A 47737-nucleotide genomic window follows, 5' to 3' on the forward strand; every position below is an offset into this window, starting at 1 on the left:
TTGAAAAACTATACACACGAATATAATAGGTAGCTCCAACAGTTAAACCTGTAAGTACAGTTGCTTCATTTAAACTTCCCGTTGTAGTATTTACACAAGCAATGGAAGTAAGCCCAAGACACGTACCACTATACACTTGAAAAACAGCGTTGGCTAAAGTACCAGGCGTTACGGTAACCGTGTGTGAAGTTTCATAAGCTTCAAAAGTATACCATACATCATCATCGGCATTACCCACACACCCTGCGAGTGAACTAGTCGCTGCAACGGTTGTCCCACTTGTAGAAGCTGTACAAAAGGTGGTGGGATTGGTATTTAAGGCTACAGCAGAAGCACAACTGTCATTTATAGGTGGGCCAGGAGTAGTCACACAAATACCAAAAGTCCCCGGATTACTATTTCCGTAATCCCAAACGCGAATAAATAATGTAGCGCCCGGAGTTAATCCTGTCAAATTGATACTAGACATTAATCCATTAGCACTGGAATCGTCATCACAAGCAATTAAGCTCAACGATCCGCACGTTCCTTGGTACACCGCCATTCCACTATCGGTCATGACTCCAGTTTGGCTGTCAATAGTAATAGCCCCTGAGGTAGGAACGATTACTCTAAACCAAACATCTCCTCCAAGGTAATTTGCGCATCCCGGAGCTGGTGGTCCAACCGAATTGGTGGCGCCAAGATTGGTATATGTCGTATATGAGCAATTCAGACTAGGGGTTAATGTTATCGCACCACTACAATTGTCATTGGCAGGAGGTGAGGCGCATGTTCTAGAGATGGTAAACCCACCCGTAGCTGTACTTGTAGAGTCCCAATGCGCTATGTAGACAAAATAAGTCGTTCCTGAAACGGTAGTAAATGAAAAGGTTTCAGTACCTCCTGAAGACCCAACATCTTGACAGGCAATATTGGTTAAACTTCCACACGAACCACTAAGGATAGCCATTTCATGATCATAACCAGTATTTGCCGTTGAGGTAATGGTAGTGGCTTGACCATCACCAACAAAGGTATACCAAACGCCGTTGTTGCTTACAGTACATCCTGTGCCGTTTGGGTTTAAATTTGTTGTTAAAGCTGTAGTTCCAGATAAATTTGTGGTGCCACAAGGTAAAGTTGTAGCACTTGTACACAAACTATTCGCAGGAGAAGCGTTTACACACAAACTCGTTAGGGTCATGGAATTATTGTTCCCTACATTCAAGATACGAATGTAATATGTCCCGTTATTTAAAGCAGTAGGATGAATCAAGGTCTCTGTTTGTGTACCATTGGTATTCGTTGCATTGGCACATCGCAGTTGAGATAAACTTCCACAAGCCCCTGAAAGTAGTTGGATAGCAATATTTCTATTGTTTCCTTGAGCCACAATACTAACAATTTGTGGGCCTGATGTGATAGTAAATTGATACCATCCCTCTCTAACAATTGTTCCTCCACAGTTGTATCCTAGTGCTCCACTTTCAATTGTTGAGTCTGTAATATTGTGTCCGGTAATGCATGTGCCATTGACATTTACATTCGCTGCAGTGGCACAAGTGGCACCTTGAGCATTCATTTTACACGAACTCAGAAAAAGTATTGTGTAAAAAAAGTAATTGTAAATTTGTTTCATACCTTGTTGTTTTTGTGCTTTTTCGACTACAAAATTTCTACAAAAAAATGGGATTAATATATAAAGTCGATTAACTGTTAGATTTTCTGTTGAAATGCAAAAAATACGTATTTTCTCACAAAAAAATCGACGAATAACCATTTCTGTTTTGCTAAATTGTTGAAAAACAATGAATAACTTTTTCGGTTGTTTTTGATTTCTATTTTGTAAAATCATTATTCAGTGTACTTTCTTTCTCATTTACGTAAAAATAGTTACCAATAGTTTTTTACCATTTTCTTCCCTTTTTCCATTTCGTCCCTCATTTTTTGAAAAAGAGCATAGAATTATGGATAAAACCTTCATTTTCAATCCTTATTTTGTTAAATTTGAAATCGAAGTTACGTAAGGAAAGTTGAAAAACCCAAGTTTTTTGTTAAAAAACGTGCATTTCATCGATTTTTTTGGTAATTACGTCGATTATAAGAAGTAAATTCCTACATTTACAACATAAACTTTTTGATTATGAAAAAAATAGTACTATTATTTGTTTGTTTAGTGTCGTCTGCGACCTATGTTAGCGCACAATTGTATGTGTCTAATAATAGCTATGTTTTCAACAAAGGTGCTTTGTTGTTTGCACGTGGAAATTTGGAGCTCAATGGAGCCAATAGTTTTTTATATCTTCGGAATGAGGCACAGTTCCTTCAAGGGTCTACCGGATCATCAACTAATAGAGGCCTGGGTCGACTGTCAGTTTTTCAAGAGGGAACCAGTAACGCTTTTGCTTACAATTATTGGTGCTCACCCGTAGGGAATGCCTCGGCAGGTTCTGGAAATGAAAATTTTGGCGTGAGTATGTTGGGTACTCCAACCTCAATCACAGCAACTACTCCTGCAACTTTATCGGCAGCAACCTATAACGGTTCAGCAGCTGCAGGTTCTTTGACTATTGCTACCTATTGGATTTGGCGCTTTTTATCGTCAAACAATTATTCACAATGGGTTCAATCCGCGGCCACAACCAATATCGCCCCGGGTGAAGGTTTTACTATGAAAGGGGTTTCAGGAACCGATGCGACCAACCCCGGGGAGTCTGTTGCAAATAATCCAGGAAATCGTCAGCGCTATGATTTCCGTGGGAAACCCAATGATGGAACTATTGTAATTAATGTTGCCAATGGAGCGTCAACACTCACAGGAAACCCTTATCCTTCAGCAATTGATTTGAATTTATTCTTAAATGATCCTGCCAATTCTTCAATAGACGGAACTGCTTTGTTTTGGGAACACGACAAAACGGTTAATTCGCATAATATAGTAGATTATCGTGGAGGGTATGGGGTGTATAACGGCACTACCAGTGTCTATACTCCCGCTACATTTTACACCTATGATTTAGGCGGTAACCAAGGCTCTGTTTTTAGTTCCCCCAACAATGTATACCAACGTCGATTTTCACCCATAGGACAAGGGTTTATGGTGCGCGGAGTTTCCAATGGCTCAGCGATTATGCGCAATACTCACCGTGTTTTTGTAAAAGAAGGCGCTGCCAATTTCTCGCAGTTTGAACGACTTAGCAATGAAGCAAATTCAGCAGGTGTTGCAGGGTTTGGCAATATTCCTAATGTGGCGGGAATTGATTATACTCAGTTGAGCGCCGAACCTACTCCTCACTTTACTGTGAATACCTCTTTGGGCGGAAATGCTGTTCGACAAGTAGCTTTATGCTTTTTACCCAATGCCCTTGACGGTGTCGATCGCGCCGATTCAAAATCACCCGATGCTACGACTAACTTGCCTATGGACATGTATCTCGTGCTGGAAAATGAGCCTTATGTTCATGCAACCACGGCATTTGATATCAGCAAACGAATCGATGTAGGATTCAAATGCAATGCTGCTACCACCTTCACCATGATGGTTAAAGATATCGTGAACTTTGATATGGCAGAAGATATTTTCCTATACGATGCCGAAACAGGATTGTATCATGACATCAAAAATCAACCGTATGCATTTACCTTGCAACCAGGAGTGATCAACAACCGTTATCAAATCACGTTTACGGATCAAGCTCTTTCCAATGGCGAGTTTAATGGAGGGCGATTGGACATACTACAAAACAATCAAGAACAGCTTTTAGTAATCAGTAATCCCACGCAATACGAGCTTTCAGAAGTGAGTCTTTATGATATGCTTGGAAAAAATGTATTTACCAAAAAAGGCTTGGGGAGTCAAAATCAATATGAGTTTGCTACGGGTTCCCTTGCAGAAGGAATTTACATCGCACGCATAAAAACCATAGAAGGACATTCGCTTAGTAAAAAAGTCGTTATCGAGCGTGTTCGCTAATACCAAAGGGGCCTTAAGGCTCCTTTTTTTATGTACTTTTGTCCCATGCAAGCGATTTCGCAAAAACTTGAGTTACATGACACCATTGCTGTGACCCTCCGTCGGGAAGACCTCCTCTTTCCAGAGATTTCGGGAAATAAGTGGCGAAAACTCAAATACAATATCCAACACATTCTCCAAGAGGGTTATGAAGGGGTGCTAACATTTGGTGGCGCTCATTCCAATCATATCGCTGCTACCGCCTATGCGGCCAAAGCGTCCGGATTTAAAGCGATAGGTGTAATCCGAGGGGATGAACTTCAACAAACCACTTCGTGGAGTCCTACACTCCAATCGGCTCAGCAATGGGGCATGACGTTCAAATTTTTATCGCGAACGTCTTTTCGTGATTTAAAATCTGATGAAAGGTATTGGAGGGATCGTTATCCCAATTATTTTATCTTACCCGAAGGAGGAACCAGCGCTTTAGCGGTTAAGGGATGCGCCGAAATGCTTATGCCCGAAGACCAAATTTTCACGCATGTCGTATGTGCTGTGGGTACAGGAGGTACGCTTGCGGGATTGAGTGAAGGGGCTTTTTCACATCAAAAAATTTTAGGATTTCCTGCATTAATTGGGGATTTTTTAAGAGAAGATATTCGTAATTTTGCAAAAAAGGGAAATTGGGAGTTGATTCAAGGCTATACCTTTGGAGGGTATGCCAAAACAAGTCCCGAATTAATTCGTTTTATCAATCAATTTTATCAAAACCATCAGGTGCCGTTGGATCCGATTTACACGGGTAAAATGATGTATGGTTTGGTTGATTTATTGGCAAACGATTTTTTTCCTAAATCAGCAAACATACTGGCCATTCACACTGGAGGGTTACAAGGTATTCCCGCGATGAATGAAAGGCTCAAGAAAAAAAATCAAGTTACGCTTCAAATTCATGTATAAATTCATCTGTATTTTGGTTGTGTTGTTGGTCTTTACGGCCTGTGGTTCTTCACGTCCTGTCGTTCGAACGACCAAACCCATTGCGCAATCCACAAAAACTGATCCGCGCAAAACGAAGCGCCCTGTTGCGACTACCACACCCACAACCCCTTCATCTACAAAACCGGTTCAAACCGCTCCAACACCTGTGGCTACCCCGCAAACAGATCAATCCAAAACCGAAGTGTTGGAAGCTACTACTGCCGTAAAAGTTACCACTGCGATGGTGCTCGAATACATTGAAAAGTACAAAGATATCGCCAAAAAAGAAATGGTCGATTACGGTATTCCTGCAAGCATTACTTTGGGGCAAGGGATTTTAGAATCGGGGGCAGGAACGGGACCGCTCAGCGTTCAAGCCAACAACCATTTTGGAATCAAATGCCACAAAGAATGGAAAGGTCCCAGTGTAAGTTATGACGATGATGCAGTAGGCGAATGCTTCCGCAAATACAGCGATCCTTTTGAATCGTTTAAAGATCATTCGATTTTTCTCGTGACACGTGAACGCTATGCCAATTTATTTCGCTTGGATATTGCCGACTACAAAGGCTGGGCTAAAGGACTCAAAGCGGCAGGCTATGCTACCGATCCAGCCTATCCTACCAAACTAATCGGATTGATAGAGCGCTACCAATTGCAACGATTTGATGCCGAAGTATTAGGCACAAGTGCAACCCCAACTACCGTCAGTTCAAATCCATCGCTCTCCAACAAAGGTGAAGCTACTAACGCAAAACAACATGTGGTTGTTAAAGGAGATACCCTTTATTCCATTTCCAAGAAATATAGCATTCCTGTTGAGGTGTTACAATCAAAAAATAATCTAAAAGATACCGCATTAGCTATCGGTCAAATTTTACGCATAGAATAAAAATGATATACCAAAGAAGTAGTGCGCTGTTTGCAGCCGCTGAAAAAGTAATCCCGGGAGGAGTAAATTCCCCAGTACGCGCTTTCAAAGGAGTAGGAGGCACACCGATTTTTGTTAAATCCGCCAAAGGTGCTTATTTGTATGATGAAGACGGCCATCGTTTGATTGATTTTATCAATTCGTGGGGGCCGATGATTTTAGGACATGCTTATGAACCTGTGATCACTGCCATTAAAGAACGTGCTGAAAAAGGAACCTCTTTTGGAATGCCGACCGAATTGGAAACTCAAATAGCGTCCTTAGCCATTGCTATGGTGCCCAATATTGATAAAATTCGTTTTGTAAATTCAGGAACAGAAGCCTGTATGAGTGCCATTCGTTTAGCGCGTGGGTTTACAAAACGCGATAAGATTATCAAATTCGCAGGTTGTTATCATGGCCATTCGGATTCATTTTTAATTCAAGCCGGTAGTGGTGCGAGTACATTTGGATCCCCCAACAGCCCCGGTGTTACGCAAGGAACCGCCAAAGATACCTTGTTGGCGCCTTACAACAACTTAGCCGCGGTTGCCGATTTATTTGCGGCCAATCCGCAACAAATTGCTGCCATTATTGTGGAACCCGTTGCAGGAAATATGGGGTGTGTACCTCCTTTACCAGGATTTTTAGAAGGACTCCGTGAACTATGTTCGCAGCAGGGAGCGCTGTTAATTTTTGATGAAGTCATGACCGGCTTTCGACTTGCAGCTGGGGGTGTACAAGAGCGCTTATCCATTGCCGCCGATATCGTTTGTTTTGGCAAAGTAATCGGTGGTGGACTTCCTGTGGGGGCTTTTGCAGCCAGAGAAGAGATTATGAATTACTTAGCTCCAGTTGGTCCCGTGTATCAAGCAGGAACCTTAAGCGGTAATCCATTAGCTATGGCTGCGGGTCTAGCGATGTTGACCGCTTTACACGAAGACAGTGATGTTTTTAATCGAATCGATCAAAAAACAGCCTATTTGCATGAGGGGATGGCAACCGTTTTACAAAAAACAGGATTACCACACACCATTAATCGATTAGGGTCTATGATTTCAGTTCATTTTGACGAAACTCCAGTAATCGATTTTGAAACGGCAAAAAAAGGGGATAACGAACGGTTTAAAGCGTTTTTCCATGGAATGTTGCAAGAAGGTATCTACATTGCTCCATCTGCCTATGAAACATGGTTTATAACCGATGCACTCACTTATGAAGATTTAGACAAAACCGTGGAAGCTGTTGCCAAAGTAACTAAAGTACTGAAATAAAAAAAGCTCCGAAAGGAGCTTTATTTTTTTACTTTATTTTCTTACCAATGAGTCGGTTTAAAAGTTCGGGATTGGCTTCTAATTGCGCCATTTGTTGTGGAGATAAGGTGCCTCGAATTTTCGCTTCAATCACACGGCTCATCTCTAACTTTCGTTCAGCAGATAACTCCTTGTTATCCATGACTTCATATTTCATTTCGAAAAGTCTGAAAAAGTCTTCCCGTTGATTTTCAGGTAAATTTACCACCTGGGCCAACGCAACCATATCGTTTTTTGCTTTTGCTTGTAACGATAATTCCTTGTCTTGAGCCGACATGCTTAAGGTGGCCATCATACAAAAAGCAAAAGAGAGAAGTAATTTTTTCATAACTATAAAATCTTAATTGATAACCAAAGGTAAACTATTTTGCTATAAATCCAAAAAAAATCAAAAGTTTGAATACTTAGTTCTTAATTTCAAGAGAATTTTCGGATTCTGGTGTTCGTTTACGCTTTAATCCTGCCTCAAATTTTTGGTATTGAGCTTCCGTAAGAATCTTTTTCATCTCGGCTTTAAAAGCATCCTCCTCGGCTTGTCTTTTCTCGCGACGCTCTTGTAATTGTTCTTTGGTCATCAAACGGCCATCGTCTTTTTTGCCTTTTAATTCAGCAATTCGGGCCTCACGGTCACGAACAATTTTTTCAACATGGGGTCTAATTTTTTCTGCTTGTCCCGGTTCCAAAACAACGTCTTTGGTTAAACGGTTGAAGAGGACTGTAACTTTTTCTTCAAAAGTTAATTTTTGAGGAGTTCCAGTTTTTTGGAGCTGAGCAAAAGAAAAGTTTCCAAAGCAGAGTGAAACAATTACAACAATTAAAAAAGATGACTTTTTAAAATTCATATTGTAAAAGAAAAAAGTATGGTTTCTAAATTTATCCTTTATAAAATATTAATTTCTGATATAATTCTGTGTTGGCTTTCAGCGCCTGACGTTGCTCTTCGTTTAATCCTGAAAGTAATTTAGAACCATAGCGCTCATAAATGGCTTTTTTGGTCGATTCATCTGGAGCATTTTGCACTTGTTCTGCGCGCATGATGAACAGTTCGGTAAAACTCGTCTTTAAGTTGTCGTCTAACTTTACCACTTTTAATAAAGCCTCCATTTCGGTAGCGGCTATTTCTTTAGGTTGTAAAGCAACCGTGTTTTGTTTATCTTGTGCCATGCTCAACTGAACTGCCAAGAAAGCGAATAATGCAAAGACAATTTTTTTCATAATGTTAGAATTTAAAAAGCGAATATAACAATATATTTCGTACTATCCATCGGATTCAGGCAATTATGTCAAATGTACGGTTTTTGATTCACCCTCAACAATGACTTTGACCATGCCTAATTTACTCAATCCTTTCATGGCAGCATCCCATTTTTTTCCACTCAACTGCGACTGTTCTTTCAATTGGGCCAAGGGTTGACCGTCTTCTGATTTGAGAAGCTGAAGAATTACTTTTTCTTCCTCGGTAAGCTCAAGGGCTTTCTTTTCGGGACGCATTTGTGGAAAAAACAATACTTCTTGAATCGAGGCATTGTTGGTGAGGAACATGATTAAGCGGTCCATTCCGATACCCAATCCAGAGGTGGGAGGCATTCCAAATTCAAGCGCACGCAAAAAGTCCTGATCAATAAACATGGCTTCATCATCTCCTTTTTCAGCCAATTTCATTTGCGCTTCAAAACGTTCCCGCTGGTCGATTGGGTCATTTAATTCAGAATACGCATTGGCGATTTCTTTGCCGCACACCATCAACTCAAAACGTTCGGTCAATTCAGGATTGTCGCGATGCGATTTACACAAGGGCGACATTTCTTTGGGGTAATCGGTGATAAAAGTAGGTTGGATGAAGTTGCCTTCGCATTTGGCCCCAAAAATTTCATCGATGAGCTTTCCTTTCCCCATGGTCTCATTGACTTCGATACCCATCGATTGGGCAGCTTCACGCAATTCTTCCTCGGTTTTTCCAGTAATATCAAAGCCTGTAAACTTTTGAATGGCTTCGGTCATGGATACACGTGCATACGGCGCTTTGAAATCGACCGTATGTTCTCCAAAAGTGGCTTGTGTTGTTCCGTTGACTTGCAACGCACAATACTCGAGCAATTTTTCGGTGAATTCCATCATCCAATGGTAATCTTTGTAAGCAACATAAATTTCCATGGCTGTAAATTCAGGATTGTGGGTGCGATCCATCCCTTCATTACGGAAATTTTTGGAAAATTCGTAAACGCCATCAAAACCGCCAACAATCAAACGTTTTAAATACAATTCATTGGCAATACGCATATACAAAGGAATGTCCAATGAGTTGTGGTGTGTGATAAAAGGGCGCGCGGCAGCCCCTCCGGGAATCGATTGTAAAATTGGGGTTTCCACTTCCAAATAACCTGCCTCGTTAAAAAACGTTCGCATGGCTTGAAATAACTTGGTGCGTTTGATGAAAACATCTTTCACCTGCGGATTCACGACCAAATCCACATAACGCATGCGGTAGCGAAGTTCAGGGTCGGTAAAGGCATCGTAGGTTTTTCCTTGATCATCCGTTTTGGGCATGGGTAAGGGGCGAAGTGTTTTACTTAAAAAAGTAAATTGCTGGACGAGGATTGATTTTTCTCCTACTTTAGTGTAAAATAATTCCCCTTCCACTCCGACAAAATCACCTAAGTCAGTGAGTTTTCGAAAAACGGTGGTATACAAGGTTTTGTCTTCCCCAGGGCAAAGAGTGTCCCGGTTGAAGTACAGCTGAATGCGTCCTTCACTGTCTTGTAGTTCAGCAAATGCCGCTTTCCCTTGGTCGCGAACACTCATTAATCGCCCTGCCACAACCACTTTTTTGCCTTCTACAAAGGATTCCTTAACCTGTTTCGACGTGTGGTCAACAGGAAAAAGTTGGGCTGGGTAGGGATTAATGCCTAAGTGGCGTAATTGATTGAGTTTTTCTCTTCGAATTTGCTCTTGTTCGGACAGTTGCATAAATGGGAAATTAAGGGGGCAAAGATAATTTATTGTTCAAAAACTACCAACTGCCCTTTTGATTTAATAAACCTGTTTGAAATTCATACGCATTGCTATGCTCTTTTGTATCTTTGTGGGATTAAAACGACCTTTTTCGAAATGAATAAAGAAGTATATTTTCAAAACTTAGGCATACGCGACTATAAAGATACATGGGATTATCAGGAAAAACTATTTGCGGACATTGTGGCCGATAAAATGAAAAAAAGAATCAACCCTGACCAGCGTACTGAAAATTATTTTTTAACGGTATCGCATCCGCATGTATATACTTTAGGTAAAAGCGGTGATTTGTCTAATTTATTACTCAATGAAAAGCAACTCGAATCAAAAGGAGCGACCTTTTATAAAATTAACCGAGGGGGCGATATTACCTATCACGGGCCGGGACAATTGGTTGGGTACCCGATTTTGGATTTAGAAAATTTTTTTACCGATATACATAAGTATTTACGACTACTAGAAGAAACCATTATCCTCGTTTTGGCAGAATATGGTTTGAAAGGCGAACGAAGCCCCGGCGAAACGGGAGTTTGGCTCGATGTAGGAACCCCTTTTGCGCGAAAAATTTGTGCCATGGGCGTGCGGGCAAGTCGCTGGGTGACCATGCATGGGTTTGCTTTAAATGTAAATACCGACTTGGGTTATTTTGATCACATTATTCCGTGTGGGATACGAGGCAAAGGTGTAACGTCATTGCATGTTGAATTACAACGCTCGGTTGATGAGCGCGAGGTGGAGCGCCATGTGCTACGCTATTTCTCGCAATTATTTGAAGCTACTATCGTGGGTTAGAAATCAAAATCCAACGTTAACTGGTCAGGTAACAGCCGAAAACTCTTACGATGATAAGGTGTTATCCCGAATTCACGGATGGCATCGCGATGATCTTGGGTAGGATACCCTTTGTTTTTATTCCATTGATACATGGGGTACTCTTCATGGATACGATCCATATAGGTATCTCTGTAGGTTTTTGCCAAAATAGAAGCCGCTGCAATGCTTAAATATTTTCCATCTCCTTTTATTATCGTTTGAAAAGGGATGTTAGCAACAGGTTTAAATCGGTTCCCGTCTACAATAATAAACTCGGGTTGCGGCTTAAGTTGAAGAATGCTCTCTTGCATGGCTTTAATCGATGCATTCAAAATGTTTATTTCGTCAATGATTTTGGGTTCTAAATGAACTACGTGAAAACTGATGGCTTCTTTTTCGATGATGGGTGCTAAGGCAGTGCGCTGTTTTTCGGTAAGTTTTTTCGAATCATTCAGTAATGCGTTCTCAAAATCATGAGGTAAAATCACAGCGGCTGCGGTAACGGGTCCTGCCAAGCAACCCCTTCCTGCTTCATCGGTGCCGCATTCCAAAACATAATTCGAAAATTGTTTGGCTAACATCGTGTTAAATTAAAATTAATTTAAAGTTAACGCAACTTTTTGACAAAGGACGCATCTATCAATTGGGTTGCAACCACAAAGTTATGCCAAAGCCGTTGAACTTTAACAAACGTAAACGCTAATATTCCGAAGTATTATTTGTTTATTTAAGAAATTATTAAGAAGTTTGCGGAATAACTAACTCAAATAAATTTAATATGAGATCGAAGTTCAAATGGATTTTTACGCTTTTACTAGCGTTTACAATGCAGTTTTCATTTGCACAGGAGAAAACTGTTACTGGTACAGTTACCGATGGTAAGGTGTCATTGCCTATGGCCAACGTAACTATTAAAGGTACCAAAAACGGGGTGCAAACCGACATGGATGGTAAATTCTCCATCAAAGCCAAACAAGGAGACGTTCTTGTGGTGTCGTACCAAGGGTATGATTCTAAAGAGGTCAAAGTAGGTGCTGCCAACAACTACGGCGTTGTGTTGAAGGAAGAGGCAAAAATCTTGGATGAAGTAGTCATCACCCAAGGGTACCGTTTGGTTACTAAAAAGACAGCAGTTGCTGCTACAGCATCTGTGACCAACAAGACTATTGAAAACCGTCCTAATGCTAACGTGATGAACACGCTTCAAGGGCAGTTGGCTGGGGTTAACATTACAGCAAGTACAGGGCAGCCTGGTGCGAAGTCAACGGTAATTATCCGTGGACAAGGTACGATTTCAGGAAACACTGACCCTTTGTATGTGATTGATGGTTTCCCAACCAATGCGGATAACTTCCGATCAATCAACCCTAATGATATAGCTTCTGTAGAGGTGTTGAAAGATGCTTCTGCAATTACAGAGTATGGTTCTCGTGGATCTAATGGGGTAATTGTAATTAAAACCAAGAAAGGGTCTTTCGGAGATGCAAAAACAAGTTTCCGTTATACTTCAGCTGTAGGTTTTACCGAATTACAAACACCTCGTTATGACTATGCAGATTCTCGTCAGTTGTTGACCATCGAGAAAGCTGCAGGTGCAGGTTTGGGAGCTACGCTTACTGATGCTGAAATTGCAGCTTTCAATGTAAACACAAACTGGGTAAATGAGTTCTTTGGAAAAGGTACTTTTACTTCCCACAACTTTAACATTGAGAATAGCTCTAAAAACTTGAATTCATTTACCTCTATCGGTTATTTTGACCAAGAAGGGGTGTTAAAAACCACTGGTTTAAAGCGTTTCACTGTACGTAATAACGTTAACGGTAAATCGGATAATGAGAAATTCAAGTATATGGTGAACTCTTTTGTTGGTTTCTCTAAAAACAATGAAGCGACTAACTTAGGGGGTGGAGCAGTAAACCGTAACTATGTGTTAGGGGCTTATATTTCTGCACCTTATGTTTCGCCATCAACTTACGAAAACTCTCAACAGTTATTTGATTTGTATCAAGCAGACGGCACCTTGTTGTACACGCCTTTGTTCTTGATTGACAAATTAAAAACATACACTAACTTAACAGACGAGATTCGTGCGAGTGTGAATACGGAGTATTCTTATAAATTATTAAAAGATTTAACTGTTCGCGGAAGAACTTCTGGGGAATTATTGCAGACTCGTTTTACGCAATCTGAGCACCCGATTTCTTTCAATGCTTTCTTGTTCTTAGGAGCTGGACAGCAGTTCGGTGGATTTGAAGATGTAAACGCACGTCGTGAATTCCGTTTCAACCAATTATGGCAAGCGGATTATTCTAAAACGTTCGGAAAACATACTGTAGATTTAGCAGGTAGTTTGGAGTACAACCATGCTCGTGTACAAGTGAACAACTTCCGTCAACGTGGTTTGAATCCGCAAACTTTTGTGCCTGGTACTGGGGCAGGTTATTTAGTTGATACCTCAGCAAATGACTTTTATGTACCACAGGTTTCTGCTTCTAATTTGCGTTTGAACCGTATTTCGTATTTTGGATCGTTGAACTACGATTACAACAAAAAATATGGGGTGGCATTGTCATTACGTAGCGACCAAACTAGTCGTTTCTTGAACGCTTCCAAAGCATTTTACTCTATCGGTGGACGTTGGAATATCGATGAAGAAGCTTTCATGAAAAAGTTAGAATTCGTTAAAACATTTAAAATCCGTGGTTCTTACGGTACCGTAGGTAACGAGCGTATCATTGCAGGTACAGAGTTTGCTGGTTTAGTACCTCCTGGGTTCTTTGACGTGTATTCTGCAGCGAACAACGTTTACAACAACGGTTTAGGTTTCGGAATTAACTTTGGTTATCCTGATTTACGCTGGGAAACCACTACAATTTCAAACATCGGTTTTGACTTTGAATTATTCAAAGGAAAACGCTTCCGTGGAACATTTGATTACTATACAAAGAAATCATCTGATCAGTATTTATCACAGCCAGTTTCTCCTTATGTAGGAACTACTAGTATTGTACGTAATACTTCTGCTTTTGTTAAAAACTCGGGTATTGAAGTAAACTTGGCGTATGATTTAATCAACAACCAAGAGAAGGGTATGGTACTAACATTACGCGGAAATGGAAGTATTAATGAGCAAGAAGTAGGTGGTTTAGCTGCGCCAATTTTTGATGGTTCTGCTCCTGCTTACATAACTCAAAATGGAGGAATGTTAGATGAGCCTTTCGTTTATCAATATGCGGGTGTAAACCCTGATAACGGTAATATGTTGTTTGTGGCAGCCGATGGAACGTTGACTGAATCGCCAACAGATGCTGACCGTAGAGCTACAGGAAAAAACAGATTACCCCAAATCCAAGGTGGTTTCGGTTTTGACTTTGACTACAAAGGTTTCTTTACCTCTGCTACATTTACCTATGCTTTCAAAGTATGGCGTTATGACTACGATTTGAACAATTTGTATGATCCATCTAACTTAGGCCAGTTCACTGTAGGTGCTGATTTATTGAATGCTTGGACTCCAACAAATACCAATACCGATGTTCCTTCATTAACAGCAACGAACTACGGTTTTGTGGATCAGTCTGACCGTTTCTTGTGGGATGCCTCTTATGTGCGTTTACGTAACTTACAAGTAGGGTACCGCGTTCCTAAGAAATTCTTAGAGAAAACATTTATTCGTGACGCTTCGATTACTCTTCAAGGAGAGAACTTATTCAACATTACCCGTTGGAGAGGATTTGATCCAGAAAGTGATCGTGATGCGGATGTATACCAGTATCCAACACCAAGAATTTATACGTTAACGTTAGATGTTAGATTCTAAAAAAAAATTGAAGATGAAAAAAGTATTTTTATTATTATCCGCTTGTGCAGGTACACTTTTTGTATCCTGTGATGATAGTTTGATCGAGCCTTTTGCGCCTGGTGCGTTAACTGAAACTGTGGCGATCCAAACATCAAACGACTTGCAAGGGTTGATGAACTCGACCTATGCTAACTTGTACAACCGTGAAGACGCTGTGTTTACCTCAGTATTCACAGACGAAGCCGGTATCGGTTTTGCTAATGGTGGTCAAGGTATCACTGAAGAATATGTATTCTTTTTAAATTCAACCTCTGCAGCTCCAAATGCTGTATGGAATAGTATGTATTTTGCATTATCTCGTGCAAACCGTGTAATTACCTTCGCTGATCGTATTACTCCGGTTGATGCTGCTGATACGGAAAGAATCCAACGTATTAAAGCTGAGGCTTTGGTGGTTCGTGCTTTCTGTCATTTAAAATTGATGTCTTATTTTTCAACAGATTTGAAAAATGATGGTGCTTTAGCTGCTATTTTAGCAGATAGAATCATTCCTTCTACGGAGACTAATTTGCAGCGTACTACTAATGGTGTTTTCTACCAGTCGATTCACAGCGATTTAGATGCTGCTTTGACGATTTTTAACACGTTGACCACTAATCCTTACACAGGAATTGTAAGAACGTATTATGCGAGTGATGTATTGGCAAAGGCCTTAAAAGCTCGTGCTTATGCTTACAAAGGCGATTACACCAATGCTGAAACTTGGGCTGACAATGTAATTTCTACTTCTGGAATTACCTTAGCTAATACTACCCAGTATACACAAATCTTCTGGACTGATAACGAGCCTGCAAACGTGGAGGTTATTTGGAGATTAAAAAGAACTCCTGCACAAAATGGTCAGGGGGTTAACATGCACAACGGATGGTGCTCAGTTCGTCCTAACGCAGCAGGTTCTCCTTTCTATGAAGTGGGTCGTTCTTTGTTCAACATTATGAACCCAACAAACATTCCATCGGCAACGTCACCTGCTAATGGAGGTTGGCCATTGACAGGTGCTATTAAAGATGTACGTTTCCGTACTTTAGTAGCTCCATCTTCAGTAGTAGCTTCAGATTGGAATACAAACGCTGATTATATCAATGCTGACAAATTAATCATCCACAAGTATGGTGGGGTAGGTACTGGTACAAGTACATTTGCTTCAACGGCTGCTAATGGTAACAGTAATGATTACAAACTTGTTCGTTTATCTGAAATGTATTTCATCAAAGCAGAAGCGCGTGCTAATGCAAATGACCTTACAGGTGCTGCAACTGCATTAGAAGCTGTTTTGGATGCACGTAATGCAGTTAATATGCCAGCTCCTGTCTTTGCTAACGCAACACAGGCTTGGGCTGAAATCTTAAACCAACGTCGTTTAGAGTTCTGTTTTGAAGGATACCGTTATATCGACTTAAAGCGTTTGGCTTCCTTAGCTAATTTTACAGCTTTAGATCGTCATCCTGTAGATTATTCTTCAAGTACAACAAACTATCCTGGGGCTAATCCTTCTAACTTACCAATGAACAGTTATAAGTTTACGTTCCCGATTCCAATTTCAGAAACCAATGCGAATACCGCGATTACTCAAAATCCTGGGTACTAATCGTTTCTGTTAATTCAAATACTAAAGACCGAAAGTTTTCTTTCGGTCTTTTTTGTTTTTATTAACGTAGGATACACTTCAATTTTTTTATATTTGAAAAAAAATAGTTTTATGAAAAGATTGTTACCTTTTTTGCTTGTAGTTGGCTCTGTCTGTGCTCAGTCTATAAATGAACGCGAAAAGATCTTGCAGAAAACAAATGCTACTGCACGCGAAACACTTACACAACAAATAGCCGAAACTCAAAACGCTAATAAGGCAGCCGTTCAAGCGTATTTGCAACAACATCCTGAAACACCCAATCCGCAAAATATTCAGTTTATATTAGACGGAAAACCAATCTATTACGGGGTTGATTTTAATGCTGATTCGGTCGCCTCCTTGCGCGCAAATACCATGTATCCCGGGGGCACATTAGGTTTAAACGTTACGGGCAATGGGATTACTATAGGTATTTGGGACTCAGAGAAAGTTCGCACAACGCACGTGGAACTTGCAGGAAGAGTTGTAAGTTCTGATGCAGCTACGGTTTCCAATACGCATGCCACTCATGTCGCGGGGACTATTTTAGCGAGTGGTGTAAGCGCAACACGCAGAGGATTTGCCTATCAAGCCAATGGACGTACCTACGATTTTGGAAGTGATATCGGTGAAATGAATGGGTTTGCAGGGGAAGGCTTTTTAGTTTCTAACCATTCTTATGGTTTAGTCGCTTCCAATTTAACGAATGCTTTTTTTGGCCAATATACCTCTCAATCGCAAGCCGTTGATGAAGTGATGTACAATTACCCCTATTATCAAGTCGTTAAATCGGCTGGGAATGATCGTGCCACCACCTCTTTATCTCAGGTTCAAAACAAAGCAGGATATGATTTATTAACCGGGATGTCTTGTTCCAAAAATGTTTTAACAATTGCTGCGGTTAATCAAGTTACCTCCTATAGTGGTCCAGAAAGTGTTGTTTATTCAACGTTTACCAACTTTGGTCCTACTGATGATGGGCGTGTAAAACCCGATTTGTCGGCTGTTGGGGTACAAGTGAACTCATCAATAGCTACAACGGATCAAGCTTATGGCCCTTTAAGCGGTACTTCAATGTCGGCTCCGGCTATTACGGGATTAATTGCCTTGTTGCAAAAACATTACAATAATTTATACCCTGAAACCTATATGCTTTCCTCTACCGTACGGGCCTTATTGTGTCAATCAGTTCGTGAAGCTGGAGGGAATCCTGGTCCTGACTATGAATTTGGTTGGGGGCTAGCCGATGGATTTAATGCAGCTCGTGTAATTTCAGGACGAAATAGCTCGTCAATTTTAGATGAATTGACCTTAAATAACGGACAAACTTTCACACGTACGTTTACTATCACACAAACACAAGATTTAAATGTTGTCGTAGGGTGGACAGATCCTGCAGGAGCGATTAATTCTACAACGGTGGCAGATAATCGTTCGCCTCGTTTGGTTAATAATCTTGATTTAAAAGTGATCAAAGATGGTGTAACCTACTATCCGTGGAAACTCAATCCCGATGATGTCTATGCTGGCGCCACCAATGATTCAGACAATAACGTAGATAATCTTGAAAAGGTTGAGATTTTCAACGCAACACCCGGAGTATATACCATTCAAGTAACCCACAAAGGGTCTTTACAAGGGGGCTCACAAGATTTTTCATTGGTGGCCTCTGGGACTTCAGGTTTGAGTTTGTCTAATGCGAATTTCGATAACGACAATACCTTCTTTGTGTATCCAAATCCAGCACAAAATGAAATTCATTTTAATAACCCTAAAGGACTAAATTTGGATGAAGTGTCCATTTATGACATCACGGGTAAATTGGTGCTAAGTTCACAAGGAGTTGTCAACAACACCATGGATGTGTCTCGTTTACAAAGTGGAGTGTATATGGTGAAAATCGCATCTCAAGGAGCAACTTTTGTGCGTAAGTTCACTAAAAATTAATCCTACGAAATAAATTAGAAAAGAACGCCTTCCTCTGAGGGCGTTTTTTTATCGTTTTTCATGTATACGTGCAAACATTCTTTATTTTTGTGGCCTCTTTGAATCCCTTGATTATGCGACTATTATTTTTGGCTGTTTTTATATGTATCACTACGGGTGCTTTTTCCCAACAAATTGGGGATAAGCCTCCTAAGAGTATGATTAAAACCGCCGAAGATAAAGCCAAAGAAGCGGCACGGAAAGCGCCTATTGCATGGTACAAAATTTACTCGGTTGAAAAAGATACCGTAATCGCCGATACTTCGTTGACCTTACAACGTTATTATCAATACAACTACCTGCGCAAAGATCGTTTTGGACATTTGCAGTACCCCAATGAAGGTCAGGTGTTTAATTTGTTGGATTACACTCAGGCAAAATCTTCGGTATTTCCGGCTATGGGGTATCAAGCCAAGCATTATGCTTTTTTAGAAGCCGAAGATATTCGGTATTACCACGTACCCACCCCATATTCTGATATTTATTTTAAGACGGTTATGGAACAAGGTCAAAATGTTGACGCCTTAGTAGCATTGAATACCTCCAAAAATTTCAATATTTCAATTGCATTCAAAGGGTTACGGTCACTCGGACGCTACACCAATCAACTGGCAAGTACGGGTAATTTTAGGTTGACGTCATCCTATAAAACGACCTCAGGCCGTTATGCGATTAATTTTCATTACACGGGTCAAGATTTTTTGAATGGTGAAAACGGAGGTTTAGCTAATCCAGCCGAGTTTGAAAGCGGTGAAGCAATCTTTAACAATCGGGCGCGATTGCAAGTGATGCTTACCGATGCTCAGTCGGTTTTGAAAAGCAAACGTTTCTTTTTTGATCACGCTTTTCGAGTCAATCCCAACGACAGCCAAAATAATTTATCGGTATTTCATCGATTCAATTACGAGCATAAGTTTTATGAGTTTAACCAAAAAACATTGGCCACTACTGTAGAAGGAGTAACCTTTAACCGTTTTGGCGATGCCGTTGTCAATGCCAATATCAATGATCACACGAATTACGACAAATTCTATAATCGCGCGGGAATCGCTTATGAAAATAAATCCCTAGGAACAGTTCGCTTTTATATCGAACATTTCTTCAACCGTTTTGGTTTTCAATCAGAACGTACCGTAAATACGTTAGTTATTCCCCGTAAGCGGGATGTAAATGTAGCTACCCTAGGTGGGGTTTACGAATACCGCAAAGGCAATTGGCGTGGAACGGCTACTTTAGCCAATGCGCTTGGAACAGAAACTGTGCGCTACGCCGAAGCGAAAGCAGCGTACACTTTTAATGCGCGTACGCATGTTAACTTTCAATACACCAATCAAAGTAAATTGCCCAACAATAACTTCTTATTGCATCAAAGTAGTTACGAGGCGTATAATTGGGTGAATAATTTTAGAAATGAAAAGTACAATGCTTTCCAATTTGAAGCGCAAACTCCTTGGCTCAATGCATCGGTGCAATGGTCTAATAGTACCGACAAATTATTTTTTACCGATGTTCAAAATGTTGCCAATCAACAGTTGGTTACCCCACAACAATTTTCGGGGAGTATCAATTATCTTGCAGTAAAAGTGGCGCGTGAGTTTCGTTACAAACGTTTCGGTCTCGACGCTACCGTTTTGTATCAAAATGTAACCCAAAGCCAAGCTATCCTTAACCTTCCTGAATTCACTGCTCGCGGAAGCCTCTATTACCAAGACCATTGGTTCAAAAAAGCGATGTTTATCCAAACCGGAGCTACCGTCAATTATTTTACTTCGTACTTTGCCGACGATTACAATCCTGTACTCGGAGAGTTTTTTGTGCAAACGCAAAAGAAAATAGGAGATTTTCCCGTTGTCGATGTTTTTTTTAATGCTCGAGTCCGTCAAACGCGTATTTTCTTGATTGCTGAACATGTTAACGGTCTTCTCCGAAACAATGATTTTTACGCCTCGCCCAGCATGCCTTATCGCGATTTTATCATTCGATTTGGGTTGGTTTGGAACTTTTTCCAGTAGCCATAGCTTTTGCCGTTCGTTTGCTCAAGTCCAATCCTTTATTGTTGACAAAAAAGATAGTGGCCCAAAGAATCATAATGGCAATTTAATGCCGTATTTGGGGTAAAAAAAGTATCTTTGTGCCCTAAATTTTCCATAATAATGAATTATTCTGAAAATATATTGGGAACCATTGGAAATACACCATTGGTTAAATTGAATAAAGTGGTTGAGGGCATTGATGCCTTGGTGTTGGCCAAAGTGGAAACATTCAATCCCGGAAATTCTGTCAAAGACCGTATGGCACTCAAAATGGTTGAAGATGCAGAAGCCGATGGACGATTGAAACCCGGCGGGACCATTATTGAAGGAACTTCGGGGAACACAGGTATGGGTCTTGCTTTGGCAGCCATTGTCAAAGGATATAAACTTATTTGTGTGATCACGGATAAACAATCAAAAGAAAAAATGGATATACTTCGCGCAGTGGGTGCCAAAGTAGTTGTTTGTCCTACCGATGTTGAACCCGATGATCCTCGTTCCTATTACTCGGTTTCCCGTCGATTGGCGGAAGAAACGCCCAATGCGTGGTATGTAAATCAATATGATAATCCAAGCAATGCCCAAGCTCATTATGAGCAAACGGGTCCCGAAATTTGGGCGCAAACCGAAGGGAAAGTAACCCATTTTGTGGTTGGTGTTGGTACTGGGGGAACCATCTCAGGGGTAGCGAAGTATTTGAAAGAACAAAATCCCAACGTTAAGGTTTGGGGTATTGACACTTATGGTTCTGTTTTTAAAAAATACCATGAGACAGGAATTTTTGATGAAAACGAGATTTATCCCTACATCACAGAAGGGATCGGGGAAGATATTTTACCCAAGAACGTTGATTTTAGTTTGATTGACGGATTTACCAAAGTAACCGACAAAGATGCGGCCGTTTATACTCGAAAAATTGCTTTGGAAGAGGGAATCTTTGTGGGGAATTCTGCTGGTTCTTGCATCAAAGGATTGCACCAATTGAAAGAACATTTCAAACCCGAAGATGTTGTGGTCGTGTTATTTCACGATTCAGGCAGTCGGTATGTCGGAAAAATGTTCAACGACGATTGGATGCGAGAGCGCGGTTTCTTGGAAGAAGAAGTAACCAAAGCTGAAGACGTCATTAAGGATCATTTGGATAAACCATTGGTTACCGTGCGCACCGAAGAATTGGTGTCACACGCTATTGATCGCATGCGCAAATACAAAATCTCACAAATTCCTGTTGTAGATATACACGGTTTTGTGGGCTCGGTTGATGAAACCGATTTGTTCCGAAGCTATGTGGCCGATAAAGAGGTAGCGCAAAAACCGGTTCGTGAAGTGATGGGGCAACCTTATCCTATTGTAAAAGCGACGACTCCTATTGAAGAGGTGTCAAAATTGTTTACCAAAGATAACCAAGCTGTTTTGGTTGATCTTGGGAATCAAAAACATCATATTATTACCAAGTACGATATTATTGGTTCGATCAAATAAACCAAAGGGCTGTCGATTAAGACAGCCCTTTTTTAATGACCTAATAGCACTCCCGAAACATTCCATGCGCTAAAACTGCTTCCTTCAGGAGCGCCCTGTGGGATTTTCACCTGAAGCGTATGAGTGCCCGCTTTCAAATCGCCCAAGTCAACATAATAGGGGTAGGTAACCATACCAGGACACCAATTGGATCGACTATAGTCGGAGGAAGATAATCCATTTGGGAAGTTGCCTGAGGCAGGATTAAACAAACGGTACGACCCGCAATCCTCACGCCAGGGGACGATACTAAATATTTCTTTTCCGTCCAATAGAAGAGTGTTTTTCTTGGGGACAAATTCGTCGCCGTTTTCCCACCCGCCATGACCTGTCGTAAGGTAACGTAAACGCGCGCCACGGACGTCTTGTGTCAAAGTAAAGGTAACTTCAAGTCCTTTTTCATGGTTAAACATCGTCCCATATTCTTGCCCAGCCATTTCCATCACATTCACCGTGTTAAAAAGGGGCATGACCAATGGCGATGCTGCACTACTTTGCTCTTCGGGATGAAGGGTAATGTTCATCGAAATGCGATGTCCGCCTTTGTCATAATTTCCTATAAATACGCCGAGGTAGACTTCTTTTCCTGAAAAGGCCGCGGCAAGTTCACTAATATCTTGTCGATAGGGTACTTGCGTATACCATGTCTTGTCCTTGAGGCTGATGTGATTGAAATGGGAAATACCAAAGGGGGTAAAAAAGCGCATTAACTCTACCAAAGGGCTGTAGGAATTGGTAGCCACAACACCCTGGTATTTCTTTCCGTTGCCATTTTCGTAAAGGGGTAATGCATTGGCTCCTTGGGTGAGGCCGTTCCAGAAAGTGTTGGCCTTATCGGTTGGAATTAAAAAGACAGAGCCAGTGCGGTCATAAGCATCCCCATTGGATTGCTCGATTAGATCAATAAAAACTTTACTGCCCGGTGTAATCACGGGGAAGGTTATTTTTCGAACGGCGATCGTACCATTTGCAAATCGAAGGATACTGTCGTTGGATTTGGCTTGGTCGGAGAAATTAATGATTTCTTTCTCAAAAACGGGAAGGGTAATAAAGCGACTTTTCCAAACCAAATCGCGATAGGAAAGTAAATCGACGCCATTTTTAGTGTCGGGAAGCACAACAGCAGTTTTTTGTTTTTCTTTTTCAACGGATAGCGCAGTAGTTACAAAATTTCCGTTGCGCACAATTTCAAGCACCATCCCGAGGTTTTGCCCCAAGACCGTCGGTGAGCCTTTAACCCCCAACGCATCGGTATACCAAAGTTCTAAGGTATTTGAGTTGATACTTGTCACGGCCTTTTTACATACATAGCCAAGAATGGTTTTGGTTTCCGAGGTGAATTCAAATTGTTGTTTCTCAAGACTCACACTGTCAACACTAACGACAAATCGTTGCGCATTCAATTGTGCTTTTTGAACCAACGCATTTCGTTTTCGGTCGACAAAAGTTTCCTCTCTCGGGAAACTGGCTTTTTGTTGTAACATTTGCACCGAACTGATTAAGGTCAAATGTGGTGTTGCCAACACGACCACAGGATCTTGATTGGGGATAATGGTTCCGTTGGATGATTTTTGATATGTGATTCGAAACGATTGAGCGGAAAGACATTGCAACGAAAGCAGTCCGATTAGCATCCATTTTTTCATACCTCTGATTTTTACAAAGATAAAAATTAGTCTTCGAATTGAATTTTTTTTATCTTCGTAGTATCTCCACCAAACCGAATTGTATAGGCCTTATGAAAGAAGATTTTCTACACTATGTGTGGCGTTTTACTTGTTTTGACGTTACCCAATTACAAACTACGACCGGCGAACCCATTATTCTCCATCGCACTGGTGATTACCTCCAAACGGAAGGACCTGATTTTTTTAATGCACAGCTGCAAATTGGTGCCCAAAAGTGGGTCGGGAATGTAGAGATTCATCTCCGTTCCTCCGATTGGTATGCCCATCATCACGAACGCGATTCCCGCTACGATAATGTTATTTTACATGTTGTGTGGGAACATGATGCGCCTGTGTTTCGAAAAGACAATAGCGAACTCCCAGTTTTGGAGTTAAAAAGTCGTGTTGCTCCTGATTTGATCCACGATTACGAGAAACTGATGCTGAGAAAAGAAGGATTGTATTGTTCGCATTCGGTAGGCCAACTTCCGCAGCAACTGATTGTCCTTTGGCTTGAGAAATTATACATCGCGCGACTTCAACAAAAAGCAACGGGCATCTTGGATTTACTCCAAGTCTATCAAAACGATTGGGAAGCAGTTTTATTTGTTGTATTGGCCAAAAACTTTGGTCTCAATTCCAATGGAGAAGCCTTTGCAATGCTAGCACAATCGATTTCATTTTCCATTTTCCGAAAGGAAATATTGGAAGTACATTTGGTAGAAGCCCTTTTGTTGGGACAAGCGGGATTGATTCCAGCGCACCCTTTGGATACCTATACTGTCGAGTTGCAATCCTGGTATGATTATTTAAAAGTGAAATACCACTTAGAACCACCCGAAGTTTCCCTTCGTTTTTTCAAATTACGACCGGATAATTTTCCAACGATACGACTAGCCCAACTAGCCATGCTGTACCACCAACGCAAACAGCTTTTTCAATCGGTATGGGAGACCCGATCGATTCATGAGTTTTATGCTTTGTTTGGGGTTTCCACGAGTCCGTATTGGGAAACGCATTATCAATTGGATAAATCTTCGAGAAAACGCAGTAAACGGGTATCGGAGGCGTTTATTCAGCTTTTAATTATCAATGCGCTCGTTCCCATTCGGTTTGCTTATGCCCAACATTTGGGGCGCCTCGATGCAGATGCGCAAATGGGTTTGCTCCACTTGATTCCTCCCGAGCAAAATGCCATTGTTCAAAAGTTTAAGCATTGGGGGATTTCCGCACACGATGCCCTTCAATCGCAAGCCATATTGCAATTGAAGCAACAGTATTGCGACCGAAAACAATGTTTGAATTGCGCCATTGGCGTGGAGTTGTTAAAAAGAAAATCGTAACTTTAAAACCTGAAAATTGAGGAGTATGATCACCGAATTACGTCATTTTTTTGAACGACACGGATTTTATGTTTGCTCGCGTTTGGCCGATAAGTTGGGGATGCGTGCCACGAATGTTCGTTTGTTTTTCATATACATATCGTTTGTCACAGCAGGCTTGGGATTTGGGTTGTACCTAACCATGGCTTTTGTCATTCGGTTAAAAGACTTGATTCGGGGAAAACGATCCTCTGTTTTCGATCTCTGAAACAATCATGAAATTAGTATATATACGCCCATTCATTCATTTTACAAAAAGTCAACGCCTCGGATTATTTTCACTCATCAGCTTTATCTTAGTCTTGCAGGCTATTCTTTGGTATCAACCGTTATGGTATACTCCTGAACCCCTGCCCAAGGAGGCGCAAATTTGGTTGCAAGATACCTCAAGCGAGTCGCTTGTGCCACCCTATAAATCCTATCCGATTAAGCCCTTCAATCCCAATTTCATCACCGAATACAAAGCCTTTCGGTGGGGAATGAGTGCTGCGTCGTACCAACGTTTGCAAGCCTTTCGGACTCAAGGAAAGTTTGTTAACACGGTACGGGAATTTCAAGAAATCACGAAGGTTCCTGATTCTGTTCTGGAAAAAATGGCGCCTTATTTTAAGTTTCCGGCTTGGGTTAGTACTTATAAGAAGGGGAATTCGAAGCCTTTTCCATTTGCGCAAGAGCCCCCCAAAAAGATTGTGAAAAAAGACATTAATTCGGCAACAGCCGACGATTTGATTCTCGTTCGCGGTATTGGACCTGTCTTGTCAGAACGTATTTTAAAGTATCGCGCGGCATTGGGTGCCTTTGTAGCGATGTCGCAATTGCAGGAAGTTTATGGTTTAAAAGAGGAAGTTTTTGATACATTGCTAGAGCATTTTGCGGTCGTTCAGCCTCCTGTTTTGGAGAAAATTAAAATTAACGAGGCGACAATCAAGGAGTTAGGGGTATTTCCCTATTTTCGGTATCCCGTTTCGCGCCATATTGTTGCCTATCGCAGTATGAACGGTCCGATTCGTTTTGAGGATTTAACAAATGTAAAGGGGATAAGTGTCGAAAAAATAAAAATTATTGCCTTATATTTGGAATTCTAAAAAAAAGACTAAAAAAAGACCTCTATGAGTTCAATCTACTTTACGGAAGAGCACGAATTGTTTCGTGCGAGTTTTAAGGATTTTTTGCACAAAGAAGTAGTGCCACATATTGAGAAATGGGAAAAGACGGGAACCATTGAACGGTTTATCTGGAAGAAGTTCGGCGAAATGGGTTTTTTCGGATTGTCTTATCCTGAGGCGTATGGAGGGATGAATTTGGATTTGTTCTACACGGTGGTTTTTTTGGAAGAATTGCAAAAGATACATTCTTCAGGATTTGCGGCGGCCATGTGGGCCCATGCATATTTGGCGATGACCCATTTGAATGCAGAGGGAAGTGAGCGCATTAAACAAGACTATTTGGCCCCGAGTATAGCGGGTGAAAAAATTGGAGCGTTGTGTATTACCGAGCCTTTTGGAGGAAGTGATGTAGCAGGTATGAAAACCACAGCCGTTAAACAAGGCGATACCTATGTCATTAACGGTTCAAAAACCTTTATTACCAATGGGGTGTATGCCGACTATTATGTAGTAGCGGCCAAAACGAGTCCCGAGAAAGGGAATAAAGGGATCAGTATTTTCTTGATGGATACGAATACTCCCGGCGTTTCGGCAACCAAATTGGATAAATTGGGCTGGCGCGCCTCCGATACGGCTGAAATTGCTTTTGACAATGTAGTGATACCTGCAACGAATTTGATGGGAGAGGAAGGCAAAGGTTTTCCGTATATCATGCAGCATTTTGCATTGGAGCGCTTGATTATGGCGATTAACGCTCATGCGCGTGCCGAATATGCCTTGGATTACACCATTGATTATATGTCGAAGCGAGAAGCTTTTGGCACCACGATAAATAAATTCCAAGCCCTACGTCATACCTTGGTCAATCATGCGACCGATGTTGAGCATTGTAAGATTTTTAATTATGCTGCTACAGCGCGTTTGAATCAAGGCGAATATGTGGTTAAAGAAGCTACCATGGCCAAATTGAAATCGACTAAAGTGGCTGACGAAACGATCTACAGTTGTCTGCAAATGTTGGGAGGGTATGGTTATATGGAAGAATATCCGTTGGCTCGTTTGTTGCGGGACAGCCGTTTGGGTCCGATTGGTGGAGGAACATCTGAAATTTTACGTGAGATTTTATCCAAGATGATTATCGATCAAAAAGACTATCAACCGGCGGTAAAATAATACTCATAGCAGCAGGAATCGCGTGAGGGGTGGAAGTGGAAAGCCCGGCTGCGGAGCAACGGACTTGAAGCGGACGACCCGACCCCGACGTGGGTGAGATAGGAGCAGTGCTTTTGTTTCGGGGGCACGCCAAAAAAATATTTTAAAATTTATAATTTTTAATTCAAAATTAATTTTACCTTTGCGCCCACTAAATGAAGGGAGGTGTCCTGCTTATGTTAATTATACCTATTAAAGACGGAGAAAACATTGATAGAGCTTTAAAGCGCTACAAGAGAAAATTTGATAAAACTGGAACGGTTCGTCAGTTACGCGCACGTCAAGCGTTTACGAAGCCTTCTGTAGTGCGTCGTGCACAAATCCAGAAAGCTCAGTATATCCAAGGATTGCGTGATGCGATGGAAGGATAGGACTTAGTTTCATCTCAAAATACAACTGCTGTAAGGAAGTTTTCATAACTTTGTTACAGCAGTTTTTTTATGGCCTATTTGCAAGCATTTCAGGAGTATTTGGCGTTGGAGAAAAAGTATTCTCCACATACGGTTTTGGCGTACCACAAGGATTTGCTTTTTTTTCAGGAGTTTTTAATCTCGGTGTATGAAGTGGAGGCTTTGGAGGCGGCGCATTATCCGATGATTCGGAGTTGGATTGTTTCGATGGTCGATGCGGGGATGAGTACGACTTCGGTAAACCGTAAAGTATCTTCTCTAAAAGCGTTTTATAAATTTTTAATGAAAATGGGGGTGTTGCCAAGTAGTCCGTTGGCCCAACATAAGGCGCTCAAAACACCCAAGAAAGTGCAGGTGCCTTTTTCGGAAGTGGAGTTGGACAACGTATTGAATACCCTTGAATATCCCGAAGGTTTTGAGGGGGTTCGTGACAAGTTGATAATTGATTTGTTTTATACTACGGGAATTCGTCGGGCGGAGTTGATTGGGTTGCGTATGCATCAAGTAGATCTTGCGGGAGGAATGCTTAAGGTGTTGGGGAAACGCAACAAAGAGCGGATTGTGCCCTTATTGCCTGTAGTGGTGAAACAAATGGAGTTGTATGTAAAGGAACGCGCTGGAATTGAAAACCCTATCGATGCGGACTACTTTTTTTTGATGTTAAAAGGCGTTAAATTAAACGAATCGTTTGTGTATCGGTTGATAAATTCGTACTTTAGTAATGTTTCCGAGAAGGTAAAAAAGAGTCCTCACGTGCTTCGGCATACGTTTGCGACGCATTTACTGAATCAGGGAGCAGACATAAATTCAGTAAAAGAGCTGTTAGGGCATTCCAGTTTGGCGTCGACTCAAGTGTATACGCACAGCAGTTTGGCAGAGTTACAGCACGTTCATCGAGCGGCGCATCCACGGAATCGAAAATAGCGCAACGTTTAATTTAAAATTTTGAAGTATGAAGGTAAATGTTAATGCTGTGAATTTTTCAGTAGACCGAAAGTTAGTTGATTTCATTCAGGTTCGTTTGGATAAATTGGAAAAGTATTTTGATAAAATTGTGAGTTCGGATGTTTTTTTGAAGGTTGATAATACCAGTGAAAAGGAGAACAAGATTGTGGAGGTAAAAATTCACGTTCCCGGAGATGATTTTTTGGTCAAAAAACAATGCAAAACATTTGAGGAAGCGGTAGAGTTGGCAGCCGAATCTTTGGAGCGTTTGTTGGTAAAACGCAAGGAGAAAATTCGTTCCCATATTTGATTAAATTTTTTTCAAAAAAATATTTTGATAGAAAAATAAATTGCCTACATTTGCAGTCCGTTAGAAATAGCGGACTTTTTTATTGCATATTGCCGGTGTAGCTCAGCTGGCTAGAGCAGCTGATTTGTAATCAGCAGGTCGTGGGTTCGAGTCCCTCCATCGGCTCTTTGAAATATTGAATGTATTGTTTTGGTAGTACCGAAACATGGCTAGGGGAGATACTCAAGCGGCCAACGAGGGCAGACTGTAAATCTGCTGGTTTTCACCTTCGCAGGTTCGAATCCTGCTCTCCCCACAATTAAAAGTTTAATCGTTTCAAGTTTTAAGTGGTTTTCAAGCCTGAAACTTCAAACCTGAAACAGAAAACTTTACCGCCGGTGTAGCTCAGGGGTAGAGTGCTTCCTTGGTAAGGAAGAGGTCACGGGTTCAAATCCCGTCATTGGCTCAAAATTGAATATTTGAACACTAATAAATATAACTAAGTTTAAAAATTAATTAAAATGGCAAAAGAAAATTTTAGTCGTACCAAGCCACACCTTAATATTGGTACGATTGGTCACGTTGACCACGGTAAAACTACATTGACTGCTGCAATCACTAAAGTATTAGCAGATGCTGGTTACTGTCAAGCAAAATCTTTCGACCAGATTGACAATGCTCCAGAGGAAAAAGAAAGAGGTATTACAATCAACACTTCTCACGTAGAATATGAAACTGCTAACCGTCACTACGCTCACGTTGACTGTCCAGGTCACGCGGATTACGTAAAGAACATGGTTACAGGTGCTGCTCAGATGGACGGTGCAATCTTGGTTGTAGCTGCTACAGACGGACCTATGCCACAAACTCGTGAGCACATCCTTTTAGGACGTCAGGTAGGTATTCCAAGAATCGTTGTTTTCATGAACAAAGTGGACATGGTTGATGATGCGGAATTGTTAGAATTGGTTGAAATGGAAATCCGTGACTTATTGTCTTTCTACGAATATGATGGAGACAATGGTCCTGTAGTTCAAGGTTCTGCTTTAGGTGGATTGAACGGAGATCCAAACTGGGTTCCAAAAATCCTTGAATTGATGGAAGCGGTTGACTCTTGGATTGAAGAGCCAGTTCGTGACAACGCTAAGCCTTTCTTGATGCCTGTAGAGGACGTATTTACGATTACTGGTCGTGGTACTGTTGCTACTGGACGTATCGAAACAGGTGTTGCTAACACAGGTGATCCAGTTGAAATCATTGGTATGGGTGCTGACAAATTGACTTCTACAATTACAGGGGTTGAGATGTTCCGTAAAATCCTTGACCGTGGTGAGGCTGGAGATAACGTAGGTTTGTTGTTACGTGGTATTGACAAAGCGGATATCCGTCGTGGTATGGTTATTTGTAAGCCAGGTTCAGTGAAACCACACGCTAAATTCAAAGCTGAGGTGTATATCTTGAAAAAAGAAGAAGGTGGACGTCACACTCCATTCCACAATAACTACCGTCCTCAGTTCTATGTACGTACAACTGACGTAACAGGTACTATTTCTTTACCTGCTGGTGTAGAGATGGTAATGCCTGGGGATAACTTAACAATCACTGTTGATTTGTTGAGCCCAATCGCTCTTAACGTAGGTTTACGTTTCGCTATCCGTGAGGGTGGTCGTACAGTAGGAGCAGGTCAGGTTACTGAAATCTTAGACTAATTCTAACGAATTAAAGGATATAGCCAGCAGAGTGTCTACGGATTACTCTGCTGGTTTTTAATGAAACGGGTGTAGTTCAAGGGTAGAATAGCGGTCTCCAAAACCGTTGATGGGGGTTCGAATCCCTCCACCCGTGCAAATAAGAAATAATACGATGAAAGTATTTCAATATTTTTCGGAGTCTTTTGAGGAATTGAAAACCAATGTGACTTGGCCAGAATGGGCAGAGGTACAAAAGTTCACAGTTATCGTGGCCTTGTTCTCTGTGATTTTTGCTTTGGCTACTTGGGGTGTGGACGAATTATGTTCTCGCGCCATTACTGGTTTTTTCAATTTAATTAAAGGATAATACACGTTAGTAAAATGGCTGATACGAGTGTGAAAAAATGGTATGTAGTACGTGCTGTAAGCGGGCAGGAAAATAAAGTTAAAAACTATATTGAGACTGAAATTAACCGTTTGGGCATGGCAGATTATATTTCCCAGGTTTTGGTACCTACTGAAAAGGTGGTTCAAATTCGTGATGGGAAAAAGATATCTAAAGACCGTGTTTATTTTCCAGGATACGTGATGATCGAAGCCAATTTAACGGGTGAAATTCCACACATCATCAAATCGATTACTGGTGTCATTGGTTTCTTGGGAGAAGTTAAAGGAGGTGATCCTGTGCCACTTCGTCAATCAGAAGTTAACCGCATGCTTGGTAAAGTAGATGAATTGGCAATCAATGTGGATACCCAATCGATTCCTTACAAAACAGGAGAGACTGTAAAAGTAGTCGATGGTCCTTTCAATGGGTTCAATGGTACCATTGAGAAGATCAATGAAGAAAAGCGTAAACTTGAAGTAATGGTGAAAATTTTCGGAAGAAAGACACCGTTGGAATTGAGTTTTATGCAAGTTGAAAAAGTATAATCACAATTAATTATAATCCTACATCTACGCTTCCAACTGTTAGATGTGCTAAATTTTGTAAAAAATGGCAAAAGAAATTAGTAAAGTAGTTAAACTACAAGTTAAGGGAGGTGCTGCGAATCCTTCGCCACCGGTTGGACCTGCTTTGGGAGCTGCTGGGGTTAACATCATGGAGTTTTGTAAGCAGTTTAATGCGCGAACTCAAGATCAACCCGGCAAAGTATTACCTGTACAAATTACAGTGTACAAAGACAAATCGTTTGATTTTGTCGTCAAAACTCCTCCAGCTGCGGTGCAATTAATGGATGCTGCTAAAATCAAATCGGGTTCAGGGCAACCTAACCGTAAGAAAGTAGCCAATGTCTCTTGGGATCAAATCAAAACGATCGCTGAAGACAAAATGCCTGATTTAAATTCGTTCACGATTGAATCAGCTATGAGTATGATTGCCGGTACTGCTCGTTCTATGGGTATTACCGTAACCGGGGATTCTCCGCTAAAAAAATAATGAGTTATGGCAAAATTGACGAAAAAACAAAAAGAAGCTGCCTCTAAAATCGAGAAGAATAAATTGTATTCTTTGAAAGATGCTTCTGCTTTATTAAAGCAGGTTTCTTATGCAAAATTTGATGAGTCGGTAGATATTGCTGTTCGTTTGGGCGTTGATCCTCGAAAAGCAAATCAAATGGTTCGTGGCGTAGTTACTCTACCTCACGGAACGGGTAAAGATGTACGTGTGTTGGCTTTGGTTACTCCAGATAAAGAGGCAGAAGCAAAAGCAGCAGGTGCTGATTACGTAGGTTTAGACGAATTCCTTCAAAAAATTAAAGATGGTTGGACTGATGTTGATGTAATCATCACTATGCCAGCGGTTATGGGTAAATTAGGTCCATTAGGTCGTATTTTAGGACCTCGTGGTTTGATGCCTAACCCTAAAACAGGTACAGTAACTATGGAAGTAGGGAAAGCTGTACAAGAAGTGAAAGCGGGTAAAATCGACTTTAAAGTGGACAAAACAGGTATCGTACACGCGGGTATCGGAAAAGTATCTTTCGATGCTGACAAGATTGTCGATAACGCTCACGAAATTATTCAAACATTAATCAAATTAAAACCAACTGCAGCTAAAGGTACTTACATCAAGTCTATCCACTTGTCAAGTACAATGAGTCCTGCTATTGCTTTAGATCCTAAAGCAGTGTAATTGGGTAGTTAAAAAGTTTTATTATGACTAGAGAAGAAAAATCAATCGCGATAAAAGACTTAACTGCAAAATTAGCAGAGGCGAATATCCTTTACATTGCAGATACGTCAGGTTTAGATGCTGAAACAACATCTAACTTACGCAGAGCTTGTTTTAAAGCAGGAATCAAATTAGAAGTGGTAAAAAACACCTTGTTGGAGAAAGCGATGGAAGCTTCAGAAAACGAGTACGGTGAATTGCCAACTATCCTTAAAGGAAACTCTTCTATCTTGATTGCTTCTGTGGCAAATCAACCTGCGAAAATCATCAAAGATTTCCGTAAGAAGTCGGATAAGCCTCTTTTAAAAGGTGCTTACATCAACCAAGAAATCTACATCGGTGATAACCAGTTGGATTCATTAGCAGCGTTAAAATCGAAAGAAGAAGTTATTGGAGAAATCATCGGATTACTTCAATCTCCTGCAAAACGCGTACTTTCTGCTTTGTTGAACAATGCAGAGCAAAAAGGCGAAGCTGCAGAATAATTGAACGCACTTAATAAATAAAATAAATTTAAAAACATTTTAAACGATAGAAAAAATGGCAGATTTGAAACAATTCGCAGAACAATTAGTTAACTTGACTGTTAAAGAAGTTAACGATTTAGCTACAATCTTAAAAGAGGAGTACGGTATCGAGCCTGCTGCTGCTGCAGTAGTCGTTGCTGCTGGTGGAGGTGATGCTGGTGCTGCTGAAGAGCAAACAGAATTCACTGTAGTATTGAAAGATGCTGGTGCTTCTAAATTAGCGGTAGTTAAAGCAGTTAAAGAATTAACTGGATTGGGTCTTAAAGAAGCGAAAGATATCGTAGACGGAGCTCCATCTAACATTAAAGAAGCGGTTTCTAAAGCAGAAGCTGAAGGCTTGAAAAAAGCTTTAGAAGAAGCTGGAGCTGTAGTTGAATTGAAATAATTCTTTTACGGTTTAAGAATTAGGTTTAGGTCCTGAGTAAGCACTCAGCGGCCTAAACCCTTTTTCGTATAATAAATTTATCTTTTTTTGACTGTGCATTTACACATTCAAATTCAATACAAACTATAACCTTTACGAAGAAAGAAATAAACGGTTTTCTTGGTTTATTTTAAAAGATGTAACGGTTATTTTACTCAAGAAAAGTTACAAAATCAACGTGTATTTACACAAAAAAGTACTTTTTTTAAAAATCAAAATTTTGTCCATTGATGATAACTAATCAGACTGAAAGATTGAATTTTGCCTCGACGAAGAACATTCCACAGTATCCCGATTTCTTGGATGTTCAAATTAAGTCGTTCAAAGATTTCTTCCAATTGGAAACGAAATCTGACGAAAGAGGTAACGAAGGGCTCTACAACACCTTCATGGAAAACTTTCCAATCACTGATACCAGAAATCAATTTGTGTTGGAATTCCTCGATTATTTCGTGGATCCACCGCGTTACACCATCCAAGAGTGTATTGAAAGAGGTCTAACCTACAGCGTGCCTCTGAAAGCCCGTTTAAAACTTTACTGTACCGATCCTGAACATGAGGATTTTGAAACGATCGTACAGGATGTGTATTTAGGAACTATCCCTTACATGACCCCTAGTGGTACTTTTGTAATTAACGGCGCTGAGCGTGTAGTTGTATCGCAATTACACCGTTCACCTGGGGTGTTCTTTGGACAATCGTTCCACGCCAACGGAACAAAATTATATTCTGCTCGTGTGATTCCTTTCAAAGGGTCATGGATTGAATTTGCTACCGATATCAACAACGTGATGTATGCCTACATCGATCGTAAAAAGAAATTACCGGTAACTACTTTATTCCGTGCGATTGGATTTGAGCGCGATAAAGATATTTTGGAAATTTTTGACCTCGCAGAAGAAATCAAAGTTTCTAAAACCGGATTGAAAAAGTACGCAGGTCGCAAACTTGCCGCTCGTGTTTTGAACACTTGGCACGAAGACTTCGTAGATGAAGATACCGGTGAAGTAGTGTCTATTGAACGAAACGAAATTATCTTGGATCGTGATACGATTTTGGATAAAGATAATATTGAAGAAATTATCGATGCGAATGTAAAATCGATCTTACTTCACAAAGAGGATAACAACCAAGCGGATTACGCGATTATCCACAATACGTTACAAAAAGACCCCACCAACTCTGAAAAAGAAGCCGTGGAGCATATCTACCGTCAGTTGCGTAATGCTGAACCACCTGATGAAGAAACCGCTCGTGGTATTATCGATAAATTGTTCTTCTCGGATCAACGCTACAACTTAGGTGAAGTAGGTCGTTACCGTATGAACAAAAAATTAAACTTAGATATCCCTATGGAAAAGCAAGTGCTTACCAAAGAGGATATCATCACCATTGTGAAATATTTGATCGAATTGATCAACTCTAAAGCAGAGATTGATGATATCGACCACTTATCTAACCGTCGTGTTCGTACGGTAGGGGAGCAACTTTCACAACAATTTGGTGTAGGTCTTGCGCGTATGGCGAGAACTATTCGCGAGCGTATGAATGTACGTGACAACGAGGTGTTTACCCCAATCGACTTGATCAATGCCAAAACTTTATCTTCTGTAATTAACTCCTTCTTCGGAACCAACCAGTTATCGCAGTTTATGGATCAAACCAATCCATTAGCTGAGATTACACACAAACGTCGTCTTTCTGCCTTAGGTCCTGGTGGTCTTTCAAGAGAGCGCGCTGGTTTCGAGGTTCGTGACGTTCACTATACACACTACGGTCGTTTATGTCCGATTGAAACCCCTGAGGGACCCAACATTGGTTTGATTTCTTCATTGGGAGTTTTCGCCAAAGTGAACGGAATGGGATTCATTGAAACGCCTTATCGCAAAGTAGCCAATGGTAAAGTAGATTTAGTTTCTGAACCTATTTACCTAAGCGCTGAAGAAGAAGAAGGTAAAATGATTGCGCAAGCAAACATTGAAATGGATGATCAAGGTACGATTACAGCTGAAAAAGTTATTGCTCGTGAGGAAGGGGACTTCCCAGTAGTAGAACCAACAGTTGTGCATTATACCGACGTTGCCCCGAACCAAATTGCCTCGATTTCGGCTTCGTTGATTCCGTTCTTGGAACACGATGACGCGAACCGTGCGTTGATGGGATCCAACATGATGCGTCAGGCCGTACCCTTATTACGTCCTGAATCACCAATTGTAGGTACAGGTTTAGAGCGTCAAGTGGCCTCAGATTCTCGTGTATTGATTAATGCAGAAGGCAATGGGGTAGTAGAGTATGTTGATGCCGACAAAATCACAATCAAATACGACCGTACCGAGGAAGAACGTATGGTAAGCTTTGATACCGATGAGAAAACGTATCAATTGATTAAATTTAGAAAAACCAACCAAAGCACTTGTATCAACTTGAAACCGATTGTTCGCAAAGGCGATCGCGTAGTCAAAGGACAAGTACTTTGTGAAGGATATGCGACTCAAGCCGGTGAATTAGCCATCGGACGTAACTTGAAAGTAGCGTTCATGCCTTGGAAAGGGTACAACTTTGAGGATGCGATTGTAATTTCTGAAAAAGTAGTACGTGACGATATCTTTACGTCTATCCATATCGATGATTATTCGTTGGAAGTTCGTGACACCAAATTAGGTAACGAAGAATTAACCAATGATATTCCAAACGTTTCAGAAGAAGCGACTAAAGATTTGGATGAAAACGGGATGATCCGTATCGGTGCTGAAGTAAAACCTGGTGATATTTTAATTGGTAAGATTACGCCAAAAGGGGAATCCGATCCAACACCAGAAGAAAAATTACTTCGCGCGATTTTCGGTGATAAAGCCGGGGATGTGAAAGATGCCTCGTTAAAAGCTTCCCCTTCGTTAAGTGGTGTGGTTTTAGATAAAAAATTATTCGCTCGTGCGGTGAAAGATAAACGTAAGCGCACGAAAGATAAAGACGATTTGACGGCATTAGAAATGGAATTCGAAGTGCGTTTCGTTGAATTGAAAGATAAATTGGTTGAAAAATTATTCGCTATCGTTGACGGGAAAACATCGCAAGGGGTAATGAATGATTTGGGTGAAGAAGTATTGCCAAAAGGGAAGAAGTATACCAAGAAAATGCTTCAAGCTGTGGAAGACTTTGCTCACTTAACCAAAGGACAATGGGTGGCGGATGAAGATACCAACCGTTTGGTAAACGACTTAATCCACAACTATAAAATCAAATTAAACGACCTTCAAGGAGCGTTACGTCGTGAGAAATTCACCATTACCGTAGGTGACGAGTTACCCGCAGGTATCTTGAAATTGGCTAAGGTGTATATCGCGAAGAAACGTAAATTGAAAGTAGGAGATAAGATGGCAGGTCGCCACGGTAACAAAGGTATCGTAGCGCGTATCGTTCGCCAAGAAGATATGCCATTCTTAGAAGATGGAACACCTGTGGATATCGTATTGAATCCGCTAGGGGTACCTTCGCGTATGAACATCGGTCAGATTTATGAAACCGTATTGGGTTGGGCTGGATTGAAATTAGGGAAGAAATTTGCGACCCCAATTTTTGACGGTGCAACGCTAGACCAAATTAATGCATTAACAGATGAAGCAGGTATCCCACGATTCGGTCATACGTATTTGTATGATGGAGGTACAGGAGAGCGTTTCCACCAACCGGCTACGGTAGGGGTAATCTACATGCTGAAATTAGGTCACATGGTAGATGACAAAATGCACGCACGTTCGATCGGTCCATACTCCTTGATTACGCAACAACCGTTAGGAGGTAAAGCTCAGTTCGGAGGTCAGCGTTTTGGAGAGATGGAGGTTTGGGCACTTGAAGCCTACGGGGCATCAAGTACCTTACGTGAAATCTTGACGGTTAAATCGGATGACGTTATTGGTAGAGCTAAAACTTACGAAGCAATCGTTAAGGGTGAAGCAATGCCAGAGCCAGGATTACCTGAATCATTCAATGTATTAATGCATGAATTGAAAGGTCTTGGACTTGACATTCGATTAGAAGAATAATATCAGTACCGGAAAGCCGATGCTGAGAAGGATCGGCTCCGTTAACTGTAACTATTTTAAAAACGACTAAGATGAACAATAGAAATAAAGATAAAAATACCATTAAACGATTTGACAAAATCACAATCGGACTTGCGTCTCCAGAATCGATTTTGGCAGAATCAAGAGGTGAGGTTTTAAAACCTGAAACCATCAATTATCGTACCCACAAACCGGAACGTGACGGGTTATTCTGTGAGCGTATCTTCGGACCCGTAAAGGATTTCGAATGTGCTTGTGGAAAATACAAACGCATCCGTTACAAAGGCATCGTGTGTGACCGATGTGGGGTAGAGGTGACCGAGAAAAAAGTACGTCGTGACCGTGTGGGACATATCAATTTAGTAGTGCCTATTGCACACATTTGGTATTTCCGTTCCTTACCAAACAAAATCGGTTATATCCTTGGATTACCTTCCAAAAAATTGGATATGATCATCTACTACGAGCGTTATGTGGTAATTCAAGCCGGTATCGCTAAAAATGTAGATGGCGAACCCTTGCAAAAATTAGATTTCTTAACAGAAGAGGAGTATTTGAATATTTTGGATACCCTACCGATGGAGAACCAATATTTAGACGATTCAGATCCAAATAAATTCATCGCCAAAATGGGTGCCGAATGTATTATGGACTTGTTAGCCCGTACCGATTTGGATGCTTTGTCTTACGAATTGCGTCACTCTGCCAACAATGAAACGTCAAAACAACGTAAAACAGAAGCATTAAAACGTCTTCAAGTAGTGGAGTCTTTCCGTGATTCTAACTTGAACCGTGAGAACCGTCCCGAGTGGATGATCTTGAAAGTGATTCCGGTGATCCCACCAGAATTACGTCCGTTAGTGCCACTAGATGGGGGTCGTTTTGCGACATCCGACTTGAATGACTTGTACCGTCGTGTGATTATCCGTAACAACCGTTTAAAACGTTTGATGGAAATCAAAGCGCCTGAGGTAATCTTACGTAACGAAAAACGTATGTTGCAAGAGGCGGTTGACTCCTTGTTTGATAATACACGTAAAGCTTCTGCCGTGAAGACAGAATCTAATCGTCCTTTGAAATCCCTTTCGGATTCGTTGAAAGGTAAACAAGGTCGTTTCCGTCAAAATTTATTGGGTAAACGTGTGGATTATTCAGCGCGTTCGGTAATTGTCGTGGGACCTGAATTGAAAATGTACGAATGTGGTTTGCCAAAAGATATGGCAGCTGAATTGTACAAACCGTTCGTTATCCGTAAGTTAATTGAGCGCGGAATCGTGAAAACGGTTAAATCGGCGAAGAAAATCATCGATAAAAAAGAACCGGTAGTATGGGATATCCTTGAGAATGTAATCAAAGGTCACCCAGTATTACTAAACCGTGCCCCCACTCTTCACCGTTTGGGTATCCAAGCTTTCCAACCGAAATTAATTGAAGGAAAAGCGATTCAGTTACACCCGTTAACGTGTACGGCGTTTAATGCCGACTTTGACGGGGACCAGATGGCGGTTCACTTGCCGTTAGGACCTGAAGCAATTTTGGAAGCACAATTGTTAATGTTGGCTTCGCACAATATCTTGAACCCAGCTAATGGGGCGCCTATTACCGTTCCTTCTCAGGACATGGTACTTGGATTGTACTATATGACGAAAGAGCGTTTGTCTACTCCTGAGTTACAAATCAAAGGAGAAGGCTTAACATTCTATTCAGCACAAGAAGTAAATATTGCCTTGAATGAAGGACGTTTAGAGTTAAATGCACGCGTTAAAATCAGAACTAAAGATTTCAACGAAAATGGCGAATTGGTGTACAAAATCATCCAAACTACTGCCGGACGTGTATTATTCAATGAAGTAGTACCCGAAGCAGCAGGTTATATCAATGAAGTATTGACGAAAAAGTCATTGCGTGATATCATTGGTAAAATCTTAGCCACTACGAATGTTCCTACTACGGCTGCATTCTTGGATGATATTAAAGATATGGGGTATAAATTTGCCTTCCAAGGTGGTTTATCCTTCTCTTTAGGTGATATTAAAGTACCTGAGAAAAAAGACGAATTGATTGCCGATGCACGTGAGCAAGTGGATGGTATTACCATGAACTATAACATGGGTCTTATCACCAATAACGAGCGTTACAACCAAGTTATTGACGTGTGGACATCTACCAATGCTTTATTGACTGAATTGGCGATGAAGAATATTCGTGAAGACCAACAAGGATTTAACTCAGTATACATGATGTTGGATTCGGGAGCACGTGGTTCGAAAGAGCAGATCCGTCAGTTAACTGGTATGCGTGGTTTGATGGCGAAGCCGAAAAAATCAACAGCAGGTGGTGGAGAGATTATCGAAAACCCGATTCTTTCCAACTTTAAAGAAGGTCTTTCAATTTTGGAATACTTCATTTCTACGCACGGTGCCCGTAAAGGTCTTGCGGATACGGCGTTGAAAACAGCGGATGCAGGTTACTTAACCCGTCGTCTACACGATGTATCACAAGATGTAATTGTGAACTCTGTTGACTGTGGTACCTTACGCGGTATTGAAGTTACAGCCTTGAAGAAAAACGAAGAAGTGGTGGAAACCCTAGGGGAGCGCATCCTAGGACGTGTGACCTTGCAAGATGTAGTTAATCCGTTGACTTCGCAAGTAATCATTGCTGCAGGGGAAGAAATCACCGAAGCTGTAGTGCGTGAAATCGAAGAATCACCGATTGAAAGAGTAGAGGTGCGTTCTCCATTAACGTGCGAGGCTACGAAAGGAATCTGTGCAAAATGTTACGGTAGAAATTTAGCCACTGGTAAAATGACCCAAAAAGGGGAAGCGGTTGGTGTAATTGCAGCGCAGTCGATCGGGGAGCCTGGTACACAGTTGACACTTCGTACGTTCCACGTTGGAGGGGTTGCAGGAGGTGTTTCGGAAGAATCATCGATTGTAGCACGTTTTGGCGGACGTCTTGAAATTGAAGACTTAAAAACCGTTAAAGGGGAAGATACTGAAGGGAATGAAGTTGACATCGTGATCTCACGTTCTACCGAATTAAAATTAGTTGATGCTACCACAGGTATCGTTTTAAATACCCACAATATTCCTTATGGATCGAGTATTTTCGTGAAAGACGGGGATGTCGTTGAAAAAGGAACCACCTTGTGTAAATGGGATCCGTATAACGGGGTAATTGTATCTGAATTTACAGGTAAAATTGCTTATGAAGATTTAGAACAAGGACAAACATTCCAAGTTGAAATCGACGAACAAACGGGATTCCAAGAGAAAGTAATTTCAGAGGGAAGAAACAAGAAATTGATTCCAACCTTATTGATTTATGGAAAAGATGGTGAATTAATTCGTTCGTACAACTTACCGGTAGGGGCACACCTTATGGTTGAGGATGGCGAGAAAATTAAGGCGGGTAAAATCTTAGTCAAGATTCCACGTCGTTCTTCAAAAGCAGGCGATATCACGGGAGGTCTTCCACGTATTACCGAGTTGTTAGAGGCGCGTAATCCTTCAAACCCAGCAGTAGTTTCTGAAATTGATGGAGTTGTTTCATTTGGTAAAATCAAACGCGGTAACCGTGAGATTATCATTGAATCGAAATTTGGAGAAATCCGCAAATACTTAGTGAAATTATCAAGTCAGATTTTAGTTCAAGAAAATGACTTCGTTAAAGCGGGTATGCCATTGTCGGATGGTGCCATTACTCCTGAAGATATTTTACGTATCCAAGGTCCTTCTGCGGTACAACAATACTTGGTGAATGAAATCCAAGAAGTTTACCGTTTACAAGGGGTAAAAATCAACGACAAGCACTTTGAAGTAGTGATTCGTCAAATGATGCGTAAGGTACAAATTGAAGATCCAGGAGATACCTTGTTCTTGGAAGAGCAATTGGTACATACGAGCGATTTCATGATTGAAAACGACAAGTTATACGGTATGAAAGTGGTTGAAGATGCGGGTGATTCCGAAAATCTAAAACCAGGACAAATCGTAAGTCCACGTGAGCTTCGCGATGAGAATTCTGTATTGAAACGCAATGATAAGAACTTAGTAGTAGCGCGTGATGCGGTTATGGCTACAGCTACTCCAGTACTTCAGGGTATTACAAGAGCTTCGTTACAAACCAAGTCGTTCATTTCGGCGGCTTCGTTCCAGGAGACAACCAAAGTATTGAATGAAGCGGCAGTAGCGGGTAAAGTCGATAACCTTGAAGGTTTGAAAGAAAACGTTATTGTAGGACACCGAATTCCAGCTGGTACAGGTATGCGTGATTACGATCATATTATTGTAGGATCGAAAGATGATTACAATGAGTTAATGGCCAACAAAGAAGAATACGTTTACTAGTGATGAGCGAAGAATTGCAACCCGGACAAATCAACATCGAGTTGGATGAGAAAACGGCAGAAGGGATTTACTCCAATTTAGCCATTATTAATCATTCCCCCTCTGAGTTTGTGTTGGATTTTGTGACCATCATGCCTGGTGTGCCAAAATCTAAAGTGAAGTCCAGAATTATTCTGACCCCACAACATGCCAAACGTTTCTTAAATGCCCTGGCCGAAAACATTTACCGTTTTGAAGCCGCTCATGGGGTGATCAAAGAAACCGATGTTCCTCCCGTTCCGCTGAATTTCGGGCCGACAGGACAAGCTTAAAAAATGTAAGAAACTCCGCTAGAAATAGCGGAGTTTTTTATTGAAAAAAACCAAAAACGCCGACTAAAAACCGATTTATCCGACGAACGAAATAAGGGGTTAATGTTAACAAAAAGCTAACATAAAATGGATGTTTTCAGGGTTTTAGTTTTTAATTTTGTGGCAAATATAACATCGTTAATTATGATCAAAAATTTACAAGATTTTAAATTCATTACTTATTTGGTAGTGTTTTTAACTTTTTTCAATTTCAGTTCTGCTCAAGTTACTCTTCCTCATTATGACGGATTAGATTACACTGTGGGCCAAGGTCTTCAAACACAAGCTGGATGGACTTTGTTAAACTCAGGAGACGATTTAGCAATTACCTCTGGTAGCTTAACGTATCCTGGTTTGTTGGGTTCCACTGGGAACAGAGTTTCATTTGCTGGAGCAGGTATTGATGCCGCAAAAGCATTTACTCAACAAACTACGGGTACTGTGTATTTTTCCTTTTTGTTGAATGTGACTTCTCTGGGTTCATTAAATACCACTGGAGGTTATTTTACAGCATTTAATGAAGGCACTGGGACAAATTTTGGTGCTACAGTTTGGTTGCGTTCCGATGGAGCGGGATACGATATTGGTATCAACCCTAGAACCACTGTTGCGAATACAGTTTGGAGTACTGGTACCACTAGTGTGAATACTACGGTTTTGGTTGTTATTGCTTACCAAGTTGTTACAGGTACAGCAAATGATGTTGTGCGTTTGTGGATAAATCCTGTTCCAGGTGCAGCAGAACCTTCTGCTACATTAAGTGCTACGAATACCGGAACAGATTTAACCAATTTGAATAGAATTCTTCTAAGACAAGACGCAGCAACTACTACGCCAAGTGTAGAAATGGATGAGTTTAGAATTGGAACTACTTGGGCAAGTGTTACTCCAGCAGCTGCAGGTACAATTACGGGTGCAGCTACTACTGCTGCATTTACAACAACCTATGGTACAGCTTCTGCCACACAATCGTTTGCAGTTTCGGGCGCTAATTTAACGGCTAATTTGGTGGCTACCGCCCCTGCAGGTTTTGAAGTATCTTCCGATAATATTACTTTTGGTTCTACAGCCACCTTTGCACCAACGGGAGGAAACGCTTCGGGAACGCTTCGTATTCGCTTAAGTGCAACGGCTCCTGTTGCTGGGAATTATAATAGCCAAAATATCATATTGTCTTCAACAGGCGCTACAGCTCAAAATATTACTACTCCTGCTTCAGGAAATGCTGTATCTCCTGCATCGTTGACGATAACGGCCAACAATCAATCCGTAGCTTTTGGTACCCCTGTCGCGACAGTAATTGCAGCGGGTTCGTTTACCCCTTCTGGATTTGTAAATGGTGAGACAGCTTCGGTTATTTCGGGAGCGGCTACTTACACTACAACGTATACCGATACCACACCTGCGGGTACGCCTGGGGTAACCATTACGCCAAATGTGAGTGGTTTGACTGCCGCTAACTATACGTTTTCCGCTGCTGATGGTACGATTAGCATTACATCGTCTCCCGTGCCTTCGATTACCAGTGCTTTGACCGCTTCGGCAACCTATGGAACGTCATTTACGTATCAAATTACAGCCGATAATTCGCCTACCTCATTCAACGCGGTTAACTTGCCTACAGGCTTAACAATTAACACGGTTACGGGTGAAATTAGTGGTACACCTACCGCAGCACCCGGCACCTATTCTGTTGGACTCGTAGCTACAAATGCTGGTGGTAATGGAACCGCTACTTTAAGCTTATCGATTGCTGCCAAAGGATTAACTATTGATGGTATTGCGGCTGTAGATCGCGAATACAATGGATTGACTTCTGTGGCTTTTACTGGAGGAACGTTAAACGGTGTTTTTGGTTCTGATGCGGTTTCATTTACAGGAACTGCTTCTGTAGCTACAAAAACTGCCGCGGCTAACAAGCCCGTTACCTTTGCGCTTACTTTAAATGGCGCACAAGCTGGGAATTATACGTTGACACAACCCACAGGAATTACAGTGTCTATCACAACAAAAACTTTGACGGTTAATGGCGCTACGGCTCAAAATAAAGTTTTTGATGGCAATACCAATGCCGTTATTACTGGAACATTAAATGGCGTGGTGTTGGGCGACACGGTAACCTTCAACGGAACGGGAACTTTTGCATCTTCGGCTATTGGAAATAACATCGCCGTAACGTCTACCGCTACTTTAGGTGGTGTGGATGCGGCCAATTATACGCTTACACAACCTACAGGTTTAACGGCGAATATTACGCCAGCTATAGTACCTTTAGTTCAATGGAATACTTTTGGAAATTCAGGTAATGAGACTACAGAAGATAGCGTTGCTAACAATGTAAATATGCAGTCTTCTACGTTAAATTTTACAGGAAGTACGGTGACTCCAAACGGAAACGGAAATCGTTTTGGTGGTACTTGGGGAACGCAATCAGTACTTACTACCAATCAGTACATTCAATTTACTGTAACTCCTAATGTAGGGTTCACTTTTACACCTACTTCTTTTGTCTTTATTTGGGACCGCTCATCAACTGGGCCTTCAAGTGTTGCTTTACGCTCGTCGGTGGATGGATTTACTTCTGATTTAGGTGTTTTAAATGGACTTACCTCAGGTGGTGCCAGTACAACTACAACACGTACTATCACAATTTCAGGGTTGTCTACAATTTCAACTCCAACTACTTTCCGTATTTATGGGTATAACTCTACTGGAGGTACCGGAGGATTTGATTGTGCGTCAAGTGTAAATAATGTTGTATTAAACGGTTTCACTGAAGTAGCACCTGCTCCATCCATTACTACTGCTGGAACCCCTGCTGCTTTAACTACCGAATATGGAACGGCATCTTCTGAAACTTCATTTACTGTTTCAGCTACGTTCTTGCAAAGTGCGATTACGGTCACTGCTCCAACGGGCTTTGAAGTGTCTGCAACTTCAGGTGCTGGATTTGGCGCTACAGCTACAATCGGTGCTGTAGGCAACATTACTAATGTACCTGTATATGTTCGTTTGGCCGCCAATGCTTCTGTTGCAGGGTCACCTTACAGTGGAAATATTGTTTTGACGAGTACCAACGCAACCCCTGTAAATGTGGCTACAGCTTCTAGTACTGTTACGGCAAAGAATTTAACTATTACGGGTATTGCTATTGCGAATAAAGTTTTTGATGGAAATACCGATGCTACAATCACGGGAACCCCTTCTTTGGTAGGTGTTGTTGCGGGTGATGAAGCGAATGTAATTTTAGGAGGTACGCCTGTGGCTACCTTTACCTCTTCAGCTGTGGGGACTGATATTCCTGTTACAGTTTCAGGATATACTCTTTCGGGAAGTGCTTCTTCAAATTATTCGTTAACGCAACCTACGGGTTTGGTGGCTGATATCACTTCTGAACCTACTCCAGTAATTACGAGTGCATTAACCGCTAATGGAATTTATGGAACAGCTTTCAGTTACACCATTACCGCTTCGAATGCACCCACTTCATTCAATGCATTAAATTTACCAGCAGGTCTTTCTGTGGATACCGTGAGTGGTGTTATTTCTGGAACCATTACTGCAGCTCCTGGCAATTATACCTTCACTTTAGAAGCCATCAATGGTGGAGGGTCAGGGACAGCGTCATTGGTGCTTACCGTTGCTCCAAAAACACTTACGGTGAATGGACTTTCGGTGAATGATAAAGAATATGATGGAAATCTAACGGCTACACCAGTAGGTGGACTTTTAGATGGAATTTTCAGTACGGATGTAGTTTCGTTTTCGGCAACGGCAACCTTTGCTACTAAAGTGGTGGGTGTTGCAAAACCGGTAACCGTTGTCCTTACCTTAAATGGGGCTGATGCGAGTAAGTATGTGGTGACTCCTTTAACTGGATTAACCGCTTCAATTACCGCTAAAAATCTTACGATTACAGGAGCTGCTGCTCAAAACAAACCTTTTGATGGGACTACTGCAGCGATCATTACAGGTACACTTTCTGGTGTTGTTTCTGGGGATAATGTTACTTTGGTGGGTACAGGAGTTTTTGCTTCTGCAGCACAAGGAACAGGTATTCCTGTAACATCAACGGCGACTTTAGCTGGAACAGATGCGGGCAATTATACATTGACGCAACCTGCAGGTTTGAGTGCCAATATTACGCAGCCTGCTATCTTAATGTGGAATACTTTTGGAAATGTTGGAACGGAATCTACTGAGCCAAGTTCGTATAACAACCCCAATGTAGCTGCGGCTTCCATGTCTATTAACGGAATAACATTACCCACAAATAGTAACCGTTTGGGAGGGTCTAACTGGGCCCTAGCTTCACGTGATGCTAATAAGTATTATGAATTTACGGTAACTCCTAACAGTGGCTACCAATTCACACCTTCTTCATTCAACTTTATTTGGGATCGTTCTGGAACAGGACCAAACACGCTTTCTATCCGTTCTTCAATAGACAATTATGCTAGCGATATCGCCGTAATTACAGGGGTTGCTGGAAACTTGTCAAATTTCAACTCCATCAATGTTAGCTCGTTAGCCAATATTCAATCGACAACAACTTTCCGTGTGTATGCTTATGGCGCTACAGGTGCAGCAGGTACCGGAGGTTTTGATACGAGTGCAAATATTAATAATGTTATTTTATTTGGTTCTACAAGTTTAATTACGGGACCTACGTCTTCTGTAATTACTGGAACAACTTCAGTATGTGATGGCGATAGTGCTGTGATTGCGATCAATATCACCGACGGTAGAAGTCCTTTTACGGTAGTCTATACCGATGGAACTACAAACTTTACAGAAACCAATTATGTTTCTGGAACGAATATCGTAGTTTCTCCAACCGCTACAACAACCTATACCTTAGTTTCAGTTACCGATGCTAATGCTTTAGCGGGTACGGGTAATTCGGGTTCAGCAACGATTTCTATTCTTCCCAATCAGCCCTATTATTTAGACGCGGATAATGATGGATTTGGTGCAGGGGCAGTGGTTTTCAACTCTTGTTTCCCGATTGCGGGTTATTCAACCTTTGATACTGATTGTAATGATGCGAATCCTTCCATTCGTCCAGGTGCCGTTGATGTATGTTACGACGGTATCGATAACGACTGTAACGGTAACATCGATAACTTAGGTTTACCTGGAGGTTGTACCCCAATTGTGAGTACAAT

At 41.2% G+C, this 47737-nt stretch carries 35 protein-coding genes and 4 tRNA genes (1 of these 39 running past the window's edge); 32 read left to right on the plus strand and 7 right to left on the minus strand.

Annotated elements, in window-relative coordinates:
* Window positions 1-1621: the beginning of a hypothetical protein gene (locus BUC17_RS10740; protein ID WP_143161781.1), read on the minus strand. It extends 2747 nt beyond the left edge of the window; the window shows 1621 of its 4368 coding nt (coding positions 1-1621); it begins with the start codon at window positions 1619-1621; its stop codon lies beyond the left edge, outside the window.
* A gap of 504 nt (window positions 1622-2125) precedes the next feature.
* Between BUC17_RS10740 and BUC17_RS10745 the strand changes: the two genes are divergently transcribed.
* From BUC17_RS10745 to hemL, 4 genes are read left to right on the plus strand one after another with little or no spacing between them, the layout of a single operon-like run.
* Window positions 2126-3955 (plus strand): T9SS type A sorting domain-containing protein, encoded by a 1830-nt coding sequence (locus BUC17_RS10745; RefSeq protein WP_073364205.1) that lies wholly within the window; start codon window positions 2126-2128, stop codon window positions 3953-3955.
* Window positions 3956-4000: 45 nt separating this feature from the next.
* Complete coding sequence (locus BUC17_RS10750; protein ID WP_073364208.1) at window positions 4001-4894, plus strand: 1-aminocyclopropane-1-carboxylate deaminase/D-cysteine desulfhydrase; 894 nt, start codon at window positions 4001-4003, stop codon at window positions 4892-4894.
* A complete protein-coding gene (locus BUC17_RS10755; RefSeq protein ID WP_073364303.1) occupies window positions 4887-5807 on the plus strand; it encodes a glucosaminidase domain-containing protein in 921 nt (306 codons plus the stop codon). The genes BUC17_RS10750 and BUC17_RS10755 overlap by 8 nt, the downstream gene beginning before the upstream one ends.
* Window positions 5808-5809: 2 nt before the next feature.
* The gene (gene hemL, locus BUC17_RS10760; protein ID WP_073364210.1) at window positions 5810-7099 is read left to right on the plus strand and encodes a glutamate-1-semialdehyde 2,1-aminomutase; all 1290 of its coding nucleotides are present in this window, start codon (window positions 5810-5812) and stop codon (window positions 7097-7099) included.
* Window positions 7100-7127: 28 nt separating this feature from the next.
* Here the strand turns inward: hemL and BUC17_RS10765 are convergent, their stop codons facing one another.
* The 4 genes from BUC17_RS10765 to lysS form a co-directional block, all read right to left on the minus strand.
* Window positions 7128-7466 carry a hypothetical protein gene (locus tag BUC17_RS10765; protein WP_073364212.1) on the minus strand — a complete coding sequence of 113 codons (339 nt, stop codon included), beginning with the start codon at window positions 7464-7466 and terminating at the stop codon, window positions 7128-7130.
* A 76-nt stretch (window positions 7467-7542) separates the two neighbouring features.
* On the minus strand, window positions 7543-7980 hold the full coding sequence (locus BUC17_RS10770) for a hypothetical protein (protein WP_073364215.1): 438 nt from the start codon (window positions 7978-7980) through the stop codon (window positions 7543-7545).
* A gap of 31 nt (window positions 7981-8011) precedes the next feature.
* Complete coding sequence (locus BUC17_RS10775; protein ID WP_073364218.1) at window positions 8012-8353, minus strand: hypothetical protein; 342 nt, start codon at window positions 8351-8353, stop codon at window positions 8012-8014.
* 63 nt (window positions 8354-8416) lie between these two features.
* Window positions 8417-10105, minus strand: coding sequence for a lysine--tRNA ligase (gene lysS, locus BUC17_RS10780; protein WP_073364221.1), 1689 nt, complete (start codon window positions 10103-10105; stop codon window positions 8417-8419).
* Between the two features lie 141 nt (window positions 10106-10246).
* Here lysS and lipB point away from each other — a divergent pair, with 141 nt between their 5' ends.
* The gene (gene lipB, locus BUC17_RS10785; protein WP_073364224.1) at window positions 10247-10942 is read left to right on the plus strand and encodes a lipoyl(octanoyl) transferase LipB; all 696 of its coding nucleotides are present in this window, start codon (window positions 10247-10249) and stop codon (window positions 10940-10942) included.
* On the opposite strand, the gene BUC17_RS10790 is transcribed toward lipB, so the two are convergent.
* A complete protein-coding gene (locus BUC17_RS10790; protein ID WP_073364227.1) occupies window positions 10939-11544 on the minus strand; it encodes a ribonuclease HII in 606 nt (201 codons plus the stop codon). The genes lipB and BUC17_RS10790 overlap by 4 nt on opposite strands.
* 197 nt (window positions 11545-11741) lie before the next feature.
* Here BUC17_RS10790 and BUC17_RS10795 point away from each other — a divergent pair, with 197 nt between their 5' ends.
* From BUC17_RS10795 to BUC17_RS10815, 5 genes are all read left to right on the plus strand, one after another.
* Entirely contained in the window at window positions 11742-14783 is a 3042-nt protein-coding gene (locus tag BUC17_RS10795; protein WP_073364229.1) for a SusC/RagA family TonB-linked outer membrane protein, read from the plus strand.
* A gap of 13 nt (window positions 14784-14796) precedes the next feature.
* Window positions 14797-16413, plus strand: coding sequence for a RagB/SusD family nutrient uptake outer membrane protein (locus BUC17_RS10800; protein ID WP_159433950.1), 1617 nt, complete (start codon window positions 14797-14799; stop codon window positions 16411-16413).
* A 111-nt stretch (window positions 16414-16524) separates the two neighbouring features.
* Window positions 16525-18381 (plus strand): S8 family serine peptidase, encoded by a 1857-nt coding sequence (locus BUC17_RS10805; RefSeq protein ID WP_073364234.1) that lies wholly within the window; start codon window positions 16525-16527, stop codon window positions 18379-18381.
* 113 nt (window positions 18382-18494) lie between these two features.
* Window positions 18495-20432 (plus strand): putative porin, encoded by a 1938-nt coding sequence (locus BUC17_RS10810; RefSeq protein ID WP_073364306.1) that lies wholly within the window; start codon window positions 18495-18497, stop codon window positions 20430-20432.
* Window positions 20433-20573: 141 nt separating this feature from the next.
* Entirely contained in the window at window positions 20574-21935 is a 1362-nt protein-coding gene (locus BUC17_RS10815) for a pyridoxal-phosphate dependent enzyme (protein ID WP_073364237.1), read from the plus strand.
* A gap of 32 nt (window positions 21936-21967) precedes the next feature.
* Here the strand turns inward: BUC17_RS10815 and BUC17_RS10820 are convergent, their stop codons facing one another.
* Entirely contained in the window at window positions 21968-23620 is a 1653-nt protein-coding gene (locus BUC17_RS10820) for a GLPGLI family protein (protein WP_073364239.1), read from the minus strand.
* 92 nt (window positions 23621-23712) lie between these two features.
* On the opposite strand from BUC17_RS10820, the gene BUC17_RS10825 reads away from it, so the two are divergent.
* From BUC17_RS10825 to BUC17_RS10930, 22 genes are all read left to right on the plus strand, one after another.
* Entirely contained in the window at window positions 23713-24984 is a 1272-nt protein-coding gene (locus BUC17_RS10825; protein WP_073364242.1) for a DUF2851 family protein, read from the plus strand.
* A 25-nt stretch (window positions 24985-25009) separates the two neighbouring features.
* Window positions 25010-25231, plus strand: a complete 222-nt coding sequence (locus BUC17_RS10830) for a PspC domain-containing protein (protein WP_073364244.1) — start codon at window positions 25010-25012, stop codon at window positions 25229-25231.
* Between the two features lie 7 nt (window positions 25232-25238).
* Window positions 25239-26108, plus strand: coding sequence for a ComEA family DNA-binding protein (locus tag BUC17_RS10835; protein ID WP_073364247.1), 870 nt, complete (start codon window positions 25239-25241; stop codon window positions 26106-26108).
* A 24-nt stretch (window positions 26109-26132) separates the two neighbouring features.
* Complete coding sequence (locus BUC17_RS10840) at window positions 26133-27302, plus strand: acyl-CoA dehydrogenase family protein (RefSeq protein WP_073364250.1); 1170 nt, start codon at window positions 26133-26135, stop codon at window positions 27300-27302.
* Between the two features lie 215 nt (window positions 27303-27517).
* Complete coding sequence (gene rpsU / locus BUC17_RS10845; RefSeq protein ID WP_073364309.1) at window positions 27518-27712, plus strand: 30S ribosomal protein S21; 195 nt, start codon at window positions 27518-27520, stop codon at window positions 27710-27712.
* Between the two features lie 69 nt (window positions 27713-27781).
* Window positions 27782-28675 (plus strand): tyrosine-type recombinase/integrase, encoded by an 894-nt coding sequence (locus tag BUC17_RS10850; RefSeq protein WP_073364252.1) that lies wholly within the window; start codon window positions 27782-27784, stop codon window positions 28673-28675.
* Window positions 28676-28703: 28 nt separating this feature from the next.
* Window positions 28704-29006, plus strand: coding sequence for a ribosome hibernation-promoting factor, HPF/YfiA family (hpf, locus tag BUC17_RS10855; protein ID WP_073364255.1), 303 nt, complete (start codon window positions 28704-28706; stop codon window positions 29004-29006).
* Window positions 29007-29097: 91 nt separating this feature from the next.
* Window positions 29098-29171: transfer RNA gene (locus BUC17_RS10860), tRNA-Thr, on the plus strand.
* 47 nt (window positions 29172-29218) lie between these two features.
* Window positions 29219-29301: transfer RNA gene (locus BUC17_RS10865), tRNA-Tyr, on the plus strand.
* Window positions 29302-29379: 78 nt separating this feature from the next.
* A tRNA-Thr gene (locus BUC17_RS10870) sits at window positions 29380-29451 on the plus strand.
* A 55-nt stretch (window positions 29452-29506) separates the two neighbouring features.
* A complete protein-coding gene (gene tuf / locus BUC17_RS10875; protein WP_073364257.1) occupies window positions 29507-30694 on the plus strand; it encodes an elongation factor Tu in 1188 nt (395 codons plus the stop codon).
* 65 nt (window positions 30695-30759) lie between these two features.
* Window positions 30760-30830: transfer RNA gene (locus tag BUC17_RS10880), tRNA-Trp, on the plus strand.
* Window positions 30831-30848: 18 nt separating this feature from the next.
* The gene (secE, locus tag BUC17_RS10885) at window positions 30849-31043 is read left to right on the plus strand and encodes a preprotein translocase subunit SecE (protein WP_073364260.1); all 195 of its coding nucleotides are present in this window, start codon (window positions 30849-30851) and stop codon (window positions 31041-31043) included.
* A 14-nt stretch (window positions 31044-31057) separates the two neighbouring features.
* Window positions 31058-31609, plus strand: a complete 552-nt coding sequence (gene nusG, locus BUC17_RS10890) for a transcription termination/antitermination protein NusG (protein WP_073364262.1) — start codon at window positions 31058-31060, stop codon at window positions 31607-31609.
* A gap of 64 nt (window positions 31610-31673) precedes the next feature.
* Entirely contained in the window at window positions 31674-32117 is a 444-nt protein-coding gene (rplK, locus tag BUC17_RS10895; protein WP_073364265.1) for a 50S ribosomal protein L11, read from the plus strand.
* Between the two features lie 6 nt (window positions 32118-32123).
* Window positions 32124-32813: a 50S ribosomal protein L1 gene (rplA, locus tag BUC17_RS10900; RefSeq protein ID WP_073364267.1), complete on the plus strand. Its 690-nt coding sequence runs from the start codon at window positions 32124-32126 to the stop codon at window positions 32811-32813.
* 23 nt (window positions 32814-32836) lie between these two features.
* Window positions 32837-33337 (plus strand): 50S ribosomal protein L10, encoded by a 501-nt coding sequence (gene rplJ, locus BUC17_RS10905; RefSeq protein WP_073364270.1) that lies wholly within the window; start codon window positions 32837-32839, stop codon window positions 33335-33337.
* 55 nt (window positions 33338-33392) lie between these two features.
* Window positions 33393-33764 carry a 50S ribosomal protein L7/L12 gene (rplL, locus tag BUC17_RS10910; RefSeq protein ID WP_073364273.1) on the plus strand — a complete coding sequence of 124 codons (372 nt, stop codon included), beginning with the start codon at window positions 33393-33395 and terminating at the stop codon, window positions 33762-33764.
* Window positions 33765-34033: 269 nt separating this feature from the next.
* Window positions 34034-37846, plus strand: coding sequence for a DNA-directed RNA polymerase subunit beta (gene rpoB, locus BUC17_RS10915; protein ID WP_073364275.1), 3813 nt, complete (start codon window positions 34034-34036; stop codon window positions 37844-37846).
* Window positions 37847-37917: 71 nt separating this feature from the next.
* On the plus strand, window positions 37918-42219 hold the full coding sequence (rpoC, locus tag BUC17_RS10920) for a DNA-directed RNA polymerase subunit beta' (RefSeq protein ID WP_073364278.1): 4302 nt from the start codon (window positions 37918-37920) through the stop codon (window positions 42217-42219).
* A gap of 2 nt (window positions 42220-42221) precedes the next feature.
* Entirely contained in the window at window positions 42222-42530 is a 309-nt protein-coding gene (locus tag BUC17_RS10925) for a DUF3467 domain-containing protein (protein ID WP_073364281.1), read from the plus strand.
* 183 nt (window positions 42531-42713) lie between these two features.
* On the plus strand, window positions 42714-47737 hold a 5024-nt coding region (locus BUC17_RS10930), incomplete at its 3' end, for a YDG domain-containing protein (protein ID WP_073364284.1).

It is taken from the genome of Flavobacterium fontis, assembly GCF_900129405.1.
Taxonomy (GTDB): domain Bacteria; phylum Bacteroidota; class Bacteroidia; order Flavobacteriales; family Flavobacteriaceae; genus Flavobacterium; species Flavobacterium fontis.

Coding starts and splice junctions, on each gene's coding strand:
- BUC17_RS10745 (WP_073364205.1), top strand. CDS start 2,126: ATGAAAAAAATAGTACTATTATTTGTTTGTTTAGTGTCGTCTGCGACC.
- BUC17_RS10750 (WP_073364208.1), top strand. CDS start 4,001: ATGCAAGCGATTTCGCAAAAACTTGAGTTACATGACACCATTGCTGTG.
- BUC17_RS10755 (WP_073364303.1), top strand. CDS start 4,887: ATGTATAAATTCATCTGTATTTTGGTTGTGTTGTTGGTCTTTACGGCC.
- hemL (WP_073364210.1), top strand. CDS start 5,810: ATGATATACCAAAGAAGTAGTGCGCTGTTTGCAGCCGCTGAAAAAGTA.
- BUC17_RS10765 (WP_073364212.1), bottom strand. CDS start 7,466: ATGAAAAAATTACTTCTCTCTTTTGCTTTTTGTATGATGGCCACCTTA.
- BUC17_RS10770 (WP_073364215.1), bottom strand. CDS start 7,980: ATGAATTTTAAAAAGTCATCTTTTTTAATTGTTGTAATTGTTTCACTC.
- BUC17_RS10775 (WP_073364218.1), bottom strand. CDS start 8,353: ATGAAAAAAATTGTCTTTGCATTATTCGCTTTCTTGGCAGTTCAGTTG.
- lysS (WP_073364221.1), bottom strand. CDS start 10,105: ATGCAACTGTCCGAACAAGAGCAAATTCGAAGAGAAAAACTCAATCAA.
- lipB (WP_073364224.1), top strand. CDS start 10,247: ATGAATAAAGAAGTATATTTTCAAAACTTAGGCATACGCGACTATAAA.
- BUC17_RS10790 (WP_073364227.1), bottom strand. CDS start 11,544: ATGTTAGCCAAACAATTTTCGAATTATGTTTTGGAATGCGGCACCGAT.
- BUC17_RS10795 (WP_073364229.1), top strand. CDS start 11,742: ATGAGATCGAAGTTCAAATGGATTTTTACGCTTTTACTAGCGTTTACA.
- BUC17_RS10800 (WP_159433950.1), top strand. CDS start 14,797: ATGAAAAAAGTATTTTTATTATTATCCGCTTGTGCAGGTACACTTTTT.
- BUC17_RS10805 (WP_073364234.1), top strand. CDS start 16,525: ATGAAAAGATTGTTACCTTTTTTGCTTGTAGTTGGCTCTGTCTGTGCT.
- BUC17_RS10810 (WP_073364306.1), top strand. CDS start 18,495: ATGCGACTATTATTTTTGGCTGTTTTTATATGTATCACTACGGGTGCT.
- BUC17_RS10815 (WP_073364237.1), top strand. CDS start 20,574: ATGAATTATTCTGAAAATATATTGGGAACCATTGGAAATACACCATTG.
- BUC17_RS10820 (WP_073364239.1), bottom strand. CDS start 23,620: ATGAAAAAATGGATGCTAATCGGACTGCTTTCGTTGCAATGTCTTTCC.
- BUC17_RS10825 (WP_073364242.1), top strand. CDS start 23,713: ATGAAAGAAGATTTTCTACACTATGTGTGGCGTTTTACTTGTTTTGAC.
- BUC17_RS10830 (WP_073364244.1), top strand. CDS start 25,010: ATGATCACCGAATTACGTCATTTTTTTGAACGACACGGATTTTATGTT.
- BUC17_RS10835 (WP_073364247.1), top strand. CDS start 25,239: ATGAAATTAGTATATATACGCCCATTCATTCATTTTACAAAAAGTCAA.
- BUC17_RS10840 (WP_073364250.1), top strand. CDS start 26,133: ATGAGTTCAATCTACTTTACGGAAGAGCACGAATTGTTTCGTGCGAGT.
- rpsU (WP_073364309.1), top strand. CDS start 27,518: ATGTTAATTATACCTATTAAAGACGGAGAAAACATTGATAGAGCTTTA.
- BUC17_RS10850 (WP_073364252.1), top strand. CDS start 27,782: ATGGCCTATTTGCAAGCATTTCAGGAGTATTTGGCGTTGGAGAAAAAG.
- hpf (WP_073364255.1), top strand. CDS start 28,704: ATGAAGGTAAATGTTAATGCTGTGAATTTTTCAGTAGACCGAAAGTTA.
- tuf (WP_073364257.1), top strand. CDS start 29,507: ATGGCAAAAGAAAATTTTAGTCGTACCAAGCCACACCTTAATATTGGT.
- secE (WP_073364260.1), top strand. CDS start 30,849: ATGAAAGTATTTCAATATTTTTCGGAGTCTTTTGAGGAATTGAAAACC.
- nusG (WP_073364262.1), top strand. CDS start 31,058: ATGGCTGATACGAGTGTGAAAAAATGGTATGTAGTACGTGCTGTAAGC.
- rplK (WP_073364265.1), top strand. CDS start 31,674: ATGGCAAAAGAAATTAGTAAAGTAGTTAAACTACAAGTTAAGGGAGGT.
- rplA (WP_073364267.1), top strand. CDS start 32,124: ATGGCAAAATTGACGAAAAAACAAAAAGAAGCTGCCTCTAAAATCGAG.
- rplJ (WP_073364270.1), top strand. CDS start 32,837: ATGACTAGAGAAGAAAAATCAATCGCGATAAAAGACTTAACTGCAAAA.
- rplL (WP_073364273.1), top strand. CDS start 33,393: ATGGCAGATTTGAAACAATTCGCAGAACAATTAGTTAACTTGACTGTT.
- rpoB (WP_073364275.1), top strand. CDS start 34,034: ATGATAACTAATCAGACTGAAAGATTGAATTTTGCCTCGACGAAGAAC.
- rpoC (WP_073364278.1), top strand. CDS start 37,918: ATGAACAATAGAAATAAAGATAAAAATACCATTAAACGATTTGACAAA.
- BUC17_RS10925 (WP_073364281.1), top strand. CDS start 42,222: ATGAGCGAAGAATTGCAACCCGGACAAATCAACATCGAGTTGGATGAG.